Origin of the sequence: Rhizobium sp. RAF56 (assembly GCF_052113965.1) — a bacterium.
Lineage (GTDB): Bacteria > Pseudomonadota > Alphaproteobacteria > Rhizobiales > Rhizobiaceae > Rhizobium.
In genome coordinates, this window is the sequence record NZ_JBFRDU010000035.1 from 1 (window position 1) to 50,488 (window position 50,488).

Sequence of the window (50,488 nt, forward strand, 5' to 3'; positions counted from 1 at the left end):
TGAGCACCGGATACTACTGCAAGAGCAGCAGCGGAGCCGAGAAGAAGGCTCTTGATGTTCATATTGACCTCCAATTCAAAGTTTCGATCGGGTCTGGGTTTTTTGCCAAGAGGCATTCCCTGCCCCATCCCCATGTTTCAAGAAGTCGGTCAACTTGGATCATCCGGCAAAATCAGGCAGCAGGACTCGGGCTACTCCAGTAGGGAACTCCTCTTATGTGGACGGGAAATCACGACGGCTCCGAAATGGCGGCGATTGCTGATGACAAAATACACTTGCTCATCGACGGTTATGGGCGGGCGGGAGGTTCTGAGGCAAGCCGACATGCCGCCTCTTCTTTTGTCAGAGAGGTCCAAAGCAGGGGCAAATGGATATTCTGCTCCTGCCGAGAAGGCGCTGTTCTCATACCCTATGAAAACAAATTTCTTCATCGTCGGACGCAGAATTCGCCGTCGCATGACAATAATTGCCCATTTTGGGTAGAGCCTCATGAGCAACTGGATATAGTTCGCTCCGTTCGCCCCCACCCACCGACGTGGCCCTTTAACTTCCTCCGAGCGTTTGGGGAGGGCGGGCCTAAAGGGGTTGGCGGCACCAGCGAAATCGCGAAAATTACCACGCAGACTCGTCGGCCAAAGCTTGCACGTCTGCTAATGGGGATGATCGAGCGGTCGGGAATGCACAGGCGTGGGGTAAAACAGCAGGAACTCGGCGAGCAGTTTGACCTTCTGGTAGACCAAGCGTCCAGTTTTCTTCTGGTTGAAGGCGTGCCCGTTTCCCAAATGCTTTGTCGGTATGCGAGCTCCTTCGAAGACTTCGCGTCGCGGTTCGACACTCAAGCAAGTCGACTGCAATGGCCCGAGGGTGTTCGCCCGCAGGCAACGTTATTGGCGGTCGCCGCAGGGGTTACAGACCGAAAGCTTGTCCTGAGGAGCGGCAATCCCATTCCGATAAGGGGGCGATTGTCCGTATATGGACGCAAGGACGCGCCTGTAAACAGATACAGCTCCTATCTCTCGATTGGCGTCATAGCTAAATCTCGGCCAGAGAGCGAGCCAGCCCTTCTTGATGTCTATATGCACCCCTGCCTATCTCGAAGGGACATGTTCTTGGTTGGAAACAATTACGAGCGTGCAACCTTCAAGGTGCTTCGTAAATTACAACTATACTACGGGAACGAAATTGAGATCGAGATTGAAAAGCCCGTCACAGATATTGGAAAGAAATCCTTTAGCCGAGATGCGGCACTCGTCCTTGAGGAAATCGCCAAAGACGGGTCACAATCAATCCTCATCCCTGATTTCATTCTGCGCTTTCCCCAGTTCCCCCCCGAACTCAGGGCGGATATTATTGTGGAAACGATGTATTTCCGGGGGGCCGCTCACCGCATAGAAAAAACGAAGTCAATTCTGATGATGAAGGAAACCCTGGCTTACGTTAAAAGCGTAAATCATGACTTCTGTTTTCCCGATCATATTTCGCAAAAGGAACGCGACAACGCTTTTATTGCGGAGATGCGGCGGGCGATTGAGCGACGATTGGTTATATTTGGCCGCGGCGTGGGGAAGTAGCCAGGCGGCAGTTGACCGAACTATTGGCGCGAATATGTAAATGACAAGCCGAACCCGATGCATAGTGAAACTATAAGCTTCTCCGCAACTTCTGCCCCGGCGCGGGCTTTAATGGCAGCTTCCCGCCTTCAGCGACAAGCTTATGCAGGGCATCCAGTTCGGCCTGACTGTTGATCTGCAGGTTCCGCACATCCTTGATGCTCGCCATGCGGATGCCGCCGGCATCGCGCCCCTCGCTGAATGAAATCGAGCCCCGCGGGATCGGCTTTTCTGGGCGATATCCGCTCATTGCGCTGCCCCGCTTCCGGCCGAGAGTGGCCACCACTTGACGTCTTTTCGATCCAACAGCTCCAAGGTCTTGTCGTCACCCATGCGAGCAAGCTCGATCGGCAGTGTTATCGCGAGTGCTTCCTTGACCGCGATCAGCGCCGTGGGGCGGTGAGCAAGAGCAGCCGTTTCGCGCATGATAATAACGAACGGCGTGTAGCCCAGCAGTTCCAACGATTTGATGAGGCTGAACATTTCCTTCGGGCCTGGGGGCCGCAAGCGAACCAGCCGACCGTTATTGGCGAAATAATCCTTGTCACCCGCGGAGAAATCATTCCGCGCGACGACGCTGTTTTGCAGAATTCGCGCGCGTTCGTAACGACTTAGAGAAACCGGTTCAGACATCTTTTTCCTCCTTTTCGATCAAGTCCATGCGGCCGGTGGTAACGGTTCGCGGCGCTCACCGCTGCGCCTAGCGCCCCGCGGTGCCGGCAGCTTCGTCGCCGCAAGCAGCTGCGCCAGTGCCATCAGAAGGTCATCGTGCCCGCGATCGATGACAGCGACCTGCCGCCCCGCGGGCGTCGTTTTCATCGAAGCTCGGCTCATCTGCCGTTTCAATTCTTGGACCTGTATTTGCTGTTCCGGATCGGTCAGCGGCAACGAGAGAATGCCGGACTGGAAAGCGACGCCGACGTCGAGCAGCAACTGCCGGCGGGAAAGGTTCATCACCGGAATGGACGACGCGCGTCCGCCGACGTCGCCGATCAGCATTGGGGTCAGCCCTGCGGAATGACTGTCAGCGTTGATGATTTTCACGCCGACCAGCGTGTCGCGCGGCAACGCCTGGGCGAGCAAATACGCAATGGCGGAATTGTTTGAGACGTCGACGATGAACCGCGTCGTGCCATGACCAACGTCGGCGTAGACCTTCGCCATCGCCTCTTGCGCAAACGTGACGTGCCGCATCGGCGTGACGACCGGCTTCACAGTATCCAGGTGGAGCACCCTTACCTTGGTTATCTCGGCGCGGCTGACTTTGGCGACAACGATCGCGGCAGGATCAGAGCTTCCGCCGGGGTCGATGCTGCAGGCCAAATATGGAGCTGTTTCCGTCATCGCATCGAGGCTCCCGTCATGCTCTTTTCGAAGGGTCTGGCCGTAAACAACTCTTCGAGGTTCATGTGGCCGAAGGCAAGATCCGGATCGAGTTCCAGCTCATGCGGATTGCCGTCGATCGTCGTGCCAAAGGCGAGATCGAAAACATCCTCGCTATACAAGCTATCGCCCACGGTGCCCCACTTGCACAACATTTCCGTCGGATAGCGCGCGCCCAGCGTGATCTTCATTTCGTCGAGCTGCTGCTTGGAAAAGCGATCGGATTGTGGAGCGGGAACGACTAGCTTCGTCCACCGACTTCCGGCCGCCGTCATGACTGAATGAAAGTAGGTGCCGATGATGCCGGCCGACGAAATCCCGATCAGCTGCGCTTTCGGTCTCGCCGCGATAGAAGGCAGCACTGCCGAAATCACCGGGTCCGCCAGGAACGCCGCTTCTTCGAAAATGAGTAGATCCGCCGAGTAGCCGCGAACGCTTGCGCCGGCATCCTCGTTCGAACCGGGGAGGCTGATGATGCGGCTCGAAGCGCCGGCCTGCTTTTCGGCGATCACGACCTGGAACTGCGACAAGCTGGCGAGGCGGAGACCGGCAACCTGCGCCACGCCCGCACATTTCAAAAGCAGCTCGCTGCTCTGGCGCAAAGTCGGCGCAATGATCAAACTCGTCGAGCCGGGATTGCAGACCGAAAAGCAGACGGCTTTTCGCGCCGTCACGAGGCTTTTTCCGCTTTGGCGAGCGGCAAGGCATCCGACCCGGCGGTCATACGCGTCTAATAATGCGGCCTGCCACCAGGCAGGGTCGAGACCCGTAGAAATTGCAAAATATGATGGGCACAGCATATACGCGCTGATCGCTTCGAGATCGAGGCGGGTTCGGCCGCCGACGACCAGCTTCGATCGTATCGCCGCGATTTCGGCTTTGCTGTATCCGGGGAAACTCTTCCGGTCGATCGTCTTGCCGTCCTGATCGAGCCCCAGCGCCTCGGCCGCCATGTCCGCTGCAGCGGCCCTTTGCTGGTCGCTGCCCGGCGGCTGGGAAGGGCTTTCGGGTATGGGTGGGGCATCGACCCGCGGCGAGGCGAATACGCGTTCCTGCGCCTCCCCTGCGGCCTCCGCCGGGCCTTCTCCCACGGGTCTGCTCGGAGGCACGTAGAGCGGCGACCGGGGCGAGCGCTCGCGGCGCTCGGGCGGGGGAGGGGGATCGGCCTTCGGCTGGATGCCGGACGCCTTCACGGCGATGTCGACCAGGGACTTTTCGAATTCTTTCAGATCCTCATCGACGGCGACTGGCTCGGGCGGGATGACCGGCACGTCACCGGTCGGTGACCTGGCCGTCTGCAGTGCCTTGCGTTCGAGCGCCTTGTCGATGTCGAGCGCCCGCAACTGCTTGAGCGAATAGCGTGCGAGACTGAGGCCGGCTTTGTGAGCCCGCACCATTTTCAGCATGTCGGCTTCGGTCGAATTCTCGGCGAGCTTTCGAATGCGGTCGATCTTGTGTTCGCCGATGTCCTTGGTGAAGAGGTCACGCTCGTGCCAGGCGCCGAGCTTGTCCAGCCGTTGGGTCCGCTGCGACGGCGTCAGCAGGCCCCATGGCCGGTCCGACACCCGCACACCACTGTCGATCAGCTTGCGGCGTGCGGGCGCGGTCACGAGCGCCGGGCGCCGACCTTGGATCTTCAGGCGAAACGGCGGAATTTCTTCCGGCTTGAGCGGGATGATCGGATCAACGTTTTCGCCGTCCATAAGGCGCTTCAACGATCCCGCGACGAGGTCAATGTCGACGCCGCGCAATGCCTCCAGCGAAATCTTCGTCAGATCGAGGTCGCGCCGCGCGGCGTGAATCAATCGAAACATGTCTGGGCCGTTCGATGCCGCGACGAGATTCTGCACGGCCGGGTTTGCGGACTGGACGAGGCCATCGAAGAGGCCGAAATCGTTGATGTTGTCGATCAGGTCGAGGCGGTCTTCCCGCTGATTTATCGTCAGCTCGCGCCACGGCTTCTTACCGATCTCGGATTGATCCTTGATCTCGTACGCCCAGGAAAAGTGCCACGGTATCTCCGTCATCGGCCTTCCTTTAGAGCGGGAACTCTTATGTCGGGGGCCAGGTATTTCGCCTTCCCGGCGATGCCGCGCGTCTGCTTGCTGACCGGCAGCGCGCCAGTTTCCGTGCGTCCGCCGTCTTGGCGTTTCTTCTGCACCGCCCGCCACATCCGGTCGACGGCGGCGTCGCCGAGATCCGAAGCCCATTTCGGGGCATTCTTGCCAAGCTCCTGGTGCACCTGACGGATCACCGGGCGCAGCTCGTTGCGGGTCTTTGCGGCATCGCGGAGATGGGCGTTCGCGTCTTGCTGCTCCTTCTGCAGGCCGGCTTCGTAATAGAAAATACTCCGGCCGCGGCGCATGTCCGTCTCGCGGGTCGGTTGGAAACCGAGGCCCTTCACGATCCGTTCGCTCGGGGTGTAGCCGTCGTCGAGCAACGACCGGCCGGTCGTGTCGGTCGGACCGCTGCGCGCAGCGCGGATGATGTTCGAGATGAACTTCGGTGTCACGAGTTCCAAAGCCTTCGACGGATCGCCCTTCGTCAGGGCTTTGTAAGCGTCCGCCATCGAGACTGTGGTGTCGCCGGGCGCACCGAAAATCTGCTCCGCGCCCCAGTTCATGAATCCGGCTTTATCGAAGGTTTTCGGTCGGCCGTTCAGAAGCAGGTCGCCGACGCCGATGCGCTTCGAAATGTCGGCCGGTCCAAGGCCGGAAGGAATTCCGCGCATGATCGTCCCGGCTATCTTGTGGCCGGCGGTCGCGCCGAGGCCAAGCTCTTCTCCGAACATCTTCGAAAGCCAAGCCTCCATCTCGCCTTCCCACTCGACGGGCTGGTGGCCTATGGCCATCGCCGCCGCCTGGATCAGCGCCCCGGCAATCATCGCCGCAGGATGGCCGCTGACGCCGAACGCCGCGAGCCCGAGGATGTTGGCGGCCGTGAGGACGCGGCGCCATTCCTTGACCTGCTCCGGTGGCATGCTTTTCGGATTGACGATCGAGCGGATCATTTTTTCCATGCCGATCATCGAGTTCACGGCAAAACGCTTGAACATCAGCGGCACGCGGATCATGCCGCGCTTCTTGAACATCGGCGCCGACGTCGAGTGCGTATTGTCGAACTGCGATTGTCGGGTGACATCGCGCGCCCACTTCACCGCTTGCTCATGGGTGTCGCCGAGCGAGCGGGCGGACCGGTAGGCGGCAACGGCAGTGACAGCATGGCTGCGGATATCGTTGCCGATGCGCAGCTGGCGGATGATATCGGCAAGTGATTCCAAGATCCGATAGCCGCCGCGCACCTCGCGCGGGTCGACGCCTTTGATGTCGAGGTTTGCGTCGCGCGACATCAATCCAGAATCTGCCAGTTCGTCCATCATCCGCTGCAGATCACGGCCATCAGTTTCCTTGCCGACGGCATCGCGGATGGCCTCGAAAATGTCCGCGCGGCTGTAGCGGACCCCCTCAGGGGCCGGGCTTTTCGATTTCTTGAACCGATTCTTCCAGCCAACCGCTTGCGCCTTGGCGCCGCTGGCGGCCTCGCCGATCGCGCGAGCAGTGTCGGCGATCGAATGTCCGGCGACCTTGAAGCTGTTGATTGCCTTTTCCGCCCTGGCGACTTCGCGCGCGGCCCTGAACGCGCCGACGCGGCCGGTGATGCGCGGAATGCCGAAAAGGTACGGCTGGAACATATCGGCGATGACGGAGCTAACGTCGCCCATCTTCGTCAGGAAGGCGGCAGTCAGCGATCCCTGCATCGCGTTTTCGGCCGCGCCTTTCGGGACGAAATGGTCTTCCGGGTTGGCAATGCGGCGGGCCATCTCCTTGACGACGGCCTGCCGCTCCAGCTGCCCATGCGGGTCCGTCGCGGACTGCTGCTTGTCAGAATCTCGCAGACCGCGCATGCCGGCATCGAGTTCAGGTAGCGCCTCCATTTTCGCGATCACACCGGACGACATATCTCCGTAGCGGTCGACGATGGTGGCGAGGTTGTTCTCTGCGCCCGAGACGTTGCGCCGCTGCAGGCGGCGGGCGGCCGCTCCGTTGCCAGCCGCTGTCGTCGTTACCGCGTCGCGAAGGGTCCGATCGAGCAGCTCGACCACCGCCGGGTCCGCGCCGGTATCTTCGAGATCAGCCTTCGCCCTCTTCAGGATCTGGTCGATATCGGTCGGCAGAAGCTCACCGTTGCGCGTTTCGTCACGTTCCTCGAGCCTAACTTCGTCGGCGTTCTGCTCGCGCTCGTCGCGCGCCGCCTGGGCCTCGGAGTTGCTGTGATGCAGGCTCATTCCCTGTAGCTGCACCTGGACCTCGAACTTCACCGGTCCGGAAAGCGCATCCCATTCGCCCTGTGACACCTCGTTGCGATAGACCGGCTTGCCGGTCGGACCGTCTTTGAAGGCGTTGATTTCGCGGATCACGAGGCCGGCGTTTGGCGAAGTGTCATCGAGCGTCTGATTCACGAACTGATGCAGGGTCGAGTTGTCGGCGACAAAGGTGTCATCGGATATCGAGCCGTCCGGATTCTTCGCCCATGTCGCGCCCTTCGGCAACTGCATCCGCTCCTTCCAGTGAACGGCATACTGACCGCGGCGGATGAGCGGAAGATATGTGCCTTTTACACGCCCAGCCTCAAGCATGACTTCGAGTGCCGCCTGCACCGACGGCGAAAGCAACTTCTTATCGGCGGCGGTCAGCTGACCGTTGATGACGCGATCGGCGAGCGCTTCAGATGCTGCCTTGCCGGTCTGTGTTGGATTGGCTTTGCCGGCCTTGCGATCGCGCTCGTTGGCACGGTCGAGCACCTGGCGCACGAAAGCCGTGACGCGGGCCTTATCGTCTTTGGCCCGCTGTTTCCGAAATGCTTCCTGAATATCCGCCCAGAGTTGCGCGACCTTCGGCTCACGTTGAACAAGTTCGTTGTAACGCTGCTCCAGGTGCTTGTGTGCCTGTCGGCCCTGGTAGTTGTCCTTGGTGAAACTCTGGCCGAGGTGACCGTTTTCCGGGGCGCTGAGCGGCTTGGTGGGGTCGACCTGAAGCGCAGTAGAATCTGCCATCAGCTGGGTCAGATCCTCATAAGCCTCGCGGTTTTCGGCGCGCAGGCGCACGAGGCGATCGACAATTTTTTTGAAAGGACGTGCGAGGCGCTCGCGTTTCGCCCCTTCGCGAGCGCGCGTTTCGACGATCTGACGGAGCGGGTTTTCGTCAATGCGACGATCCGGGTCGATAGCGTCTGTCCAGTGGAAATTTTGCTCGTTGTTGGTCGCCAGCCAATGATCAGGAATCCATTGCCGCATGTGTTTGGTGATGTGGGAAACGCCTGCCTTGAGCGCTTGGCGGATGCCGCTCTTCGCAGATCGAGAAAGAATCCGCGTTGCCTTGAAGCCGGGCGAGCCTGGATACGGGCGACGCGGTCCGCGTGGGGGAGGGGGTGGCTGAGTTCCTCCACCTTGCCCGCCTTGACCAGCTTGCGTCTGCGCATCGGTCGCGAGCGCCCGTTCGAGAATCGGGTCGCGCAGCTCGCTTTCGTTGGCCGCTTCCTCGTCGAGCGCAGCGTTGGTCATAGTATCGGCTGCGCCCTCCTCCGCGGCTTGCTCAGAGCTGAGCGCATCTTCGGCAATGCGCGAGCGGTCGGCGCGATCTGCAACTTCCTGCAGCTGCTCCGGTGTCTTTGTCCTCGGCTGAGCCGCCTCGGCAGCAAGGCCCTCGCGACGGGCTTCGCGTTCGGCGGGGGCGACCGCAGTTGCACGCTCGACTGCGGCTGGGCCTGCGCGCATGGCGTTGAGGTGCTTCACCGCCCTGTTGAACACCGAGCTCGATGGCTGCTTGACTGGCTGCTGCCGGATGAATTCGTGCGCCGCTTCGAGATCGCGCTGGATGCGCGAATCATTCGGATCGTCGTAGCGGCTCTGGATATCAGCAGTGATGTCATCGAAGGCAGCGCGCTGCGTCTTCGACAGACCCTCGCCCGGCGTGATTGCTGGCGCGGCTGGCGTGTTTTCGTCCGAAGCGCTGGCATTCTGAACGGGGATTTCGTTCGCAATACCTGTTCGTTCGTCCGTAGGAGCCGGACCGATATCGGGCTCGTAGCCGTCCTCGAACGGTTGCCCGAACACGAACGAACCGTCATCGGGGAGCAGGCTGTCGAATGTCTGTTGGTTTGCCGATCGCGGCGGCACGGGTTCGGAAATGACATCGCTTTCGGAAGATGCAGGCAGGGTCGCCGACTGAGGGAAAGCGACCCTGCCTGCGGGTGCCACCGTTTGCGCGTTCGCGTCGGGTGTAGGAGACATACCCGACGCTGACGGCGCAGGTATTTGCGGAGGCACCTGTGGGGGTGGGGTGACTTCCCTGGGGGAAGTCTGATTTACAGGAGGCGTGACTTCCCTGGGGGAAGTCACGGGCGAAGGCGGCCCACCGCGGCGAACATCGTCGATCGCATTGTTTGCAGCGTTGTGCGCATCGACGGCGGCGCTGACATCGGCGCCAACGCTGGTCGGGCTAACCTGTGGCCCTTCGATCGGATGCAGCGTGATCGAAACGGCAGGTGGCCCAGGTGCGGGCGTAGGTTCAGACGCGGTCGTTGGGGTCAAGGCAGCTGCGGCGTCGGGAGCGACCGGGCCGATCGTCTGAGGTTGCGTTGATTTCGCAGCCGCGGCCGCTGCCGGCGAGGCCGGTAGCACTGGCTCGATGCGATTGTATTCGTTGCCAGCGGCGTCCCTGTATCGCGGGGCGTTTGGACCATCCCACTTTTGGTAATCCGATCTGACTTCGTCGGCCGTTGCCTCAGTCGGCATCTGCTCGGTGGCCGCTCTTTGCACGTCAGCGCCGGCGGGCGGAGGCGGTGTGCCTGCACTGGTGCCACCCGGCGACGACGAGCCGGCGTTATCGGTAGCAATCACCCCGGTCTGATCGCCGGTCGGGCTGGGATTGCTCTGGCCGGGCTTGAGCGCGTGATATGTCTCGTGGCCGCCGCCGAAAAGACCACCACCGAGGAATCCGCTGACAGATGCATCGAGGATCGAAACAGCACGTTTCGCCAGATCGAGATCGCCGCCAGCCAATACCGTCGCGGTTTCCTGGATCAGCTGCTGTGCGCCCTCTGTGGCGCTCTCTGCCGCGCCGTGGCTCGCTGCCGCCTTGGCGATGGTGCTGATCACCAATTTCTTGATCGCGGGTTCGGCGATTTCCTTCGAAACGCCGGAAAGCTTCATGACCTCGCCGATGCCGTAGCTGTCCAGACCGGCGACGATCGCACCCGTCGGCACGGCGTAGGCGGCGAGATTCTTCTGCGTCAGTGTGCCGTTCGCGAGAAGCTTCTGAATGCCGGGGTCCTCGCGCATGCCCTGCAAAGTGTCGCCGGTGTTCTGGATGAACGACGGAATATAAGAGCCGACATAGCCACCGACGATGCCGCCAGGGACGCCGCCGCCGGCCGGGTCAACCACTTCACCGAGCGCAGTGCCGCCAGCCGTGCCGAGCGCCCAGCCTGCCGCCGTCGGTCCCATCGAGCCGATCAGCGATCCGGTCTGTTCGCCGAGATACGTGCCGGCCTTGCTCGGCGACTTGATGACATCGACGACGCTCGGCGCCTGCAGCTCGTAGCCGGCGCTGCCCTTCTTTCCGAGCGCATCGAGGAAATTCGCCGCTTTGCCAGCGGTGCTGTTTGCGTCGCCATCCGAAAGCAGATTGAAGGCGTCGATGGTGCCGCCCAGGCCCTGCAGGTTGCCACCCACGCCTGAAGTGACGAGGCCGCGCATGAAGCTCCAGTCGGAGCCGAAAGGCTTGTCACCGGCTTTGTCTGGGGGCTGAGCGGGTGGGGAAGCCGTGCCCGGCTGTGCAGGAATGACGCCTTGCTCCGGCTCGCCAATATCGGGCTGGTAGGCGTCGCCGAACGCCGTGCCGAATTGCAGCTGCGGCCGCGGCTGCGTTGAGGGTGGCGTCCGTGCGGGCGGAGGAGGCTCAGGTGGCCGCGTCTGACGCGTCGGCGCTGGCGATGGTGCGGGCTCGCTCATGCCATACGAGGACGGCTGATCGTCGCCGAAATCGGGCTGGTAATCGTCTGCGAAAGGTGTGCCGAACTGGAGATCCATGGCTACTGCCCCGGCAGGGTGACGGGCGCCCACTTACCTTGTGGGTTTTTCGCGATGTACTGCCCGCTGCGGCGATCGAAGACGACGCCGGGCGGCAGCTGTCGCGGCCCACCGCCTTGCGGAGCAGCCTGTTGCGGCGTGGTCTGGGGCTGAGCCGGCTGCGAGCCAGCGCTGGGGGCGGGCGCCTGCGTGCCACCGAGCGCCGCCTGATTCTCAGGCGCGACCGGATTCGTCATCGCGCTGGTCACGGCATTGGCGGGCGGGGCTCGGTAAGTGTAGCCCTCATAGCCCAGCTGTTTCATCATCAAGCCACGCCTGGCGACCGGCAGGGTGTCGGAAAGCCGTGAAGCTGCCTCGTCGCGCTTGTCGCGCAAAGCCTGAATTGCCAGGTCGGCGTCTGGTTTTTCAGAGGCATCGGCGGCGCGCTTGTACTCAGCTTGTGCTGCATCTGCGACAGCGCGGGCCGAGTTGAAAGCGTTTTCGTCGATCGGCGGTCCACCGGCGCCGGTCGGGTGGCTTTCGCGGTAGGCGCGATTGTCCTGGGTGTGCTGCTGATATCGCGATTCCTGACGGCCTTCCCGGTCGAGCTGATCCGACAAACCCTGCTCGCGCTTCTGCTGCGCAGCGACGGCGCGGGCTTTGTTGTTGTCCCGGCTGTGGGCACCGGTCGGGTCGGCAGTACGGAGGATTTGATCCCAATACATCGAACCGTCTTGCATGCCCTTGAGCAGCTGCGGCAATTCGTTCGGCTGCACCGTGAGGGTCTGCGGATCTTCTCCTGGAACGTTGTGCGTGGCGGTGATCATGCCGGTGCGCGGGTCGATGTTGATATCCATGCCGCCGCCATCGGGGATCAAATCGTAAGCGGCGTTGAGGATTTTCACGGCGTTCTTGATGTGGATCGGATCGTGATCCTGCTGGAATTCGTTCAGCGCCACGCCGGCCAGGGACCCGAGGCGGCTGAATTGCTGCGCGCCATAGAGCAACAACGAACCCGCTGACGCCGCCGCATCCTTCGTCCGTCCCTGTTCCAAATAGAACTGCGTCATTTGCGCCAGGCGCACGGCCTGCTTCTGGTCGGACGGGATCTGGTTATCCGGGTCGATCTTGCTATCGACCTGCTTGACCTCCTGCGGTGTTGCGGCGCCTTCACCTTGCGCGAACCGGCGCTGCCCGCCCTGTATCCTTCCTTGATCATCCGGAGTGTTGATCGCGCCGCTTCCTTTCAGGCCGAAGGTGTCCTGCAAGAACAAAACTCCATTGTGGATCGCCTCGGCGACCATGCGGTGCGGCGGATGCGACGGCGGCGGTGGTGACGCTTGCCCGGCGCTCTGGTCGGCCTCGTCCGGCGAAGGGAGGACGCCAGACGGCCGCGCAGCTGGGCCGGGGCTCGGGTCGGCGTAGACGGGGTTCGCTGGGGTGGCATCGCGCACCTGGGCCGCGGTCGAGCCTTCATAGATGCGCGGGCTCGATGAACCGGCGTTGAGCATGCGGCCCTGCGGTGCGCCATCGGAATTTAGAACCGCATTGGGATCGAGCATGACGGTGCCGTTGCGCGGCGGGGCCGGTTCTTCCTGCGGAATGACACCCCCAGCTGCGGCACGGTACTGCACTTTCCGCGTCGCACCAGCATGGTGAGCGCGAGCGTTTTCGTCTTCCGTGTATTGCCCAGCGCGATCCGGCGCGACCGAGTGATAAACGCGCGAACTCTCATTGACGACCGGCGTGCGTGCGGCGGCCTGATGCTGCTGCGGCCGAGGCGTTGGGGTCGGAACATGCTTAGCTGGCTCACGTGCTTGAGCGTGATGCGCGGGTCGTGGCGTCGGCGTGGGCGCGTTTCTTCGGGGCGTCTGCGAGTGCGGAAATGCCGGGGGTACGAAGCCCTGGTAAGCGCCGCCACCACCGCCTCCGCCACCGCCGCCACCGCTGGCGCCGTTGACGCTGCCATCCGCGCCGAACACCGGCGGGCGACCATCGTCGCTGACATAGGGCTTCGCCGTCGGCGGATTCTGCGGACCGCTGCCGACGACGTCGGGCACGTTGAAGTAGGTGTTTTCGCTGCGATGGGGCTCGTAGGGCGTGGGCCGCGAGACAGCTGCGGAAGCGACCGGCTGCTCGACCGTCGGGGGCTGCGGGGGCGGCACCGGGGTAAATATCGGGTTCCCCATCGGGTCATAGGTCAGCCGGTTCCACTGGTATGGCGATTCCTCACCGCTGTCCTCGCTGTCGTCGACGAAGCCACCATCGGCGTAGTATTGCGTGCCTCTCCGTCGGCCGAGGCGGCGATCGGGGATGATGCCGCCGCGGGCATAGCCAAGATCGCCATCCTCGTCCTGCTGGTCTTGCTCGTTGTCGTAGTCGGGGTTTTCGTCGCCGTAGGCCGGGCTCAGAACGAACGCACCGTTTGGTGACGGCTGCGGCACCTGTGGGGCGGGATCGCCCACCTGTGGCGTGCGCACCTTCGGAGGCGGCGGCGTGGCCATGTTGTTCGCCGGCGGCGCGGTGGAGCTGGTCGTGGTCGGATCGGTTGCGGCCGTCTGGCCGTCGCTGGATGCGCGCGCAACAGGGGGAGCGGCGCTGGCGACATCCTTGCGCGACGCCTTGAGGAAACTGTCGAAGTTTGAAACGAAAGCGTTCGTGTTCGTGCCCTGCTCCATGCCCGACGGCAGCGACGTCCAGGCGCTCGACAGATTCTTCCCGACGTTGGCGATCAGTTGCGGATCGCCGGATTTGAGGTCCGCCGCAAGGTCGCGGCCATGGGTATTCCGCTGGTAGACTTCGTTGGCATAATACCAAGCCGCCTTGTCCTGGTTCTCGGGCGAGAAATCTTTCAGGCCGTAACGCCGCTGCAGGTCGTTGTAGGTGGATTTCAGAAACTGGTAGCGACCGGCGGCCGAGGAAGTCTTTCCAGCGTTCGGGCCGGAAGTGATCGCTTGGCTGTCGCCGGGGTGCTGATCGTATCCGTCAAAGGTGCTGCCACCATACTTGATGTTGTAAGCGCCGCCGCTCTCGGGGCCGGCAATGGTGTTGAGCAGCGCACGCGCTTCCGGCGGTGCATCTTTCCAGGCAACGTCGCCGACATCATGGTTGGTCGTTGCGCTCTTGCCACCGCCGCCGAACGGGCTTGGAATGGCCTGAAACTGGCTGTCGGTGGCCGGCAGTAAGCGACTGGTGCGGGCCTTGTAGTAGTCGACCTGCGCCTGTTTTAGCTTGTCGTCCTCGCGATCTGACCAGTACTTCGAGCCGGTTTTGAAGCCTTCATTGAAATCTTTCATCTCTTGCGCGAACGACATCTTGGCTCCCTCCGACAATCTGCAGGAGGATACTACCGTCAAGTTCCATAATCTAGAAAAGGATTTGCGCAGCTTAGTTCATTGCTTCTAAAGGGGATTTTCAAGCGAAATTTGACCGGATGAATAAGAACGAGGTTCTTATTCATCCGCGAATTAGTCGTGATGTCTAATTCGCCCTGCGCATAGATGGAGCGGATGTAGTCGCCAGCAGCTGCAGCTCCAGCGTTTGAGCGCGACGATCAGTCTCCACCAGTTCGTCAAATGTGTCGTCGATTAAGTCCTTGGCATCGCTCAATTCTTCCTGCAGCGACAGGTTCAAATCCACGAAGGTCGCGACGCATTCGTCTTGCGCTTGGATCGAGGCGAGCCCGGTTTCGATCAGATGATCGAGGCTGGCCCGCGTGCTCGCGAGTTCGCTTTCGAGTTCGGCGATGCGTTGGTCCTTGGTGACGATCGCTGTTTCGAGGCCAGTAATCTGATCTTCAAGGGTCATCGCCGTCTCCATCACGCAGCCCGCTCGGACGCCGAATATTGGTTCCAGCCGCTGATTTGACCGTGAACATTGAGCAGGAAATTCGCCAGGTTGATCGACACCGCCGTGCGATCGCTGCTGATATCGCAAACGAACCCATGCGGGTCAGTTCGCAGCAGCGCGGAGATCAATCGCAAAACATCGTATGCGGAAACGCCCTGCGGAAAGTTGCCCGTAAATCGAACTTGAAAAAGCGGCGGAGGCGACGGTGCCGGCGACACTGACTTCTGCGACCATTGGCGCGGTTTTCGCCAGCAATCGACGATCAGATCGAGCTGCGGCGAACCGCTCGAACCGAGGATCACGTCGCTTTCGCGCATGCGAACATACGGATCTGGTACGGCTCCGGATGATGTCGTCAACGGCACGCCTGGTTGCATCGCACCTGGCGGGATCGGTGTCCACGGTGGCGCGTCGCTGTCGAGCGGCAGCGGTGATTTTCGGGTTGGTAACCGGCGGTATTGGCTAAGGGCCTGGCTCATCCGGTGAGTATATCCCGGAATGAGATGGCGGGCGAGATGCGGGCGGTCGAGCGGTTTACGAGAGTGGGCTCATGCCGCCCTCGCGCAGAAACTTGGCATACGCGCGAGAGCGGATGATCTGTTGTTGTTTCTCGATGCCGGCGTCGAGCGCGCGCAAGATGGGTTCGCAGTCGATGAGATCGCGCCAGGGAACGTTTTGTTGCATGCAGGCGTCGACGGCCGCGGTCAGCTCCTCGAACGCGCTGGCGAGCCCGCGTGCAAGCTCGACGAATTCGGGTTTGCGGACGATGACTTTCGCGTCGACCCGGCCTCCGAGCAGGCCGGCAGAGGCAGGAGGGGCGACGGCAGCGGTGAACGCGGCGATCGCTTCGTGCGCCGCCCGGCATTCATGTGCATAGGTCGCGACTTCGCGGCGCAGCGGAAAATACGGATCGCCGTCATTGTCGATCGCGAGCCGCACCCACCATGCTTCAATCGTCGGGGGAATGCGGGCAGCGCGATCTTTCAGCATGAGATTTCCCCCAGAAATTATTCCGCCTTGCCGGGCGGGCTTGTTGGTTTTGGCTGGATGAAGACGACAGTTATGAACTCGGGCGCGGAGCGCGACAAGGGTCACCGCCCGTGCCAGCGCCCGTTCCACCATCTCGGCCGCGGCCTTGCCAGCAGCCAGCGCAGTCGCGGCGGTGGTGCGGAGTGGATCGGGTCGGCGCCGTCGGGCAATGTCGTCTCGTGCAGGATCGCCGCGTCCGCCATCCGTATGGCTTCCTTCAAAGACCGGAATTGCGGCGTTTGATCCGGATCGTCAATATCGACGAGGTCGAGTGTTTCCTCCTCGGTGCGGACCACGAACCAATCCCCCGGACCGGTCTGCTCGCGCAGCACCAGCCACGGGAAACGCTCCGTCGCGCGGCTGGCGCGCATGACCTTGACGGTGGCTCCCAACTCCACGGAAAAACGCTCGGCGCTGTTGTCGTCGCCAGCCTGCGCCCACCCCGTCGCCACGGTGTTGAACTGCAACAGGTTCGATATCGCCGACAGGCGGACGTACCGCCCCTCGGGGCTCGGCCACGCCGCTACAACCTCCGGGTCATCGTCGGGCTCCGGCAAAGGCGACGGCGGGAAGTAGACGATTTCGCAAAGCACCGGATGCCAGCGCAGGAAGCTGGACTGCACAGGCACGCCCGGCGCGATCTCGATCGCCGGGAAGCTGGCGATGGCCTCCGGCGGCAATGATCCGCCACGGATCAGGTTCGCCACCGCCCAAAGCTGCGCAGGTTGGTCGTCATCTGCAGTGGGCATGAACTGTTTTGCGGCGGAGGGCGGCAGCATGGCCAGCACGGTTGCCGGAAGGGTTGGGGAAGTGTCGGACGAGGAGCGGCCGGCCAACGCCGGAGCCGCACCTGACATGCTCGCGGTGACCTCGCGTTCAAGCACGACGCGGGTGCGAGCGCTCATCCGGGGCTTGGTGGCTTTCGGGCGGGTCTGGATGGATTTGGGCACGGGGATATCCGAAAAAGTTGAGGTGCTGGCCAAGATACTCCCCACGGGGCCAGCGAGCTAGGAAGATTGAGTGGGACGATTGGCTGATTGCCGGCCTCCGCTATTCGAACTGGCCGCCTGGATCGCTCCTCGCGTGCGGCATCAATCTATAGCTTTCCAGGCCCGCCATTTCGCGGAAGTAACTTTCTGCTGTTCAATCTACAACGTTTTTACGGCCGCTCTTCATCCCGCTTGGCCTTTTCCCTTTCGATCTTCTGGTGGACGATGAACTGCAATTCCCACTCCTTGAGCAATTCCTCGTGGATCGGCGGCGCGCCACGAGGGAAGAATTCCTCGCTTATTTTGTCATACTGGAACTTATGGAAGACCCAGGGGACAATCACGAACAGAGCCCCGAAAATGAACCACCCGATCGAATGCGCCGGCTGGATGCCGTAGTGGTTCACGTAGAGCACTGCGGCACCGACCAGGCTTCCCACCAAAGCCTTACTGAAGGCATTTTCCTGCTTAAGGTCGTAATTTTCGATCTCAAGCCGGGAGAGGATCATCTGAGCAGTACGGGGTATGTCGTCGTAGTCAGGAGCCGGATGTCGTTTCTGCATCCTGAACGCGTCGAGCTGCCGCTTTTCAGCCTCGGTCAGATTGCCACTGTAGCCTGGCGCTCTGTACCAAGGCAGCTTTTCGGCGGTGTTCTTCCTGCGTCGCCACCACATTGCGCTACCCCCAGCCCGATGCCAGCTTCTCGCGCATCTCTACTGTTTTCACCGCCGTAACACTCACTGGAGGCATGTGTTAGCGATCGCCTCAGTTTTCTGCCGCAGGTCGTTCAAAGCGCTCGGGTCCAACTCGCTTCCCAATTGCTTGTACGTTGTGATATCAGCCATTTTTCCGGCAACGCAGCCGCAATAGGCGTTGATCTGTTCCTGCGTGACAGCTTGGTTGAGCGAGGCTTGTTTCTGGACGCAAGAACGTTGCACGCCGGTTACGAACGTCGTCCTGGCCTCTCCACTGATCACTTCTGCGCGAGAGAAATAATACTCCCCGCAGACGAAGAGAGCCGCGAGAATTCCTACAAAGAGCGCAATGAATATCAGCGCACCCCGAACGGGACTTGCACTCGATGCCGATTGCCGTCGGTTAAACAGATTTCGGACCAGGGCAATAAAAACAAAAATCAGTGGCGCGGCAAGGATTTGACCTAGCAAGGCACCGATTGTCCCCCCGGTGGGGGTGTGTGCATAGTCCGCAAGGTCATATCCCCGTCCATTCAAAATCTGGAGCAACAAGGTAACGCCACTTAAGACAAGGCCGATATTAGCGCTTTTCCAAAGGCTCCATTTCTTGCCAACCTGGCGTTCACTCGTCGTTTCCTCGGCCACAGAATTCCCCCCGAATATGCCCTGATCTTCGCCGATGGTTGCACACGTATTACGTTACGTAAACCTGCTTCTCAGCGCGTAACCGGTTTGTCGATCCGAACCTTCAGAGAGGGGTGAAACGTGTTTTGCTGCGGCGATCTTCGGCCTGTGTCGTGGCGCTATCCAAGCGGGTCGCCTTCTGTCCATGTGTCGACCTTGTGAACGTGCGCATCCCAGAACACCGACAAGGCATTGACGTCCGAGGGCGACAGCCACTGCGCGTCGAGATTTTCGAACTGGTCGAACTGCGGGCTGGGGAACAAGCCGCTAGAGCCTTCGTACAAAATCGGCCCGCAGATCGCGGCCGCGGCGCGGCAGATCCCCTCGTGGCATTGCGCCAGCTTATCAAGGGAGAAGCCATGCTGGCCGTCCAGAAGCGTACCGCGGGAATGTTGGTCGGCGGCATGAGCGACGAACTTATTGCCAAACGCGACTATGTCGGACCAACCACTACCGGCCAGCAATGCCTCTGTCTTTTCGAAGACTTCTTCCCGGATGAGATCGCCCCGTGAACGGTGCTCGCGCGAGACGCCAGACAGTTTGTCGAAGCGCTCGTGAACCCTCTGCGACGTCGACCATGCCTCCGGCCCGGTGGAAGCCAGCCATTCCGAATGGACATCACCCTTTTTGATCAGCTTCTCGACGTAGGCACGCTCGCCGGGCTCGGGATCGTACGGCAGGCCGTCATACGCCACGTAATGCTCGCGGGTCAGTAGGTGCCGGTGCGCCCGGATGTCATCGAACACACGGCGCAACGAGACAATCTGCTTGTTGCGATCTTTGGACGCCTTCTCCATGAGCTTGCGGATCGACAACGTCTGCGTCGCGACGAAGCCCTGGTCGATGAATTGAGCGATCGCCCCGTTCAGCGCCGCGGACTTGTAACCGCCCACCTGTGAGAGCCGCCGCGTCTCGTTGATCGCGCGGAAAACGGCATCGCTCCAGAGCATAGCGGTGATTTGCCGCATGACGGACTGATCGTCGTCCCTCAATAGGTGCAGCCATTCGGAGCGCCTGCCGCGGTACTTATCGAGGCAAGCCTTGTCTGCAACCTGACAATCTTCAATGTGGTAGTGGTAGTGGTAGGCCATGCAAGCTCACAATCATTTGCATGGGAACTTGTCGGCGAATGCTTGGCGCACCAGGGCATAGCCCGTCTTGCTGATGCGAAGTTCCGGATTGCTGTCGAGAAAATTGGCGACGGCCACCACGAGCTCGTAGGTGCCGGCGTTATCCGCAATGCAGGCTTTTGGGAGATATTCCGTGACCACCGGGTGATCGCCCTCCGCCTGCAGCGCCTCGGCGATCCCCTTGACGTAGCCATAGCATTCCGCTCCCTCCTTGGTCAGCGGGGCATGGGACTTGTCAGCCTCAAGGAACGCGTCGCAATCTTCCGTAAGGTAATAACCGAAAGTCAAAATCCTTGCTTGCGCGTGCGTCGGCAACAGGAGCGGGAGGATGGCCAGGACCACGGATACCGAGATCCTCGGGAACGTCGGCAGGATCTTTCGCATGGCTTCTCCTTGTCATCGGCTGCAGGGGAACGTGTCGATAAAGGCGGCTTGCCCCCCTCTGCGGACGATGGTGGCATGCACCGTGCGTAACGTAAAGCGGGGCAAATTTTTCGGATTTTAGTTGGGATTTTTTCGCTGCGGAGGGCTGGGTACGGGGTCGGCTGCTTGTTGACGCAATTTACGAGGGAATTGAATTTTTTCTATTCCAAGAGGGATGCATGGCGGCCAAACGCCGTGCGGCAGGGGTAGGGGACTGTTGGCCAGGTCATGCGCCCCTGGCGGCCTCGCGTAATGTGCAGATAAGGTCTCGCTCCCCCGCACCACAACAGCGTCAACAGTTGCCCGGCTTCGCGCACTGATTCCCTATCGCTTGCCAACATGAAGACCCACAACAGCGTCATCCGCGATAACAGCTTGGTTTTTCAAGGGTGCTTCACAACGCCGGCAGCTGCGACACCAGCGTCAGCTCCCGAGCGAAATCCGCACAGCTGCGACCACGATCGAGAATCACAGCGGTGCGATCACAGCTGGCTGTTACTCCCGAGTAGTTCATATCCATGGATATTGCTGGGAAAATGATCTTTTCGTTTTTGCTTCCCATGCGCTTACCAGCTCTGGGGCGCTGGTAAGCAGAAACGACCTAAGTCGTTGAATTTATTGGTCGGGGCGACTGGATTCGAACCAGCGACCCCTTGACCCCCAGTCAAGTGCGCTACCGGGCTGCGCTACGCCCCGACCTGCCGAAACGGCTTGGTTCCTTTATGATTTCGGCCATGCCGACGCAAGCGGAAAATGCTGAAGCGACCAATAAAAATAGTGCTGGAGCAGTGAACGTTCTTGCGCGCGAACCGGATTTTCTCGCGGTATGAGAGCCGCCTGCAATCGCCTTTCCGCGCGGCGCGGAGGTGCCGTGATCCTTGTTGCCAAGCCGAAAATCGAGGCGCATACTCCGCCTCCGTTGGCTAGGAGCTGGGCGCCAGCGAAAGCATGAGCCGCGTCTTCGCGCTTGCGAAGCCTCACCGGCAACCGGTGCTTTTCATGCCGTCACGACAGCGCCGCGCGTCATCTATGGCGCGCAATGGGCATTGGATCACTTCGAAGCTTGTGCATGATCCTTCATTGGATCGTTTCCGATTAAAGAGGCATGCGCCGGATCAGCGCGATTTCCATTGCGGAGCTTTCGGCTGCGGAGAAAACCTTTTTGGAGAATGCGAATGCTGAAATCGTCTATTCATCCGCAAGACCTGCCGCTGTTTTCGGATGATCTGGATATTATGGACAAGGTGCTCGACGCGGCCTGCGAGGATCGTGGCATCCCGCGGCGCAGCCGGGAGGCCGAGCGTCTAGGCGCGGTAATCATTCAGCTCTACCGCCAAGGCGTGAAAGAAGACTCCAAACTTCTGGCGTTTGCGAAGGCCTATCTTTGATTTCATCAAGACAAGTTTTACGGCTCCGGCGATTGCCGCTGATGTCGCCGATGTAGCTTCACCCACATAAATCGCGTCCAGAACCTGTGCACAACACATCTCCGCCCTATTATTGCTGCGGTGCACAATTATCCCTTCCAGATCAGTTCACGGGTTGGAGCGCAGGTGAACGAAATCGCGGCGCCGCCGCGGTAGAGACAGGACGTTGCTTATATGTCAGTGAAATTTCCGCGGCAGCTGCGTCGGCTTTTCAACGCGCCGACATCGTTCCAACAGCTTGTCTCTCCCGGTCAGAAGCCCACCCTTGGTCGACAAAAACCGAAAGGCCGTTCTCGCACCGCGTTACCGCGATTGGACGAGGTCACGGGGTTCGGCAAAAATCCCGGCGGTCTCAAGATGCTCGAGTACGTCCCGAAGGGCCGGGAGGGAAAAATGCCGCTTGTCGTGGTGTTACATGGCTGCTCGCAGGATGCGCGCGATTTCGATCGGGGCAGCGGGTGGACGGAGCTCGCGCGCAAGCACGGCTTCGCGGTTCTCTACCCCGAACAGACCCGTCTCAATAATTCCAACCTCTGCTTCAACTGGTTTCGGCCGAGCCTGGTGAAGCGGGATCGGGGGGAGGTCGGCTCGGTCCGCGAGATGATCGCCTCCGTTGCTGCTCGGCATGCCATCGACGAGAAGCGGGTCTTCGTCATGGGTCTTTCGGCGGGCGGCGCCATGGCGTCCGCATTGCTTGCGACCTACCCCGAGCTTTTTGCCGGCGGCGCCATCGTCGGCGGCCTGCCGTTCGGTGCCGCCCGCGATGCCATGGGCGCGCTCTCCGCAATGCAGAGCGCGCCGGCGCGCTCGCCGGACGAATGGGCGGATCTGGTGCGGGAGGTCTCTCCCGATGCCCGACGGTTTCCCTCCATATCGATCTGGCATGGGACGGCAGACCGTGTCGTCTCGTTCAGCAATGCGGAGGCGTCCCTATCGCAATGGCTGGCGCTGCACGGTCGCGACCCGGCGAAAGAAACATCGACACCGTTTGATGGAGGCAGCCGCCGGCGTTGGTCGAGCAAGGCGGGAGGGACCGTCGAACTCGTAGCACTTGACGATTTTGGCCACGGCGTTCCCGTGGGATCCCGTGCCTCAGGAAAAGGGGGCGCAGCCGGCCAGAACGTCATGCTGCCGTCCCAGCTGTCGCTTGTCGACAGCCTGGTCGAGACCTGGAAACTCCACAAGCGCTGAATTGAGTGGCGCTCAGTCGTCGTTGGTGGCGTTGAGATTTTCGGGACGAATGCCGCCGTCCTCTTCCCAGGACTTCAGCCGGATGCCGGGTCCTCCGGCTTCCTTGCTGCCGCTGGCGAGAAACAATACGCCGCGCGCTTCAAGTTCGGCGCGCAGGGCCGACAGCGCCTTGGGGTCGGCCGAGCCGTCCTTCTCGAGGGCTTCGATATTGGAAGGCGGCAGCTTGACGGCCGCTGCCAGTTCTTCGAGGGAAAGCCCGATCAGCGCGCGGGCGGCACGGATTTGCGCAGGTGTGATCATGCCGTCAATCTTAGGGCTGTTTCCGCCTCGTGCAAGGGGGCGGGGACGCTGCGTCCGAGCACGTCGAAATAGACCTGTTCGGTCTCGTCGGCCATGCGCTCCAGCGTGAAGCGGCCGCGGCGACGTTCCGCCATCCGGGTGGCGTGCTGCAACGTCTCGCGGTCCGCGAGCAGCGCCATGGCATCGGCCAGCCTTTCAGGATTATCGACGTTATCGACGAGAAGCCCATTCTCCCCGGCGTCGATCACCGCGCGGACACCGCCGACGTTCGTCGCTATCAGCGGCTTGCCGGCCGCCGCCGCCTCCAGCACCACATAGGACATGGCGTCGTAACGGCTGGGAACGACGACCACGTCAAAGGCGTCGATGGCCGCTGGGCCGGGAATGCTTTCCCCAAGTAAGGCGCGGCCTTCCAGAGAGCACTCGCCGATGCGGGTGCGGATCTCAGATGCGAGTTCGCCGGAGCCGATCATCAACAGCCGGGCGGCGGGCTCACGCGTCGCGACCCGTGCAAAGGCATCAATCAGCCGCTCCGGCGCCTTTTGATGGGCGAGCCGTCCAACAAAACCGAAGAGGACCGCGTCGGCGGGAATGCCGAACCGGGTGCGGATGGCGGCGCGGTGGCCGCCTCGCGGCGGCTCGACGCCGTTGACAACCACGCGCAGACGTTCCTCGGGAATGCCAAGCGACCGCGCATGGTCGCGCTCGTCGCCGGAGACACAGATCACCCGGTCGGAGAAACATCTCCCTAGCATCCGCTCGATGCCGCCGAATATCAGCCGGCCCGTGAGGCCGAGGGTCGGATCCATGGTGCGAAAGGCATGCGGGGTGTAGACCACAGGTGTTAGCCGACCCGGAAGGCCGAGCCGCGTCAGCGCGCCCGCTTTGGAGCTATGGCCGTGGATGATGTCGAACGGACCGTTAACGCGTGCGATTTCCCGGATCTGCCGCCATGCGGAGATGTCGGAAAGATGGGGGGCGCGACGCATGGCGACGGCGTGGACGGCTTTAAGTCCGAGATCCATCAACTCCGCAACGAAAGCCTCCTCGGCACGGATCGGCGAATAGATGGCGGTAACAGCATGGCCGCGGTCTTGCATCGCGCGGCAGAGGTCGAGGAAATGCCGTCCCGACCCGCCGCCGCTCGGTTCCAGCACCTGCAACAACGATAGAGGCGCGCCGCTCATGCGCCTGCTCTCAAGCGGGCGGACCGGCGATGCTCCAGGGCGCCGCAGCCCCAGACGATGCCGATCAGCATGTAGAGATGGCGCCAGTGGTCGGTGTCGATGACGTTGCCGATGCCGACATGGCCGAGAATGGTGATCCAGGCGACCAGGAGAAACGGCTGCCAGGGCCGATCCTTCAGCACGTTTCGAAAGCCGATATAGATCGTCCAGACGATCACGCTGACCCAGCAGAAGAAGCCGAGCCAGCCATAGGTGGTCAGCGACTTCAGCCAGATATTGTGTTCGTCTTCGCGAAACAGGGTGCTGAAGACCAGCGGCCCGATCCCGAGCGGCCGTTCCATCGACAGCATGAAGCCCAGCCGGTGGCGCTCGAAGCGGCCGAGGTGACCGCCGTCGTAGTCCTGCACCAGTTGGGTGCGGGTGGAGAACAGATCGCTCACCTGGTGGAACTGCAGCGCCACGATCAGCCCGACGAAGGCAAGGATGACTGCAGCCAGCGAAAGCGCCATGATGCGCAGGCGGAACGCATTGCTGCGATGCTTGAGCAGCATGAAGAAGACAAGAGCAATGGCGGAAAAGGCAAAGAGAGCCCAGGCGGCGCGCGAGAACGACAGAAAGATCCCGAACAGCAGAATGGCAAGACCCGCCGCCCTCAGCGGCGCTTTGCGGAAGTTCCCGATCAGGCTGCCGTGCAGGAGGAAGAGGGCCGGGGCCACGAGGTAGGGCCCGAACACGTTGGGGTCCTGAAAGACGCCCATCGCCCGATCGTAGCGGGTGAAGGCCTCGGCGCCGGGAAAGGCGTGGAAATAGCCGAGAATGCCGAGACTTGCGGTGATGATCGCGGCAATCACCCAGGCATTGAAGATGAGGGTCAGCCGCTTCTCGTTGTCCCCGATGATCGCGGCATAGAACACGGCGCTGAGCGCGAGGAAGGTGGAAACCGCGCTGTAGATCGGCCCGTCGGCAAGATCGCGCATCTGCGTCAGGGACAGCATGCCGCCGACGTTGAAGGTCACGAAGAGGACGAGCAGAGGGGCGACGCTGCGGGAGATCTTCAGGCCGAGAACGAACCAGACACCGATCAGGAGCGCCAACCATAGCTCGTAAGGAGCCGGCTCATCGATGACGAAGCCCGAGAGGAAAACGCCGAGCGCAATGCACCCGGTGCCGATCAGCCTGAGCGTCGCAAGCTGCGGCTGCGCTACGCGCGAAACGTCTGCGGCGGCGGTCAATACGCGTTTTCCATGTTGAAGAGGCGAAACGGGGTGAGGAAAAGGATCTTCAGATCGAAGAACAGAGACCAGTTCTCGATGTAGTAAAGATCGTAGGCGGTGCGGAACCGGATCTTGTCGTCGTGGTCGATTTCGCCGCGCCAACCGTTGATCTGCGCCCAGCCGGTGATGCCGGGCTTGACCCGGTGGCGGGCGAAATAGCCTTCGACCACCTCGCTATAGGCGCGGTCGCGCGTCTGGGCGAGAAGGGCATGCGGGCGCGGACCTACGAGGGAGAGGTTGCCAAGGAGCACGTTGAAGAGCTGCGGCAGTTCGTCGATCGACGACTTGCGCAGAAACCGCCCGACCGGCGTCACGCGAGGGTCGTTTTTGGTAACGGCGTTGCGGGCTGTCGGGTCGCCGAGATGCGTATACATCGAGCGGAACTTGAAGATATCGATGGTCTCGTTGTTGAAGCCGTGACGCGCCTGCATGAAGAGCACCGGCCCCTTCGACGTCGCCTTGACGGCGATCGCGGCTGCCAGCATCACCGGCCACAAAAGGGCAAGCGCGAGCAGGCTGAAGACGATGTCGAGGGCGCGCTTGGCGACCATGTCCCAGTCGCGGATCGGCTTGTTGAAGATATCCAGCATCGGTACGGCACCGACATGCGAATAGGCACGCGGACGGAAACGCAACTTGTTGGCGTGGGCGGCAAGCCGGATATCGACCGGGAGAACCCACAGCATTTTCAACAGTTCGAGAATGCGGTCTTCCGCGCTCATCGGCAGTGCGATGATCAGCATGTCGACGCGCGTCAGCCGCGCGAATTCCACCAACTCGCCAAAGGTGCCGAGCTTCGGATAGCCAGCCACGACGACAGGCGAACGCTGGATGCCGCGATCGTCGAAGATGCCGCAGATGCGAATGTCGTTGTCGGGCTGGTTTTCGAGCGCGCGAACGAGTTCCCTGGCGGAATCGCCACCGCCGACGATGACGGCCCGGCGCTCCATAACGCCGTTGCGTGCCCAGTTGCGGATGCAGATGGCGAAGAGCAGGCGCCCGATCGTGAGGAAGCCTGCGCCGGCGAGAAACCAGGAGGCGAGGACGCCAAGAGGAAAGATCCGCGGTGCTTCGAAGAACCTGTCGAGCAGCAGCATGAGAAGAAAGGGCGTCGACCAGGCGGCGATAACGCGGGGCAAAAGCCGCACACGGCTCCTGAGCGCGCGCACCTGATAGCTGTCGGAAAGCTGCAGCGCGAGGATGGCGAGCACCGACACGCCGGTCGCAGCAGTGGCTCGCGTTGCCAGGGAAAGATCGGTCTCTCCGCCGAAATAGAACACGGCAAAGGCAATGACGATCAGCCAGAGAAGTTCGAAAATCCGGAATTGGCCGATGATGATCGTAGGCGTTAGATTGTCGCTGCGAAGCTGGTCGGCGACGCGACGCGCCAGCGGGCTGACGGCGCCTTGCTGCCCAGGCTGGACCTGCTCTGTTCTGCCGGTCCTTCGGACCGCGACTGCCTGCCTGCGAAATTCGTCGAGATCGAGGGGCTCGCGCCTCTTGCTATTCGTCATGATACTTTCTGCCCAGCCTTTGCAGGCAGAACGTACAAAAGTGATCACTAAAGTTCGTTTAGGCAGGTCGCTCGCATTTTAGCGGTCGCTCGAAAATCCGAGTGCTTCCCTGTATAATTTCAAGACATCGGCAGCCATGACCGAGCTCGAAAAGACTGCGCGGACTGTTTCCGGCTTCGGCATGGTGCGTTCGCGCCAGTGTGGCTCGGTGATTGCGGCCGCCATGACGCGGGAGAGATCGTCGGGGTCGTTGGCCGCCACGAGCGCTGCGCTGTCATATCCGAGAATTTCTGGGATTCCGCCGATGCGGGAGGCGATGACAGCCTTTCGTGCCGCGACCGCCTCGATCACGATGTAGGGCATGGATTCGGCGCGGGACGGCACGACGACATTCTGCGACATTGCAAACGCATCCTCGATGCGCATGGCGGGCAGCATGCCGATCCGGTTTCCGAGGCCGCGCTCGACCATCATGCGGCGATAGCGCACTTTCTCGGGCCCATCGCCGATCATCAGCGCCGACAGCGGCCTGCCGACTCTGCGCTCGGTCCTTGCGAAGGCATCGACAAATAGATCGGGACCCTTCAGGTCTCTCAGCATGCCGATAAAGACGAAATGGACACTGTCCGAGCGCACCGGGATCGGCGCGAACTCTTCATCGTCTATGCCGTTGTAGATCAGCCGCGCCTTGATCCGGGGGATACCAACCTTGCGGACATAACTTTGCCGCTCGTAGTCGCAGATGAAGATCAATGCGTCGGTGAAATATTCCTGCATCCGCTCCATCGAAAGAATGGCGCGCCCGTGCGGCGAACGGCGGGAAAAATGCAGGCTGCCGCCATGGGCGGTGTAGACGCGGGCTACGCTATACCTGTTGACCCGCAAGGCTGAGCCGATGACGCGCGCCAGCACGCCGCCCTTGGCGCCGTGCCCATGCAGCACGTCCGGCCGCAAGCTCTTGATCTTTTTGTAGCTTTCCCAGAGGGCTCCGAAGTCGCCCAGGTGGATGGAGCGACGAATGGGGATGCGCGTCAGGCCGAGGGAAAGATAGGGCTGGATTTCGTCGAACAGACGGTCCTCGTGCTCTCCCCCGGTCGAGCTGTCGCAAAGGATGCCGACCTCGTGGCCGGCCTCGCTATGCTCGCGCGCAAGGTCGCGGGCATGGCGGAAAATGCCCCCGACCGGTGAGCGGAAGCAATGGAGGATGCGGAGCGGCCTGACTATGTCCATGGGCGATCAGAACAGTCGTTCGCGGACATAGACAGTGTCGCCGGCGAGCACCGGCGCTGAAATCTTCAGCCGTCCCGTCAGGACCTGGCCGTTGATCTTGCGGGTGATGTCGGCGTCGCCCTGGTAGGCGCGGCTCGTGAAACCGCCGGCAACGGCAATGGCGTTCTGCACCGTCATGCCCGGCACGTAGGAATATTGGCCGGGCTGGCCGACTTCGCCCATGATGTAGACGGAGCGATAGCGGTCGACATCGATGGTAACGTCGGGATCACGCACGTAACCTTGCTTCAGTTTCTGGGCGATATCGCCCGAAAGCTGCTGCGGCGTACGCCCGCGCGCGGCCACCTGGCCGATCAGCGGGAAGGATATGTAGCCGGCCTGGTCGACGGAGTAGGTATTCGAAAGCCCTTCTTGATCGAAGACCGTGATTCGCAGGCGATCGCCACTGTCCAGCATGTAGGGCTGTATCGTCGCCTGATTGAACGCCTTCGGTGCCGGCTGATAGGTCGCGCACGCGCTCAAGGCACAGGCCAGGGCGGCCGCGCCGAGTGCCGGGATCATCTTTGACTTTGCGAAGGGCATCCGCAGCTCACATCGGAGAAAATGTCGAAACAGTGTCATCGTTATCGATCCGTTAGGGTTAACGGCCGGTAAAGACGGGACGGAATTCGACAAGGCGCGGGCCGCAGCGAAATGGCTGGCGGGGAGGCGCTTAACGCTTGGGTTACCGTGGTCGTTTACGTTGCCCACCAAACTATTGTGCGGAGTGCGGTATGTCCGGCGTAAACAGCCATCAGCAGGATGTGGATATCGATCTTAGGCAGCTCGTCGGCGCCGTCTGGCAGCGTCGCCGCCGTGTCCTGGGGATCACGCTGACCGTCGCCGCCTTCGCCTTCGTGGCCGCCAAGATCATATCGCCGGAATATCGCAGCGAGGCGCGGCTGCTGATCGAGCCGCGCGCGCCTGCCTTTGCAACGGCGACCAGGGAAGGCGGCGATCCCAATGCCGGAGCGCTGCTCGATGAACTGAATATCGCGAGCCAGGTCCAGATCCTTCAATCGGCGGATCTGATCAAGCAGGTGATCACCGATCTCAAGCTCTACGACAGGCCTGAGTTCGTCGCGGCGTCGAGAAGCTCGGCGCTCTCCAACATCCTCAGCCTCCTGCATTTGAGCAAGGGAGGGGCAGGCAAGGCGCCCGAGGAGCGTATGCTCGACGCTTTCACGGATCGGCTGCAAGTCTACCAGGTCAACAGCTCGCGCGTCATCGGCATTAGCTTCACCTCGCGCGACGCAGTGCTGGCGGCGCGTGTGCCGAACGCCATGGCCGCCGTCTATCTCTCGGTCGAGAGCGGCGCGAAGCTCGATTCCAACTCCGAGGCAAAGCAATGGCTCGAGCCGGAGATCGCCAAACTGCGAGACAAGGTCTCGGACGCTGAAAAGAAGGTCGCCCAATATCGCTCCGCCAACGGTCTCTTGCAGACGAGCGAGACCAGTACCTTCGCCACGCAGCAACTGGCGGACATTTCCACGCAGCTCGCCCAGGTTCGCGCCGAAAAGGCCAATGCGACGGCAAGAGCCCAGGCGGTGCGAGGCGCATTGTCGTCCGGCCTCCCGACCACGACGCTTGCGGATGTGGCGGCCTCGCAGACGATGCAACGGTTGGGCGCCACCGAGTCCAGTCTTGAGTCGCAGATTTCCGATCTCTCGACGACGCTCATGAACGGTCACCCGCGGCTGAGGAGCCTGCGCGCACAGCTTGCCGACATCCGCCAGCAGATCGAACGCGAAACGCGAAAGCTCCTTTCGGGCATCGAAAACGAGGCCAAGGTCGCCGAGTTGCGGGAACAGCAACTGCTGCAGCAATCGAACGCCTTGAAGGCCGACAGCGCCCGCGCCGGAGAGGATCAGGTGGGCCTCAACGCATTGGAGCGCGAAGCGACGGCCCAGCGCCAGCTGCTGGAGACCTATCTGGCGCGTTATCGCGAAGCAGCGTCACGGACCGACAAAAGCTCGAGCCCGGCCGACGCGCGCGTCGTTTCCAACGCGGTGGAGCCGAGCGATCCCTATTTCCCGAAAGCCGTGCCGATCGTCATTGTCGCCGCTCTCGCGTCCTTCCTCCTGACGTCGATCGTGATCATGCTCGCGGAACTCTTCAGCGGCCGCGCGCTGAAGCCGGTGCGCACGCAGGAGGGGGCGTTTGTCCGGCGGGTAGCTGCCGCCGCGCACGCTGTCCCCGAAGCATCGAGCACCGCAAACGCAGACCGGATTCCGGCAAGCCTCCTCATGGTGGCACCCGATGAGGCGCTGGCGCGCGAGATGGAAGAAAGCGTCGAGCTTGATGCGGAGGCCGACAGTGGGGAGGTCGAGGATTTCTCCATTCAGACCGTCGCGGACTATCTCGTCGAGCGGAATGCGCAGATCGCCGTTGCCTTGTCTCCGCATGGTGACGTCGGTTCGACGGAAACGGTGATGCTGGCGCGAACGCTTGCCGACCGGGGCCGTCGTGTGGTTCTCGTCGATATGACCGGCTCGGCCTGCCCGTCGCGGCTGATGGCGGAACGGCCGGGGCTCCCCGGGGTTACCGATCTTCTCTGCGGCGTGGCGGCGTTTGCCGACACCATTCATCCGGACCGTCTGTCGGATGCGCATCTCGTGCCGCAGGGGGCGAGCGATATGCGCCAGGCCATGCGTGGTGCCGACCGGCTTTCGATGATTTTGGACGGGCTTTCGTCGGCCTATGATTTGGTTTTGGTCGAATGTGGTGCGGCCGACGTGGAGGGCGTTGCGCGGCTCACCCGCGCCAAGGATGTCGAGATCATTCTCTCGATGCCCGAGCCGGATGAGCACCAGTTCCTGGCCGCTATGGAGGCATTCCAGAAGGCCGGATATGAGCATCTGATCCTCATGTCTGGCTGGCGTGGAGAGCGCATGCCGCATTCCGACCGGGATGCCGCCTGACCCAGTTGACCTGATGTCGTCCGAAAAACGCGCACACTTCTCTAGTCGGTGTCGCCTTGTGTGGCAGCGCTTTTCTGGCCGCCAGCCGCCCGCAACCTCTGGAGCAATCGATATAGCCGCGGATTTGCCTTGAGTGCAGCCTTGGCGTAAGTCGCGCCGCGTGCGGCGGTTGCCGCTGCGCGGCCGATTGCCGAGATCGGTAGGATGACATCATGCTGGACTGTCTCGACGGGGCACCATGAGCGCTTGTAGCGTTGGTCGCCGATGCCGAGATCGAAGAGCCTTGCCCCCTGTTGCTCCGCCCGCTCGATCATCAGCCAGAACAGCAGTTCGCCGGGGCTCGCCTCGGGATATAGGCTCTCGTCGATCGACGCGAGTTGGCAGATGACGTGATCGCCCTTGCGGGAAAGGGCGGCGACCGCCGCGATGTCGCCTTCGTGCCGGCCCTTGAGCCGTAGGCCATGCAGTTCCAGGGCCTCGTACGGGTGGGTTTCGTTGCGACAATCGAGCAGGCGATGCAGAAAGTCGCGGATCTCCGCCGTCCGAAACACGTCCGGCAGGCCGGCGGCGCGGAAGCGTTCCGACTTTTGGCGGAAGAAGAGATCCAGCATCGCCCGCTGTTCCTCCGCGCTTGTGGGGATGACGTGCTCGTAGCCGCCAGCCTCCTCCAGCACGCGGGTTTGCTGGCGATATTTCTTGCGGCGCCGCTTCGCGTTGACTTGCGCAAGCGTCTCCTCCATCGAGCCGAGCAGCGGAAGCTGGAAGGCTCGATTGTGTGTCTCGACGGCAGGTAGGGCGGCAAGCGGCGAAGCTTGACCGCGCCAGGCGAAAGGCACGTTGCGCAGAACGAGAAGGTCGGCCTTGCCGCGCAGGGCGTCGGCCAGACGTGATTGAAGTGGCATGTCGCCGGCGGAAGCGGTGAATTCCCTCGAAAACAGCCCGGTATTGATATTACTGTGCGCCGCACCGATGAATTCGGCCCGCATCAGCATCGGCCGGCGGATGATTTCAATCGGCAGAATGAAGGCCGAGCGCGCGCAGAGCGTGCCGTGAAGAATTGCAAGCGGGCGTCCATGCGCCGCAACCCATGCCGCGCACCAGTCGTAGCTCTGGTGAAGCGACGCAAGGTCGTCGCGCTCAAGGGCGCGCCACTCTGTTTCCAGAGGCGCCATGGTGTCGAAACATTCAACCCGGAGATCATCGCTTGCGGCTGATGACAGAGAGCCGAGCGGCAAATGATGGCGCGCGCTCGCCTCCGCCCGGTCGGCGGCTGGCGTCAGGATATCTGATTGCTGCATGGACAAGCGCGCGGTCTCCGTCAAAAGCTTCGGACAAAACTTAAGAGAGGTATGTCGCGTCTTGGTTTACGGGCAGTCGTGTTTGCTGATTTCCGCTGATCACGGTTAGCTGCGCGTTAAGTCGCTTTAGCGTACGCGCGGACCCGCCATCCACTTGATGATCAGCATCGCCGGCACCACCCAGAGGAGACCGGTCAGGACGAAATAGGCAAGGTGCACCCACCACGGCGAGGTTGCGAGCGCATTGACCGCGATCGTCGTTGCCACCATCGAATACAGCACGACCAGGACGACGATCAGGATCATTCCGATGAATTTTCTGAGACGAACGGGCATGTCTGGTCCTTGCATAAACAGGCGCGACCGCATGCCGCAAAGCCTGGGGCCTTGTTTTGCACGGCACCATGGGGCAAATCAACAGCCGGAATGAGGGAGCGCCGATGACCGCTGCAAATTTCACCTTGGAAGACGCCGTCCGCAAGGACGTGGTTCGTCAGGACCGCAATCGGCGCGCCGTGCGTATCTGGTTGGGTTTCGTCTTGCTCACGCTCTTCTGTCTCGTGCTGGTCGGCGGCGCGACGCGGCTGACCAATTCGGGGCTGTCGATTACCGAGTGGAAGCCGATCCACGGCGTCATCCCGCCGCTTAGCGCGGCGGAGTGGCAGGAGGAATTCGAGCTCTATCAGCGCATTCCGCAATATACCGAACTCAACAAGGGCATTACCGTCGACGAGTTCAAGGCCATCTTCTGGTGGGAATGGGTGCACCGGCTGATCGCTCGCGGTATCGGCGTCGTCTTCGCGCTGCCGCTCCTGTTCTTCTGGGCGACTGGGCGCATCGAGCGGCGGCTACGCTGGCCGCTCGTCGGCATATTGGCGCTCGGCGGACTGCAGGGCGCGATCGGCTGGTGGATGGTTTCGTCCGGCCTTTCGCTGCGCACCGATGTCAGCCAGTACCGGCTTGCCACCCACCTCGTCACAGCTTGTCTGATCTTTGCGTCCTGCATGTGGATCATGCGGGCGCTGACGCCGCATTCGGGCGATCCACCACCGACGCGGCATGGCGCTTGGCTTGCCGGTGTCATTGCCGTGCTCGCGCTCTTCCAGATCTACCTCGGCGCGCTAGTGGCCGGCCTCGACGCCGGGCTCTCCTATAATACCTGGCCCTTGATGGACGGTGCGGTGGTGCCGGATGGGCTGCTCGTGCAGACACCGGCCTGGATCAATTTCTTCGAGAACCCGAAGGCGGTGCAGTTCGCGCATCGCCTCGGCGCATACGTGCTCTTCGCGGTCGTTCTTCTCAACATGATCGTATCCCTGAAGGCCGCCCCGCTGACGACGCATGCGCGCCGCTCGGTCGTGCTTTTCGTGCTGGTGCTGGTTCAGGCCTTTCTTGGCATCTCCACGCTCGTCATGCAGGTGCCGCTGCACCTGGCGCTGATGCATCAGGCCGGCGCGCTTATCGTCTTCGGCTTTGCGATCGCCAACTGGCGCGGTTTCTACAGCGAAATGCCGCGCCAGACCGCGATCGCTTCGCGCAATTGATCGTGAGCCGTCGCAGCGCGGCTCATGGCTATGTCTATTGCTGGGCGGCGAGGCGCTGGCGCACGAGCTTCGCGAAAGCTAGGCGCTCCGCGATATTCTCTTCCGCCGCCTTCGACGGCTCACCTTCCATCGACCAGCATATCGAAAGCCCGGCATGAGCGGCGGCGTAGCGCAGGATCTTGTCCGGCGAGCAGCCGAGCGCGCCCGAGAAGCGATTGGCGAGCCGCTCGATGCGCGCTGGATCCAGGATATCCTTGGCGCCGCCCAAGGGATTGCCGAATATGTTGGCGACATCGTAGGCCGCATCGCCGATCAGACCCTGCGGATCGATGGCAAGCCAGCCGCGCGGTCCGCCGGACACGATGTTGTCGTGATGGAGATCGCCATGCAACGGGCGGATGTCCGTCTGCGCAGCCAGAAGCTCGTCCGCCAGCGCCGCGGTCCAGCGGAGCATATCGCCCAACTCGGGCCTTTGCCGTCCGGCGCCGTCGAATAGGGCGCGGAAATGCTGCCGCAGCGGCACGAGCTCCGGTGGCGGAGGCGTCGGCGAGGGGGCGTGCAGTTCGGCAAGTACCGTGAGTACGATGTCGGTCGCCGCCGCGTCACCATATTGCTGGTGGTAGTCGCTAAGAGTGAGCGTCCCGGCATCCTCGATGAGGCAGGCGTCATCCGTGCGATCATGGAGTTCGGCAGCGCCATGGCCATCGCGCCAGTCGAGGTAGTCGATGCCCGGACGTTCATGGACGCCGTGCGGCTTCAGGATTTTCACAATGGCGGATGAAGCGCCTTGACGTTCGACGCGGTAGACGCGGCTGCTCGGGGTGTCGGCGATCAGCGCCTCGCTGGCGATATGCCAGCGCCGGCGCAGTCCTAAATCCATGCCGATTTCGGCCATCGCTCAGGCCGACAGCATCAGGTCCATGTTCTGGACGGCGGCTCCAGACGCACCCTTGCCGAGATTGTCGAGGAGGGCCACCAGATTGACCTGAGCGTCGCCGGGCGTTCCGAAGACGAAAAGCTTCATCGTGTCCTTGCCGGCGAGTTCCACGGCGTCGACGCGGGGGAGGGCACGGCTTTCGTCGAGCGGCACGACCTCGACGATCTCCTGTCCGGCGTAATGCGCAACGAGCGCCGCATGGACGCTTTCGAGCGTGGCGCCGGGCGTCAGATTGTCGAGATGCAGCGGCACCTGCACGATCATGCCCTGCGGGAATTTTCCGACCGAAGGCGCGAAGATGGGGGCGCGGTCCAACCGGCCGTGGACGGTCATCTCCGGCACATGCTTGTGGGCAAGCGGCAGGCCGTAGAGGAAATGCGGCGCCGTGATCGCATCCGGGTGTTCAGGGTTTTCCATCTGCGCGATCATCTGCTTGCCGCCGCCGGTATAGCCCGAAACCGCGTTGACGGTCACCGGATAGCCGTCCGGCAGAATGCCCGCGTCCCGCAGCGGCCGAATGAGCCCGATCGCGCCGGTCGGATAGCAGCCGGGATTGGCGACGAAGCGCGCATCGCGGATCTTGTCGCCCTGAGCGCGATCCATTTCGGCAAAGCCGTAGGCCCAGCCGGCATCGACGCGGAAGGCGGTCGAGGTGTCGATGACACGGACACTGTTGTTCCCCGAAAGCATCGCAACGGCATGCCTGGACGCATCGTCCGGCAGGCAGAGGATCGCGATGTCGGCGCTGTTCAGCATGTCTTCGCGCATCGCCGCGTTACGGCGTTCGGCTTCCGGAATGGACAGGATCTCGACATCTCGGCGATCGGCCAGGCGCGTGCGGATCTGCAGGCCCGTCGTTCCGTGTTCGCCATCGATGAAGATCTTCGGTTCCATGATTGTCTTCTCTTTCAGTGGGTTGGACATGCTTTCGGAATCATTCTGCCAGGCAGTTGATTCAAAATCATAACGGCGTCAGCGGCCGCCGGCTCGTCGCTCGGCATGAAGCCCGAGCATATACATCGCCACCGTTGCCCCGGCAATGGCGGTGATATCGGCGTGGTCGTAAGCCGGGGCCACTTCAACGACGTCCGCGCCGCGGATGTCGAGCTGGTGCAGCCGCTGCAACACGGAGAGTATCTTGGCGCTGGAAGGTCCGCCGGAGACCGGCGTGCCGGTGCCCGGGGCGTAGGCCGGATCGAGGCAATCGATATCGAAGGTGAGATAGGAAGCACCGCCCTTGGTGTGCGAAACGATGAGGGAGGCGATCTCCGCGGCCGTCATGTCTTCCACCTGATGACCGTAGACGACCGCGAGACCGCAGTCATCAGGGGCATGGGTGCGGATGCCGATCTGGATCGAGCAGTCCGGATCGATCAGCCCCTCGCGCACGGCGCGGGCGACGAAGGAGCCGTGATCGATCCTGCGTCCGTCGTCGAACCAGGTGTCCTGATGGGCGTCGAAATGCACGAGCGCGAGAGGACCATGCTTGGCGGCGTGGGCTTTGAGCAGCGGCCAGGTGACGAAATGATCGCCGCCGAGCGAAAGCAGGAAGGCGCCGCTGTCGAGAATGGCGCTGGCCTGCCGCTCGATTGCCGCCGGTGTCTCGGCGTGATTGCCATAATCAAGCAGGCAGTCGCCATAGTCGATCACCGCCATCTCGGCGAAGAGATCGCGACGGAAAGGATACTGCGGATCGTTGTCGAAGATCGCCGATGCGCGACGGATTGCCTGCGGCCCGAAGCGGGCGCCCGGCCGATTGGAGGTCGCGGCATCGAACGGGATACCCCAGACGACGGCGTCCGCGCCCTGAAGATCCTTGGTGAAGCGGCGGCGCATGAAGGAAAGCGCGCCGGCGAAGGTCGGGTCGGTGGCCGACGACGTCAGGTTCGTGGCGGTGAAGGCGTGATCGATGGTTTTATCGGCCATGGATGGGTCCTCGCGAAGGGCGTGGCTAAAAACTGCGCAAACAAAAAGGCCGGGCAAGAGCCCGGCCTTTTCGATCGTGTGTACCCGAAGCGATTAGCGCTTGGAGAACTGGAACGAACGGCGGGCCTTCGCCTTGCCGTACTTCTTGCGTTCGACGACGCGGCTGTCGCGGGTCAGGAAGCCACCCTTCTTCAGGACCGGGCGCAGGCCCGGCTCGAAGTAGGTGAGAGCCTTGGACAGGCCGTGACGAACGGCACCGGCCTGGCCGGAAAGACCGCCGCCGGCAACCGTTGCGATGATGTCGAACTGACCGTCACGAGCAGCAGCAACGATCGGCTGGCGCAGGATCATCTGCAGAACCGGACGGGCGAAGTATGCCGTGTAGTCCTTGCCGTTGACGATGATCTTGCCGGAGCCTGGCTTGAGCCAAACGCGGGCGACGGCGTCCTTGCGCTTGCCGGTCGCGTAGGAGCGGCCGAACTGATCGACCTTGCGGACGTGAACCGGAGCAGCCGGCTCGGAAACCGTGCCGAGTTCCTTCAGGGAGGAGAGGTCAGCCATTATCAGGCGCTCCTTACGTTCTTGCTATTCAGCTTGGCGACGTCGAGAGCGACGGGCTGCTGCGCTTCATGGGGATGGTTCGGGCCGGTGTAGACGCGCAGGTTCTTCATCTGGCGACGACCGAGCGGGCCGCGGGGAACCATGCGCTCAACAGCCTTCTCGAGAACGCGCTCCGGGAAGCGGCCTTCGATGATCTGACGAGCGGTGCGCTCCTTGATGCCGCCGGCATAACCGGTGTGCCAGTAGTAAACCTTGTCTTCGTACTTCTTGCCGGTGAAGACGACCTTGTCAGCGTTGATGACGATGACGTTGTCGCCGTCGTCGACGTGAGGCGTGAAGGTTGCCTTATGCTTGCCGCGCAGACGCATTGCGATGATAGAAGCGAGACGGCCAACGACGAGCCCTTCGGCGTCGATGATAACCCACTTCTTCTCCACCTCTGCAGGCTTCTGGGAGAAGGTTGCCATGGTGATTACTCTCTTTTGGGACCCTTGGCCCGAAGGCTAAAGGGCGTTTCTTGTTGCTTGGTTTGGCGGGCAAATTGCACGCCAAAAAGAAAGCAGCCGGCAAGGGCTGCATTTCTGGTCCGGCTTATAGTGCGGACGCGCCTTACGGTCAATACCGCCATTTCCGGCGCTTGGAAAAATAACAGAGTAAAATCAGCGACTTAGATATGTGGTATCTTCATACCTCATTTTTCTGGCGACGGAATCGAGTAGGTGGCGGTCGCGTGCGCCACCAATTCGTCCGGGTCGTCCTGAAAGATCGACATTTCGATGACGGCCAGCCGTTTGCCGAGCTTCAAGAGGCGCGCCGTGCAATGGAGCGGCTTGAGGACGGGGCGGCGCAGGAAATTCATCGTGAGATTGGTGGTAACCGCAAGCGCGACGGGGCCGATATGGGCAAGGACGACAGCGTAGGCGGCAACGTCCGCCAGGGCAAACAGCGTCGGACCCGAGATCGTACCGCCGGGCCGCAGATGCCGCTCCATCGGTCTAAGGCTCATGGTCAGCCGACCGTCCTCGACGGCTGTGATCGCGAAGACCTCGCCGTCCGTGTGAAGCTGCGGAAAATCCGCCCTCAGAAAGGCGTCGATTTCCTCTGCGGACATGACTGGTTTCATCGAGTGCACGCGGGTGGCCGCCCTTGTTTTTCTGGCTCTTGCTTTCCGGTTATGCGAAAACGGGAGAAGCTTCAATGCGGATGATGGGGAAGGCCATGGCGGAAGTCGTATCGTTCCGAAAAGATCAGGCGGGAAAGGCTGAGACGGTGCCGTTGAACGTCTCACGCAAGGATGCTGTCCTCAGGCTGACACTCAACAATCCGCCTGCCAATGTCCTGTCGATCTCGCTGATGCGGGCGCTGAGGGGAGCGCTCGACGCGGCCGAAGTCGACGACGACGTAAGGGTCATCGTGCTATCGGCGACGGGCAACGTGTTTTCCGCCGGCCACGACCTTAAGGAGATGACGCGGCATCGCGACGACGCCGATGCGGGGCGCGCCTTCTTCGAGGAAACCTTCGCGCTTTGCGCCGATCTGATGATGAAGATCACGCATCTGCCGAAACCGGTCATCGCGGAGATCGACGGCCTGGCGACCGCCGCCGGCTGCCAGCTGGTTGCGTCATGCGATCTCGCGATCTGCACCGACACGTCCACCTTCTGCACGCCGGGCGTCAACATCGGCCTCTTCTGCTCGACGCCGATGGTCGCTGTGTCGCGCGCCGCGCACCGCAAGCAGGCGATGGAAATGCTCTTGACCGGCGAGACGATCGACGCTTCCACCGCCAAGGACTTCGGTCTCGTCAATCGAATCGTGCCGAAACAGTATCTGACGCAGGTGGTCGACAAATATGCTGCTGTCATCGCCGCAAAGTCGCCGCTCGTGCTGAAAATGGGCAAGACGGCGTTCTACAATCAGATCGATATGCCGCTGGAGCAGGCCTATGACTACACGCGCGGCGTGATGGTCGAAAATATGATGACCGCGGACGCCGCCGAGGGCATCGGCGCTTTCCTCGACAAGCGGCATCCGATCTGGACGGGCGAGTAAGCTGGCCTCACGCCAGTTTCAGGACCAGAACGCCGGCGGCGATGATGGCGCCGGCGAGATAGCGCCAGATGCTCGATCGCTCCTTCAGCACCAACACAGAGATGGCGAGTGCAAAGAGGATGGAGGTCTCGCGCAGTGCGGCGACAGTCGCCACCGGCGCTTTCGTCATCGCCCAAAGCGCGATGCCGTAGGAGGCGATCGAACCGCCACCCCCCAAAATTCCGCGCCACCAGTTCAATTTCACATGGGCGAGCACCGCGACCGCACCGCGCCGGGAGATGGCCCATGTAAAGAGCAGGACCGGCGGCAGCAGCGACATCCAGAGCGTATAGGAAATAGCGTTTCCGGAACGCCGCGCGCCCACGCCGTCGACGAATGTATAGGCAGCGATCACCACCGCATTGGAAAGAGCAAGCACGATCGCCCGCCGCCCGCCTTTGCGCGCCTCGAAGGCGAGCGTCATGATGCCGGCGCAGATCGTCATGATGCCGGCAAGGCTGCCCGCACTTAGGGTCTCGCCGAGGATCAGCGCGCTCGTCGCCGCCACGATCATCGGCGCTACGCCGCGCATCAGCGGATAGACAAGGCCGATGTCGCCGGCGCGGTAGGCGGCGGCCACCAGCTGAAAATAGGCGAACTGCAGGATGGCCGAGGCGCCGATGAAGGGCCAGGCGGCGGGTAGGGGAAGCGGCAGCGCTGCCAGGAAGGGAAGGGCGACCGCCGCACCCCCTGCGGAGATGAGCGCCGCGTCCAACGACTTGTCCGTCCCGGCCTTGACGATTGCGTTCCAGGTGGCGTGAAGGAGCGCGCCAAAGAGGACGAGGACAATCACATCGAGCGGCACGAAAACCTCGGGCTGTTGAGAGCACGGCGATGCGCCGCTTGCGGAGAGAGTGCGATCTTTTGACCCGCGGTGAGACGGATTGCAATAAATATTCTGCACGGATGTGCGGGTGCCCATGCCCGCATCAACAAGAAGGCGCAGCAAGACCCGACCAAGTAAATAAATATCAGGAAAGCCTGATATTATCGGTACAAAAACGAAACAGAAGATAGACAAAAGGATATTTTGCCGGTGTTCCTTCCGCATTTGGAGTGAATGCGCGGAACTTATCGGCAAGGTTTATCCTGCCTGAAGCAAATTGCGGCTGCTGTTCTCGCCTATCTCTTGAGCGTCAAGCCAAAATCTCTCGCCTTTCGGCTCAATGACGGCGGCGGAAGATAAATCCATCGTCGAAATCCGTCGTCGGCCGGCAAATATAGACCGGGCAGCTCGGCGTATCCTTGGTCGGAATATAGGTGCGATCGGCATAGTAGCCGAAATCGCAGGAGCGGGCGTCTTGAACGAAGCGGTCGTAGAGCGTCATGCCCTTCGTGCGCGATGCCGGATAGCGCAGGATAACGGCGCGCTCGCGGTTGATGGTTGCCCGTGCGCCAGCGCAGGTCATGGTCATGGCGTTGTAGCGCGAAATCGCCAGCGCCGGCGTCGCGGTGGAGATGGCCAACAAGCTGATCAGAATGAAACTTTTCATGGCTGGTTCCTTCCACGGATCTCATATCTATATACGAACGACAGCCGTTCTGGTTTCAACCGGCCGGCCGAAAAAATGTTAGCGCCTGCAATCGGAGTATATCATGAACCATGACCGCTACGAGGATACCTACCTTGCCGACATTCTCCGTTCGGTGAAAACGATCGCCTTGGTAGGCGCCTCGCCCAACGCCGCGCGTGCGAGCTACGGCGTCATGCGCTTCCTGCTTGCACGTGACTATCACGTCATTCCGGTCAATCCAGGTCAGGCGGGAAAGGAAATTTTGGGTCAGGCCGTCTATGGCCGGCTCGCGGACATTTCCGTCCCGGTCGACATGGTCGACGTCTTCCGCGCGCCGGAATATCTGTCCTCGGTGATCGATGAGGCGGCAGCGCTTCAGCCACGGCCGAAGGTCGTCTGGAGCCAGCTCGGCGTGCGCGACGACGCCGCGGCGGCAAGAGCGGAGGCGGCCGGCATCCAGGTGGTCATGAACCGCTGCCCGGCCATCGAATATCCGCGCCTGCTCGGATAGGGGCGCGATTTGCCGTTGAACTCAATCTCCCGGTCGGCCGCCGCCAATCTCCGCAAAGGGGACGCGTTGCGCTGCGCCGGCAAATCAACCAGATCACACGGAGGATCATGATGCCAGCTAGCAATCCGGGCTTCGACACGCTCGCCATCCACGCGGGCGCCGCACCCGATCCGACTACCGGCGCGCGCGCCACGCCGATCTATCAGACGACCTCCTTTGTCTTCAACGATGCCGACCATGCCGCGGCTCTCTTCGGGCTGCAGCAGTTCGGCAATATCTACACCCGCATCATGAACCCCACGCAGGCGGTACTCGAGGAGAGGGTGGCCGCGCTCGAAGGCGGCACGGCGGGGCTCGCCGTCGCTTCCGGCCATGCGGCACAGCTGCTCACCTTCCACACGATCATGCGGCCGGGCGACAATTTCGTTGCCGCCACCCGGCTCTATGGCGGTTCCATCAACCAGTTCGCCAATTCCTTCGGCAATTTCGACTGGCACGTGCGCTGGGCCGATCCTCTTGATCCAGCCGCCTTCGACGCTCAGATCGACGGGCGTACGCGCGCCATCTTCATCGAGAGCCTTGCCAATCCGGGCGGCACCTTCGTCGATATCTCAGCCATTGCCGCGGTCGCCCGCAAGCACGGTCTGCCGCTGATCGTCGACAACACCATGGCGACCCCCTATCTCCTGCGCCCGCTCGAATACGGTGCGGATATCGTCGTGCATTCGCTGACGAAGTTCATGGGCGGCCACGGCAATTCCATGGGAGGTCTGATCGTCGACGGCGGTACCTTCGATTGGTCGGCGTCCGGCAACTATCCGGCGCTGTCGATGCCGCGGCCGGAATATAACGGCATAGTGCTGCACCAGGCTTTTGGAAACTTCGCCTTCGCCATCGCCTGCCGCGTGCTCGGCCTTCGCGATCTCGGGCCGGCGATTTCCCCCTTCAACGCCTTCATGCTCCTGACCGGCATCGAGACGCTGCCGTTGCGGATGCAACGCCATTGCGACAATGCGCTTGCGGTCGCAAGCTGGCTGAAGAAGAACGAAAAGGTGGCATGGGTAAACTACRCCGGCCTCGAGGACGATCCGAACCACGCCTTGCAGCAGCGTTATTCGCCGAAGGGAGCGGGCTCGGTCTTCACCTTCGGCATGAAGGGCGGCTACGAAGCGGGCAAGCGTCTCGTCGAGGGATTGCAGCTCTTCTCGCATCTCGCCAACATCGGCGACACGCGCTCGCTGGTCATCCACCCCGCATCGACGACGCACAAGCAACTGAGCGACGAGCAGAAGGTCGCCGCCGGCGCCGGTCCTGATGTCGTGCGGCTTTCGGTCGGGATCGAAGACGTCAAGGACATCATCGCCGACCTCGACCAGGCATTTGCGACCTTGTAGAGCAATTTAAGGAAGGTGCGACGGGGTAGGGCACTTGCCTGATTCGCAAGTGTCCTGGTCGACGCTCATAGAACGATCAGGGGAAGGGTGTTCATGGCGACTTACGTGCGATTGAGCGTCGAGGGGACAGAGGCGGAAGCGGGAGCGCCGGCTGCCGACCGGCTGCTGGCGGGAGCGCCGCAGTTCCGGAGCTGGAACCTCGACGAGGACGGAAACGGGCTTTATGCCGGCATATGGGAGGCGACGCCCGGCAAGTGGCGCATTGCCTATGACGAGTGGGAATATTTTCATATATTGTCGGGATATTCGGTCGTCAGCGAGGATGGAGGCGAGGTCTTTCACCTCAAGGCAGGCGACCGCATGATCCTCAGACCCGGCTTCAAGGGAACCTGGGAAGTGATTGAAACGACTCGCAAGGATTATGTTATCCGGCTCTAACATAGGCGTTGCCGGACGAAATCCCGCCGCGCGCGACGCGAGCGTCTGGGCGGCTGTCACCCGCCTTTCATCAAACTGTCATCAAACTGAAACATAGCGGCGATAGAGCGTCACTGTCGCTGGGAAAAGCGGGTATGGGCTTCGCGTGAGATCGCGGCGCTCAGCGCCCGATCCGGCTCGCCATCCATTCATCACTCTGGGAAGTGAGTCCATCATGTTTAATCACAAACTCCGTTCGCTTTGCCTGACCGCAGGTCTCGTCGCGTCCATGGCCGCGTCGGCAGTGGCTGCGGATATCACGGGCGCCGGCTCGAGCTTCATCGCGCCGGTTCTGTCCAAGTGGGCCGAAGGCTACAAGGCTGAGACGAACAACGTCGTCAACTACCAGTCGGTCGGTTCGGGCGCTGGTATCAAGCAGCTCCTCGACAAGACCATCATATTCGGCGCTTCGGACAAGCCGATGAGCGACGCCGACCTCGAGAAAAACGGCATTGCCCAGTTCCCGATGATCTCCGGCGGCATCGTCGTTACCTATAACATCGAAGGCGTGAAGCCGGGCGAACTCGTCGTCGATGGCAAGACGCTGTCCGACATCTTCCTCGGCACGATCGCCAAGTGGGATGATCCCGCCCTCAAGGCACTCAACCCCGACCTGAAGCTGCCTTCCACGCCGATCTCGGTCGTCTATCGCGCCGACAGCTCGGGCACGACCTTCAACTTCACCGACTATCTGTCGAAGGTTTCGCCGGAGTGGAAGGAAAAGGTTGGTTCGAACACGGCGGTTGAATGGCCGGTCGGCTTCGGCGCCAAGGGTTCCGAAGGCGTTTCCACCACCGTCAACCAGACGGCTGGTTCGATCTCTTACGTCGAATATTCCTACGTCGTTGCCAACAAGATCGGCTTCGCGAAGATGAAGAACGCTGCCGGCAAGGTTGTCGAGCCGAACCTCGACACCTTCAAGTCGGCTGCTTCCAACGCTGACTGGGCCAACGCCAAGAACTTCAACCTGATCATCACCAATCAGCCGGGCGACACGAGCTGGCCGATTGCAGCTTCGACCTGGGTCATGCTCTACAAGAAGCCGGCTGACGCTGCTGCCAACGAAGAAGCCCTGAAGTTCTTCAAGTGGTCCTACGCGAAGGGCCAGAAAGCCGCGACCGACCTGTCCTACCTTCCGGTCCCGGAGAGTGTTGCCAAGGTTGTCGAAGAGTCCTGGAAGACGCACTTCGGCACGATGTAATTTGTGCTGAGCGAGAAGTTGCGGCGGACAGGCTACGCGCCTGTCCGCCTTTCGACGGGACAAGGGGAAATCGATGGCCGACGCGACTTATACGGCTGACATTAAGGCACTGGATACCACCGCCAGCACCAGGAAATTCCGGATACAGGATCGGATTTTCTATTTTATGACGCTTGGCTCGGCTGTTCTCGTCGTGCTTCTGCTGCTGGCGATTCTGGCGGTTCTTGTCATCGATGCCTTGCCGACGTTTCAGGCCTTCGGCTTGTCGTTCCTCTGGGGAACGAAGTGGAGCGTTCCGGCCGACATTTATGGTGCCGTGCCCGCCGTGGTTGGTACCCTGGTGAGCTCGGTCATCGCCATGCTGATTGCCGTTCCGCTCGGCATCGGTATCGCCATCTTTCTCACGGAACTCTGCCCCGGCAGCCTGCGGCGCCCGATCAGCACGGCGATCGAGCTTCTGGCCGGTGTTCCCTCCATCATTTACGGCATCGTCGGTCTGTTCATTCTCGTGCCGCTGATGCAGACCTATATCCTGCCCTTCCTTATCATGACGGTCGGCCAGGCGCCTGTGATCGGCCCGCTGTTCCAGCCGCCGGCGCCGGGTGTCGGCCTGTTGACGGCCAGCCTCGTGCTGGCGGTGATGATCCTGCCGTTCATCACCGCGATCTCCCGCGACGTGTTCGGCACCGTGCCGCCGATGCTGCGTGAATCCGCCTACGGCTTGGGCATGACCACGTGGGAAGTGGCTCGTAACATCCTGATCCCCTACACACGTCGCGGTCTCGTCGGCGGTATCATGCTGGGCCTCGGCCGCGCGCTTGGGGAAACCATGGCCGTCACCTTCGTCGTGGGCTCGGTAAGCCGGCTGCAGGCGTCGATCATTTCGCCGGGTACCACCATTTCCGCCCAGATCGCGAACAACTTCGGCGATGCCGACGGTCTTCAGTTTTCGAGCTTGATGGCGCTCGGCCTGCTCCTGTTCGTCCTGTCCTTCGGCGTGCTCGCGCTGGCGAGGTGGATGATCGGCGGCGCGGACTCGCATTGAGGAAAAAACCATGGAAAATGCAATTCGTCAGGGCATAGTATCGCGGCGCTACGGGAAGAACCGGGTGATGATGGCTTTGTCCTTCATCGCAGCCATCCTCGGCATGTTCTTTCTCAGCGTAATCCTCATAACCCTGGTTCATCGCGGCGTAACGGCGCTCAGCCTCGACGTTTTCACCATGTCGATCCCGGCACAGGGCTCGCGAGGCGGTTTGCTCAACGCAATCTACGGCACCGTGCTGGTCACGGGCTGCGCCATTCTGATCGCCGCGCCGATCGGCATTCTCGCCGCCACCTATCTTGTGGAATATGCCAACGGCACCAAGCTGGCTGAGGCCGCCAAGTTCATCAACGACGTCCTGCTGTCAGCGCCGTCGATCATCATTGGCGTGTTCGTCTACGGCGCCGTGGTCGTGCCCATGCACGGCAACTCGGCGCTCGCCGGCATCCTCGCGCTGGCGCTGATCGCCCTCCCGGTCGTCAACCGCACGACGCAGGACATGCTGTTGCTGGTGCCGAATGCGCTTCGTGAGGCGACGGCGGCGCTGGGGGCGCCGCGCTGGAAGTCCATGACGATGGTGATCTACCGTTCCGCTTCGACGGGCATCCTCACCGGAATTCTGCTGGCCGTCGCCCGTATCAGCGGCGAAACCGCGCCGCTTCTTTTCACTGCCGGCTACAGCAAGTTCATGAATACGGGCCTGACTGGTCCGATCGCCACGCTGCCGGTTGCCATCAATACACTGGCGGCGGATGCGGGCGACGATCTTAAGCAACTGGCCTGGGCAGGCGCGCTTATCATCACCGTCGCCATCCTTGCCCTCAACATCCTTGCCCGTGTCTTGAGTGGGCGCGTCAAATGACGCAGCCGCCGAACGATAGGAACCAGACCATGAACATGAGCGACAGCAATTTCCAGAGCGTCAACGCACAGACAGGGAAAGGCGCCGTTTCTCCGTCGGATCTTGGCATGCTCGCGAAGCTTGAGGTGAAGAACCTCGATTTTACCTATCAGAATGGCCATCGCGTTCTGAAGGGTATCAATATGAACATCCGCAAGAATGCGGTCACCGCCTTCATCGGCCCTTCGGGTTGCGGCAAGTCCACGCTGCTGCGCACCTTCAACCGGATGTACGATCTTTATCCAGGCCAGACGGTTGCGGGCGAGATCCTGCTGGACGGTCGCAATATCCTGACCAAGGACATCGATCTGAACGATTTGCGCGCCAAGGTCGGTATGGTGTTCCAGAAGCCGACGCCGTTCCCGATGACGATTTACGAAAACGTCGCTTTCGGCATCCGGCTCTATGAGAAGATTTCCAAGGCGGAAATGGACGCCCGCGTCGAAGCCGCGCTGACGGTAACGGCGCTGTGGAGCGAAGTGAAGGACAAGCTGCACCAGAGCGGACTTGGCCTTTCCGGCGGTCAGCAGCAGCGCCTCTGCATTGCCCGCGCCATCGCGGTCAAGCCGTCCGTGCTGCTGCTCGATGAGCCGACCTCGGCCCTCGATCCGATCTCGACCGCCAAGGTCGAAGAACTGGTTTCGCAGTTGAAGGGCGAGTTCACGGTCGTCATCGTTACGCACAACATGCAGCAGGCGAGCCGTATCTCCGATAGCACCGCCTTCATGTACCTTGGCGATCTGATCGAATACGGCGCGACGGACCAGATCTTCCAGGCGCCGAAGAACAAGCGCACGGAAGACTACATCACCGGCCGCTACGGCTGAGGCGGCCAACCGTTTCGGGTTCATTTTTTCGGATGGCGCGCTCCAAAGGCGCGCCATTGTCTTTTATCTTCGACGCAATCATTTCCTGAACGCCTGGGCAAACTCCGGCGTTGCGATGACTGCCATGGCGCGGCGCAGAGCGGCGGACTGTTCCGCGCCGAAAGCGGCATCGAAGCGCGCTTGTGCTTGCTCCCAGAGCGAATGCGCTTCATCGCGCTTCCGCTGGCCTTGGCCGGTCAGCCGGACCCGTTTCACGCGGCGGTCCTTTGCGTCAGGAACAAGCTCCACGAGCCCGTCGCGGATGAGCGGCTTCAATGTGTGCCCAAGTGCCGAAAGGTCCATGACCATGGCTTCGGCGAGCGACTTGAGCGTGGGTGTTTCGCCGACCAGGATCTGGGTCAGTAACGAAAACTGGGTCGTACGCAGGCCGCTCGGGGCGAGGACGTCGTCGTAAAGCTGCCCGAGCTGGCGCGAAGCGCGGCGCACCGCGGCGCCGCTGCATTCGCTCCATGTGCCGGTTTCGTGTTTTTCTTGCTGCATCGTTACTCTTTCCAAACCGACCGGTCCCTCGCGGAATATAATGGCGGCGGCATCTTGAACACAGGATCGTCGATCTCAATATAGTGGCATATGCCAATAATATCTAGAAAGGATCGAAGGCATGTCGAAAGAAAATCTCGGAACAGCGGTCGTGACCGGCGCCTCCTCAGGCATCGGCGCCACCTATGCCGAACGCCTCGCCGGCCGCGGCTACAATCTTATTCTGGTGGCGCGCGACCTTGCCCGCCTCAATGAACTGGCAGAGCGGCTTAAGCGGCAGCATGGCGTCGCCGTCGAGGCGTTCAAGGCCGACCTGACGTCGACCGAGGACGTGCGCAAGCTGGAGCAGCGGATACGGGACGACCGCGCGGTCACGCTTCTCGTCAACAATGCCGGTATCGCTCCGCAGGGCGATCTTCTGACGCACGACCTCGACTATCTCGATCGCCTGATCGCGCTCAACGTCACCGCGGTAAACCGGTTGGCGATTGCCGCGGCGCAGACATTCGCCGAAAGAGGATGGGGAGATATCATCAACATTTCCTCCGTTACCGCCTTCATTCCGGAGCGTTTCAACGGCACCTACAGCGCCACCAAGGCCTTTGTCCTAAATCTTACGCAGGCGCTCAACGCCGAGCTCCAGGGCAAGGGCGTTCGCGTGCAGGCGGTTCTGCCGGGCTATACCCGCACGGAAATCTTCGAGCGTGCCGGCCGCTCGATCGACGCGCTCGATCCATCCACGGTCATGGAAGTCCATGACATGGTCGATGCGGCGCTCGCCGGCTTCGATCAGGGCGAACTCGTCACCATCCCATCGCTCCCCGATGCGAAGGATTGGGAAGGCCTCAACGCTGCGCGCGCGGTCCTTGGGCCCAACCTGTCAAGAGACAAACCTGCAGCGCGCTACGGCGTCCAGTAAGATCCCGGATGGGCTGGCATCACCACGCAAGGTCCAGCCTGTCCAACCCGTGGAAATGGTAGACGTCCTTGACCTGCGGGGGGAGCGCCAATCGCAGCCCCGGCAGGCGCTTGAAGAGCAGCGGCAGCGCGACATTCAGTTCCAGCCGCGCCAGGGGCGCGCCGATGCAAAAATGGATGCCGGCGCCGAAGGAAAGGTTCGGCGCCTCGTTGCGGTCGGGCTTGAAGGTCAGTGGATCGGAGAACTTCCTCGGATCGAGATTTGCCGCGGCAAGTATCATGGCGACCTTGTCGCCGCGCTTGAAGGAGACGCCGTCGATCTCCGCGTCTTCCAGCGCCCAACGGTCGAAGATGTGGACCGGCGCGCAGAGGCGCAACGTTTCCTCGACGGTCCGCGCGGTAGTCGCCTCGTCCTTGAACAATTCGTCGGCTGCGTAGCCGCTCTCGAGGATGACCCGCACGGAATTGCCGATCTGGTGCACCGTCGCTTCGTGGCCGGCGTTGAGGAGGACGATCGCCGTCGAAACGAGCTCGTCGTCGGTCAGATATTGGCCCTTGTGCTCTGTCGTGATCATATGCGTCAGAAGATCGTCGCACGGCTTGGCGCGCCGTTCGCGGATCACGGATTTCACGTAGTCGGCAAACTCCTTCGCCGCGAGATCGGCGGCATCCTCTTCCTCCCGGGTGCGGCCGAACATGTACATGCGCACATAGGCATGTGACCATTTCAGGAGTTGCGGCCCCATTTCCTCGGGAATGCCGATCATCCGGGCGATCATCGTCACCGGAATGATGTCCGCGAAGGCGGACAACAGCTCCACCTCGCCCTCATTTTCGAAGCGGTCGATCAACTCATTGGCGAGGACGGCGATCTCGGGCGTCAGCCGCTCGATCTGGCGCGAGACGAAGGCGCGGTTGACGAGCGTTCGCAGCCGCGTGTGCTCCGGCGGCTCCAGTTCCAGTAGCGAGTGCAGCTCGGCGCGATCGAAATTTTCGACGTGTGGCAGCGGAGCCGGATGGCCGAGTTCTTCGCGGGTTGCGATGTGCAGGATCTGGCGGCCGAACCGTCGGTCGCGCAGAAGCGCGTTGACATGATCGTAGCCGGTGAAGAACCACCGCTTCCGCTGCTCCCAGTAGAAGGTGGGGCACTCAGCCTGGAGCGCTGCGTAGGCGGCGTTCGGATCGCTGTAGAATGCGGGATTGTGCGAATCGAGCGACACGCGACGCGTCGCGGCGTCGATCGAGAGAAAGGAGGACATCGTCATGCGGCCACGATTACCGCAATATTTCGCTGGCGAAAAGGCCTGAGCCCGTCCCAGCTCTACCTTCGCGACAGTGCGCCGATGCGTCTCAGGGCATCGACCTGCTTGTCGACATCGGGCAGATGCTCGCCGTGGGACGGCTTGTCGTCGTTTGCCAAGGCTGCCGTCGAGTTCTCGTCGAAAACCACGGTGCGGTTGCGGCCGCTGCGTTTCGCCTGGTAGAGGGCCCGGTCGGCGGAAGAGAACAATCTGTCCCAATCGGCGGCATCGGCGGTCATGACGGCGACGCCGATGCTGACGCTGACGGGCACCGGCGCACTGCGTGTTTGGACAGGAAGCCTGCACATCTGCGCGCGGATGGTTTCGGCAAGGCTCTCCGCCTCCGTCTGATCGCCGACGGCGAGAAAGGCTGCGAATTCCTCTCCGCCGACGCGCCCGAAGGCAGCGGCGCACAGTACACGACTCAAGTTTGGCGGAAGCGTTTTGGGCAAGCGGTTGTCCATGCGAGTTCAGCGTTTTTGGGCTGATGGATGATATGGTTTCGCAGGGCATCGAAACCGATGCGGAACCAGGATTTCTCCCGTCTGCCATGGCTTTT

Annotated in this window: 47 protein-coding genes and 1 tRNA gene; 14 read left to right on the forward strand and 34 right to left on the reverse strand. The window is 61.8% G+C overall.

Annotated elements, in window-relative coordinates:
• Positions 1–215 precede the first annotated feature (215 nt).
• Positions 216–1,571 (forward strand): hypothetical protein, encoded by a 1,356-nt coding sequence (locus AB4048_RS23065; protein ID WP_442204325.1) that lies wholly within the window; start codon positions 216–218, stop codon positions 1,569–1,571.
• Between the two features lie 70 nt (positions 1,572–1,641).
• Here AB4048_RS23065 and AB4048_RS23070 read toward each other — a convergent pair whose 3' ends face one another.
• From AB4048_RS23070 to AB4048_RS23140, 15 genes are all read right to left on the reverse strand, one after another.
• Positions 1,642–1,860 carry a hypothetical protein gene (locus AB4048_RS23070; protein WP_442204326.1) on the reverse strand — a complete coding sequence of 73 codons (219 nt, stop codon included), beginning with the start codon at positions 1,858–1,860 and terminating at the stop codon, positions 1,642–1,644.
• Positions 1,857–2,243: a hypothetical protein gene (locus AB4048_RS23075; protein ID WP_442204327.1), complete on the reverse strand. Its 387-nt coding sequence runs from the start codon at positions 2,241–2,243 to the stop codon at positions 1,857–1,859. Before AB4048_RS23075 ends, AB4048_RS23070 begins: the two co-directional genes overlap by 4 nt.
• An 18-nt stretch (positions 2,244–2,261) precedes the next feature.
• Positions 2,262–2,954 (reverse strand): hypothetical protein, encoded by a 693-nt coding sequence (locus tag AB4048_RS23080; RefSeq protein WP_442204328.1) that lies wholly within the window; start codon positions 2,952–2,954, stop codon positions 2,262–2,264.
• Positions 2,951–5,020 (reverse strand): terminase large subunit domain-containing protein, encoded by a 2,070-nt coding sequence (locus AB4048_RS23085; protein WP_442204329.1) that lies wholly within the window; start codon positions 5,018–5,020, stop codon positions 2,951–2,953. The genes AB4048_RS23080 and AB4048_RS23085 overlap by 4 nt, the downstream gene beginning before the upstream one ends.
• Positions 5,017–11,082 (reverse strand): PLxRFG domain-containing protein, encoded by a 6,066-nt coding sequence (locus tag AB4048_RS23090; protein ID WP_442204330.1) that lies wholly within the window; start codon positions 11,080–11,082, stop codon positions 5,017–5,019. Before AB4048_RS23090 ends, AB4048_RS23085 begins: the two co-directional genes overlap by 4 nt.
• 2 nt (positions 11,083–11,084) lie before the next feature.
• Entirely contained in the window at positions 11,085–14,375 is a 3,291-nt protein-coding gene (locus AB4048_RS23095; RefSeq protein ID WP_442204331.1) for a hypothetical protein, read from the reverse strand.
• Positions 14,376–14,541: 166 nt separating this feature from the next.
• Positions 14,542–14,880, reverse strand: coding sequence for a hypothetical protein (locus tag AB4048_RS23100; RefSeq protein WP_442204332.1), 339 nt, complete (start codon positions 14,878–14,880; stop codon positions 14,542–14,544).
• Positions 14,880–15,389 (reverse strand): hypothetical protein, encoded by a 510-nt coding sequence (locus AB4048_RS23105; RefSeq protein ID WP_442204333.1) that lies wholly within the window; start codon positions 15,387–15,389, stop codon positions 14,880–14,882. The genes AB4048_RS23100 and AB4048_RS23105 overlap by 1 nt, the downstream gene beginning before the upstream one ends.
• A 55-nt stretch (positions 15,390–15,444) precedes the next feature.
• On the reverse strand, positions 15,445–15,900 hold the full coding sequence (locus AB4048_RS23110) for a hypothetical protein (RefSeq protein ID WP_442204334.1): 456 nt from the start codon (positions 15,898–15,900) through the stop codon (positions 15,445–15,447).
• A gap of 101 nt (positions 15,901–16,001) precedes the next feature.
• A complete protein-coding gene (locus AB4048_RS23115; RefSeq protein ID WP_442204335.1) occupies positions 16,002–16,922 on the reverse strand; it encodes a hypothetical protein in 921 nt (306 codons plus the stop codon).
• Positions 16,923–17,098: 176 nt separating this feature from the next.
• On the reverse strand, positions 17,099–17,602 hold the full coding sequence (locus AB4048_RS23120) for a hypothetical protein (protein WP_442204336.1): 504 nt from the start codon (positions 17,600–17,602) through the stop codon (positions 17,099–17,101).
• 63 nt (positions 17,603–17,665) lie between these two features.
• Positions 17,666–18,268, reverse strand: coding sequence for a hypothetical protein (locus AB4048_RS23125; RefSeq protein WP_442204337.1), 603 nt, complete (start codon positions 18,266–18,268; stop codon positions 17,666–17,668).
• 158 nt (positions 18,269–18,426) lie between these two features.
• Entirely contained in the window at positions 18,427–19,398 is a 972-nt protein-coding gene (locus tag AB4048_RS23130; protein ID WP_442204338.1) for a hypothetical protein, read from the reverse strand.
• A gap of 12 nt (positions 19,399–19,410) precedes the next feature.
• Positions 19,411–19,821 (reverse strand): Rap1a/Tai family immunity protein, encoded by a 411-nt coding sequence (locus AB4048_RS23135; RefSeq protein ID WP_442204339.1) that lies wholly within the window; start codon positions 19,819–19,821, stop codon positions 19,411–19,413.
• A 658-nt stretch (positions 19,822–20,479) separates the two neighbouring features.
• Positions 20,480–20,556: transfer RNA gene (locus tag AB4048_RS23140), tRNA-Pro, on the reverse strand.
• Between the two features lie 479 nt (positions 20,557–21,035).
• On the opposite strand from AB4048_RS23140, the gene AB4048_RS23145 reads away from it, so the two are divergent.
• Both AB4048_RS23145 and AB4048_RS23150 read left to right on the forward strand, forming a co-directional pair.
• Positions 21,036–21,248 carry a hypothetical protein gene (locus tag AB4048_RS23145; protein ID WP_442204340.1) on the forward strand — a complete coding sequence of 71 codons (213 nt, stop codon included), beginning with the start codon at positions 21,036–21,038 and terminating at the stop codon, positions 21,246–21,248.
• Between the two features lie 213 nt (positions 21,249–21,461).
• Positions 21,462–22,478, forward strand: coding sequence for an extracellular catalytic domain type 1 short-chain-length polyhydroxyalkanoate depolymerase (locus AB4048_RS23150; protein WP_442204341.1), 1,017 nt, complete (start codon positions 21,462–21,464; stop codon positions 22,476–22,478).
• Between the two features lie 12 nt (positions 22,479–22,490).
• Here AB4048_RS23150 and AB4048_RS23155 read toward each other — a convergent pair whose 3' ends face one another.
• The 6 genes from AB4048_RS23155 to AB4048_RS23180 all read right to left on the reverse strand — a co-directional run bounded on the left by AB4048_RS23155 (position 22,491) and on the right by AB4048_RS23180 (position 28,565).
• On the reverse strand, positions 22,491–22,778 hold the full coding sequence (locus AB4048_RS23155) for a helix-turn-helix domain-containing protein (protein ID WP_442204342.1): 288 nt from the start codon (positions 22,776–22,778) through the stop codon (positions 22,491–22,493).
• Entirely contained in the window at positions 22,775–23,965 is a 1,191-nt protein-coding gene (locus AB4048_RS23160; protein WP_442204343.1) for a glycosyltransferase family 4 protein, read from the reverse strand. The genes AB4048_RS23155 and AB4048_RS23160 overlap by 4 nt, the downstream gene beginning before the upstream one ends.
• Complete coding sequence (locus AB4048_RS23165; RefSeq protein WP_442204344.1) at positions 23,962–25,197, reverse strand: O-antigen ligase family protein; 1,236 nt, start codon at positions 25,195–25,197, stop codon at positions 23,962–23,964. The genes AB4048_RS23160 and AB4048_RS23165 overlap by 4 nt, the downstream gene beginning before the upstream one ends.
• Positions 25,194–26,753, reverse strand: coding sequence for an undecaprenyl-phosphate glucose phosphotransferase (locus AB4048_RS23170; protein ID WP_442204345.1), 1,560 nt, complete (start codon positions 26,751–26,753; stop codon positions 25,194–25,196). The genes AB4048_RS23165 and AB4048_RS23170 overlap by 4 nt, the downstream gene beginning before the upstream one ends.
• 78 nt (positions 26,754–26,831) lie before the next feature.
• Positions 26,832–27,983 carry a glycosyltransferase family 4 protein gene (locus AB4048_RS23175; RefSeq protein ID WP_442204346.1) on the reverse strand — a complete coding sequence of 384 codons (1,152 nt, stop codon included), beginning with the start codon at positions 27,981–27,983 and terminating at the stop codon, positions 26,832–26,834.
• A 6-nt stretch (positions 27,984–27,989) separates the two neighbouring features.
• Positions 27,990–28,565 carry a polysaccharide biosynthesis/export family protein gene (locus tag AB4048_RS23180; protein ID WP_442204347.1) on the reverse strand — a complete coding sequence of 192 codons (576 nt, stop codon included), beginning with the start codon at positions 28,563–28,565 and terminating at the stop codon, positions 27,990–27,992.
• Between the two features lie 191 nt (positions 28,566–28,756).
• On the opposite strand from AB4048_RS23180, the gene AB4048_RS23185 reads away from it, so the two are divergent.
• Entirely contained in the window at positions 28,757–30,943 is a 2,187-nt protein-coding gene (locus AB4048_RS23185; protein WP_442204348.1) for a GumC family protein, read from the forward strand.
• A gap of 41 nt (positions 30,944–30,984) precedes the next feature.
• Here the strand turns inward: AB4048_RS23185 and AB4048_RS23190 are convergent, their stop codons facing one another.
• Positions 30,985–32,247, reverse strand: coding sequence for a GNAT family N-acetyltransferase (locus AB4048_RS23190; RefSeq protein WP_442204349.1), 1,263 nt, complete (start codon positions 32,245–32,247; stop codon positions 30,985–30,987).
• 120 nt (positions 32,248–32,367) lie between these two features.
• Positions 32,368–32,577, reverse strand: coding sequence for a DUF2842 domain-containing protein (locus AB4048_RS23195; protein ID WP_442204350.1), 210 nt, complete (start codon positions 32,575–32,577; stop codon positions 32,368–32,370).
• Positions 32,578–32,681: 104 nt separating this feature from the next.
• On the opposite strand from AB4048_RS23195, the gene AB4048_RS23200 reads away from it, so the two are divergent.
• On the forward strand, positions 32,682–33,785 hold the full coding sequence (locus tag AB4048_RS23200; protein ID WP_442204351.1) for a COX15/CtaA family protein: 1,104 nt from the start codon (positions 32,682–32,684) through the stop codon (positions 33,783–33,785).
• 34 nt (positions 33,786–33,819) lie between these two features.
• On the opposite strand, the gene AB4048_RS23205 is transcribed toward AB4048_RS23200, so the two are convergent.
• The 6 genes from AB4048_RS23205 to AB4048_RS23230 form a co-directional block, all read right to left on the reverse strand.
• Positions 33,820–34,665, reverse strand: coding sequence for an aminoglycoside phosphotransferase family protein (locus AB4048_RS23205; protein ID WP_442204352.1), 846 nt, complete (start codon positions 34,663–34,665; stop codon positions 33,820–33,822).
• Between the two features lie 18 nt (positions 34,666–34,683).
• Complete coding sequence (argC, locus tag AB4048_RS23210) at positions 34,684–35,616, reverse strand: N-acetyl-gamma-glutamyl-phosphate reductase (protein ID WP_442204353.1); 933 nt, start codon at positions 35,614–35,616, stop codon at positions 34,684–34,686.
• A gap of 78 nt (positions 35,617–35,694) precedes the next feature.
• Positions 35,695–36,648 carry an agmatinase gene (speB, locus tag AB4048_RS23215; RefSeq protein WP_442204354.1) on the reverse strand — a complete coding sequence of 318 codons (954 nt, stop codon included), beginning with the start codon at positions 36,646–36,648 and terminating at the stop codon, positions 35,695–35,697.
• A gap of 93 nt (positions 36,649–36,741) precedes the next feature.
• Positions 36,742–37,209: a 30S ribosomal protein S9 gene (rpsI, locus tag AB4048_RS23220; RefSeq protein ID WP_442204355.1), complete on the reverse strand. Its 468-nt coding sequence runs from the start codon at positions 37,207–37,209 to the stop codon at positions 36,742–36,744.
• A gap of 2 nt (positions 37,210–37,211) precedes the next feature.
• The gene (gene rplM, locus AB4048_RS23225) at positions 37,212–37,676 is read right to left on the reverse strand and encodes a 50S ribosomal protein L13 (RefSeq protein WP_442204356.1); all 465 of its coding nucleotides are present in this window, start codon (positions 37,674–37,676) and stop codon (positions 37,212–37,214) included.
• 224 nt (positions 37,677–37,900) lie between these two features.
• The gene (locus AB4048_RS23230; RefSeq protein ID WP_442204357.1) at positions 37,901–38,332 is read right to left on the reverse strand and encodes a PaaI family thioesterase; all 432 of its coding nucleotides are present in this window, start codon (positions 38,330–38,332) and stop codon (positions 37,901–37,903) included.
• Positions 38,333–38,427: 95 nt separating this feature from the next.
• Here AB4048_RS23230 and AB4048_RS23235 point away from each other — a divergent pair, with 95 nt between their 5' ends.
• Positions 38,428–39,261, forward strand: a complete 834-nt coding sequence (locus tag AB4048_RS23235; protein WP_442204371.1) for an enoyl-CoA hydratase — start codon at positions 38,428–38,430, stop codon at positions 39,259–39,261.
• A 7-nt stretch (positions 39,262–39,268) separates the two neighbouring features.
• Here AB4048_RS23235 and AB4048_RS23240 read toward each other — a convergent pair whose 3' ends face one another.
• On the reverse strand, positions 39,269–40,105 hold the full coding sequence (locus AB4048_RS23240) for an EamA family transporter (RefSeq protein ID WP_442204358.1): 837 nt from the start codon (positions 40,103–40,105) through the stop codon (positions 39,269–39,271).
• Positions 40,106–40,463: 358 nt separating this feature from the next.
• The gene (locus AB4048_RS23245; protein ID WP_442204359.1) at positions 40,464–40,793 is read right to left on the reverse strand and encodes a hypothetical protein; all 330 of its coding nucleotides are present in this window, start codon (positions 40,791–40,793) and stop codon (positions 40,464–40,466) included.
• Between the two features lie 103 nt (positions 40,794–40,896).
• On the opposite strand from AB4048_RS23245, the gene AB4048_RS23250 reads away from it, so the two are divergent.
• The 7 genes from AB4048_RS23250 (at position 40,897) to pstB (ending at position 47,170) form a co-directional block, all read left to right on the forward strand.
• Entirely contained in the window at positions 40,897–41,325 is a 429-nt protein-coding gene (locus AB4048_RS23250; RefSeq protein ID WP_442204360.1) for a CoA-binding protein, read from the forward strand.
• 110 nt (positions 41,326–41,435) lie between these two features.
• Positions 41,436–42,719, forward strand: a complete 1,284-nt coding sequence (locus AB4048_RS23255) for an O-acetylhomoserine aminocarboxypropyltransferase (RefSeq protein ID WP_442204361.1) — start codon at positions 41,436–41,438, stop codon at positions 42,717–42,719.
• A 93-nt stretch (positions 42,720–42,812) separates the two neighbouring features.
• On the forward strand, positions 42,813–43,157 hold the full coding sequence (locus AB4048_RS23260; protein WP_442204362.1) for a cupin domain-containing protein: 345 nt from the start codon (positions 42,813–42,815) through the stop codon (positions 43,155–43,157).
• A gap of 214 nt (positions 43,158–43,371) precedes the next feature.
• Entirely contained in the window at positions 43,372–44,397 is a 1,026-nt protein-coding gene (gene pstS, locus AB4048_RS23265; protein WP_442204363.1) for a phosphate ABC transporter substrate-binding protein PstS, read from the forward strand.
• 73 nt (positions 44,398–44,470) lie between these two features.
• On the forward strand, positions 44,471–45,442 hold the full coding sequence (pstC, locus tag AB4048_RS23270) for a phosphate ABC transporter permease subunit PstC (protein ID WP_442204364.1): 972 nt from the start codon (positions 44,471–44,473) through the stop codon (positions 45,440–45,442).
• Positions 45,443–45,452: 10 nt separating this feature from the next.
• Entirely contained in the window at positions 45,453–46,304 is an 852-nt protein-coding gene (gene pstA, locus AB4048_RS23275; protein ID WP_442204365.1) for a phosphate ABC transporter permease PstA, read from the forward strand.
• Positions 46,305–46,333: 29 nt separating this feature from the next.
• Positions 46,334–47,170, forward strand: coding sequence for a phosphate ABC transporter ATP-binding protein PstB (gene pstB / locus AB4048_RS23280; protein WP_442204366.1), 837 nt, complete (start codon positions 46,334–46,336; stop codon positions 47,168–47,170).
• Positions 47,171–47,248: 78 nt separating this feature from the next.
• Here pstB and AB4048_RS23285 read toward each other — a convergent pair whose 3' ends face one another.
• Positions 47,249–47,710 (reverse strand): MarR family winged helix-turn-helix transcriptional regulator, encoded by a 462-nt coding sequence (locus tag AB4048_RS23285; RefSeq protein WP_442204367.1) that lies wholly within the window; start codon positions 47,708–47,710, stop codon positions 47,249–47,251.
• A gap of 121 nt (positions 47,711–47,831) precedes the next feature.
• On the opposite strand from AB4048_RS23285, the gene AB4048_RS23290 reads away from it, so the two are divergent.
• The gene (locus AB4048_RS23290) at positions 47,832–48,629 is read left to right on the forward strand and encodes an SDR family NAD(P)-dependent oxidoreductase (protein WP_442204368.1); all 798 of its coding nucleotides are present in this window, start codon (positions 47,832–47,834) and stop codon (positions 48,627–48,629) included.
• Positions 48,630–48,648: 19 nt separating this feature from the next.
• Here AB4048_RS23290 and AB4048_RS23295 read toward each other — a convergent pair whose 3' ends face one another.
• Both AB4048_RS23295 and AB4048_RS23300 read right to left on the reverse strand, forming a co-directional pair.
• On the reverse strand, positions 48,649–49,893 hold the full coding sequence (locus tag AB4048_RS23295) for a cytochrome P450 (RefSeq protein ID WP_442204369.1): 1,245 nt from the start codon (positions 49,891–49,893) through the stop codon (positions 48,649–48,651).
• A gap of 56 nt (positions 49,894–49,949) precedes the next feature.
• On the reverse strand, positions 49,950–50,357 hold the full coding sequence (locus tag AB4048_RS23300) for a GGDEF domain-containing protein (RefSeq protein ID WP_442204370.1): 408 nt from the start codon (positions 50,355–50,357) through the stop codon (positions 49,950–49,952).
• Positions 50,358–50,488 lie beyond the last annotated feature (131 nt).

Coding starts and splice junctions, on each gene's coding strand:
- pstB (WP_442204366.1), top strand. CDS start 46,334: ATGAACATGAGCGACAGCAATTTCCAGAGCGTCAACGCACAGACAGGG.
- AB4048_RS23250 (WP_442204360.1), top strand. CDS start 40,897: ATGAACCATGACCGCTACGAGGATACCTACCTTGCCGACATTCTCCGT.
- AB4048_RS23110 (WP_442204334.1), bottom strand. CDS start 15,900: ATGCTGAAAGATCGCGCTGCCCGCATTCCCCCGACGATTGAAGCATGG.
- AB4048_RS23080 (WP_442204328.1), bottom strand. CDS start 2,954: ATGACGGAAACAGCTCCATATTTGGCCTGCAGCATCGACCCCGGCGGA.
- AB4048_RS23085 (WP_442204329.1), bottom strand. CDS start 5,020: ATGACGGAGATACCGTGGCACTTTTCCTGGGCGTACGAGATCAAGGAT.
- AB4048_RS23105 (WP_442204333.1), bottom strand. CDS start 15,389: ATGAGCCAGGCCCTTAGCCAATACCGCCGGTTACCAACCCGAAAATCA.
- AB4048_RS23095 (WP_442204331.1), bottom strand. CDS start 14,375: ATGTCGTTCGCGCAAGAGATGAAAGATTTCAATGAAGGCTTCAAAACC.
- AB4048_RS23205 (WP_442204352.1), bottom strand. CDS start 34,665: ATGGATTTAGGACTGCGCCGGCGCTGGCATATCGCCAGCGAGGCGCTG.
- AB4048_RS23130 (WP_442204338.1), bottom strand. CDS start 19,398: ATGGCCTACCACTACCACTACCACATTGAAGATTGTCAGGTTGCAGAC.
- AB4048_RS23170 (WP_442204345.1), bottom strand. CDS start 26,753: ATGACGAATAGCAAGAGGCGCGAGCCCCTCGATCTCGACGAATTTCGC.
- AB4048_RS23120 (WP_442204336.1), bottom strand. CDS start 17,602: ATGTGGTGGCGACGCAGGAAGAACACCGCCGAAAAGCTGCCTTGGTAC.
- AB4048_RS23285 (WP_442204367.1), bottom strand. CDS start 47,710: ATGCAGCAAGAAAAACACGAAACCGGCACATGGAGCGAATGCAGCGGC.
- AB4048_RS23290 (WP_442204368.1), top strand. CDS start 47,832: ATGTCGAAAGAAAATCTCGGAACAGCGGTCGTGACCGGCGCCTCCTCA.
- AB4048_RS23245 (WP_442204359.1), bottom strand. CDS start 40,793: ATGAAAAGTTTCATTCTGATCAGCTTGTTGGCCATCTCCACCGCGACG.
- rpsI (WP_442204355.1), bottom strand. CDS start 37,209: ATGGCTGACCTCTCCTCCCTGAAGGAACTCGGCACGGTTTCCGAGCCG.
- AB4048_RS23075 (WP_442204327.1), bottom strand. CDS start 2,243: ATGTCTGAACCGGTTTCTCTAAGTCGTTACGAACGCGCGCGAATTCTG.
- AB4048_RS23135 (WP_442204339.1), bottom strand. CDS start 19,821: ATGCGAAAGATCCTGCCGACGTTCCCGAGGATCTCGGTATCCGTGGTC.
- speB (WP_442204354.1), bottom strand. CDS start 36,648: ATGGCCGATAAAACCATCGATCACGCCTTCACCGCCACGAACCTGACG.
- AB4048_RS23230 (WP_442204357.1), bottom strand. CDS start 38,332: ATGAAACCAGTCATGTCCGCAGAGGAAATCGACGCCTTTCTGAGGGCG.
- AB4048_RS23150 (WP_442204341.1), top strand. CDS start 21,462: ATGTCAGTGAAATTTCCGCGGCAGCTGCGTCGGCTTTTCAACGCGCCG.
- AB4048_RS23175 (WP_442204346.1), bottom strand. CDS start 27,983: ATGGACATAGTCAGGCCGCTCCGCATCCTCCATTGCTTCCGCTCACCG.
- AB4048_RS23090 (WP_442204330.1), bottom strand. CDS start 11,082: ATGGATCTCCAGTTCGGCACACCTTTCGCAGACGATTACCAGCCCGAT.
- AB4048_RS23160 (WP_442204343.1), bottom strand. CDS start 23,965: ATGAGCGGCGCGCCTCTATCGTTGTTGCAGGTGCTGGAACCGAGCGGC.
- pstC (WP_442204364.1), top strand. CDS start 44,471: ATGGCCGACGCGACTTATACGGCTGACATTAAGGCACTGGATACCACC.
- AB4048_RS23100 (WP_442204332.1), bottom strand. CDS start 14,880: ATGGAGACGGCGATGACCCTTGAAGATCAGATTACTGGCCTCGAAACA.
- argC (WP_442204353.1), bottom strand. CDS start 35,616: ATGGAACCGAAGATCTTCATCGATGGCGAACACGGAACGACGGGCCTG.
- AB4048_RS23145 (WP_442204340.1), top strand. CDS start 21,036: ATGCTGAAATCGTCTATTCATCCGCAAGACCTGCCGCTGTTTTCGGAT.
- AB4048_RS23200 (WP_442204351.1), top strand. CDS start 32,682: ATGACCGCTGCAAATTTCACCTTGGAAGACGCCGTCCGCAAGGACGTG.
- AB4048_RS23155 (WP_442204342.1), bottom strand. CDS start 22,778: ATGATCACACCTGCGCAAATCCGTGCCGCCCGCGCGCTGATCGGGCTT.
- AB4048_RS23260 (WP_442204362.1), top strand. CDS start 42,813: ATGGCGACTTACGTGCGATTGAGCGTCGAGGGGACAGAGGCGGAAGCG.
- AB4048_RS23195 (WP_442204350.1), bottom strand. CDS start 32,577: ATGCCCGTTCGTCTCAGAAAATTCATCGGAATGATCCTGATCGTCGTC.
- pstS (WP_442204363.1), top strand. CDS start 43,372: ATGTTTAATCACAAACTCCGTTCGCTTTGCCTGACCGCAGGTCTCGTC.
- AB4048_RS23070 (WP_442204326.1), bottom strand. CDS start 1,860: ATGAGCGGATATCGCCCAGAAAAGCCGATCCCGCGGGGCTCGATTTCA.
- AB4048_RS23065 (WP_442204325.1), top strand. CDS start 216: ATGTGGACGGGAAATCACGACGGCTCCGAAATGGCGGCGATTGCTGAT.
- AB4048_RS23185 (WP_442204348.1), top strand. CDS start 28,757: ATGTCCGGCGTAAACAGCCATCAGCAGGATGTGGATATCGATCTTAGG.
- AB4048_RS23235 (WP_442204371.1), top strand. CDS start 38,428: ATGGCGGAAGTCGTATCGTTCCGAAAAGATCAGGCGGGAAAGGCTGAG.
- AB4048_RS23295 (WP_442204369.1), bottom strand. CDS start 49,893: ATGACGATGTCCTCCTTTCTCTCGATCGACGCCGCGACGCGTCGCGTG.
- rplM (WP_442204356.1), bottom strand. CDS start 37,676: ATGGCAACCTTCTCCCAGAAGCCTGCAGAGGTGGAGAAGAAGTGGGTT.
- AB4048_RS23180 (WP_442204347.1), bottom strand. CDS start 28,565: ATGCCCTTCGCAAAGTCAAAGATGATCCCGGCACTCGGCGCGGCCGCC.
- pstA (WP_442204365.1), top strand. CDS start 45,453: ATGGAAAATGCAATTCGTCAGGGCATAGTATCGCGGCGCTACGGGAAG.